This window comes from uncultured Granulicatella sp. (assembly GCF_963516875.1).
Lineage (GTDB): Bacteria > Bacillota > Bacilli > Lactobacillales > Aerococcaceae > Granulicatella.
Genome location: NZ_CAUQCL010000013.1, coordinates 1 through 49,958, shown reverse-complemented (window position 1 = coordinate 49,958; position 49,958 = coordinate 1). Strand labels below are relative to the sequence as shown.

General features: G+C 33.6%; 43 protein-coding genes, 2 tRNA genes, 1 pseudogene and 1 riboswitch. Of the genes and pseudogenes, 3 read left to right on the top strand and 43 right to left on the bottom strand.

What is annotated here, in order from left to right; all coding sequences use genetic code 11:
* The first annotated feature begins 236 nt into the window (after nucleotides 1-236).
* Nucleotides 237-309, top strand: a tRNA-Thr gene (locus tag RWM24_RS06180).
* 156 nt (nucleotides 310-465) lie between these two features.
* On the opposite strand, the gene pepT is transcribed toward RWM24_RS06180, so the two are convergent.
* The 22 genes and pseudogenes from pepT to RWM24_RS06070 all read right to left on the bottom strand — a co-directional run bounded on the left by pepT (nucleotide 466) and on the right by RWM24_RS06070 (nucleotide 22,859).
* A complete protein-coding gene (pepT, locus tag RWM24_RS06175) occupies nucleotides 466-1,698 on the bottom strand; it encodes a peptidase T (protein WP_314112549.1) in 1,233 nt (410 codons plus the stop codon).
* Nucleotides 1,698-2,252: a transcription termination/antitermination protein NusG gene (nusG, locus tag RWM24_RS06170; protein WP_314112548.1), complete on the bottom strand. Its 555-nt coding sequence runs from the start codon at nucleotides 2,250-2,252 to the stop codon at nucleotides 1,698-1,700. The genes pepT and nusG overlap by 1 nt, the downstream gene beginning before the upstream one ends.
* Before the next feature lie 96 nt (nucleotides 2,253-2,348).
* A complete protein-coding gene (gene secE / locus RWM24_RS06165) occupies nucleotides 2,349-2,519 on the bottom strand; it encodes a preprotein translocase subunit SecE (RefSeq protein ID WP_314112546.1) in 171 nt (56 codons plus the stop codon).
* Between the two features lie 19 nt (nucleotides 2,520-2,538).
* A complete protein-coding gene (gene rpmG / locus RWM24_RS06160) occupies nucleotides 2,539-2,691 on the bottom strand; it encodes a 50S ribosomal protein L33 (protein WP_006703972.1) in 153 nt (50 codons plus the stop codon).
* 74 nt (nucleotides 2,692-2,765) lie between these two features.
* The gene (locus tag RWM24_RS06155; RefSeq protein ID WP_314112544.1) at nucleotides 2,766-3,704 is read right to left on the bottom strand and encodes a 1,4-dihydroxy-2-naphthoate polyprenyltransferase; all 939 of its coding nucleotides are present in this window, start codon (nucleotides 3,702-3,704) and stop codon (nucleotides 2,766-2,768) included.
* A 1-nt stretch (nucleotide 3,705) separates the two neighbouring features.
* Complete coding sequence (locus RWM24_RS06150) at nucleotides 3,706-4,806, bottom strand: FAD:protein FMN transferase (RefSeq protein ID WP_314112542.1); 1,101 nt, start codon at nucleotides 4,804-4,806, stop codon at nucleotides 3,706-3,708.
* 128 nt (nucleotides 4,807-4,934) lie between these two features.
* Nucleotides 4,935-5,459, bottom strand: a complete 525-nt coding sequence (locus RWM24_RS06145) for an FMN-binding protein (protein WP_314112540.1) — start codon at nucleotides 5,457-5,459, stop codon at nucleotides 4,935-4,937.
* 178 nt (nucleotides 5,460-5,637) lie between these two features.
* A complete protein-coding gene (locus RWM24_RS06140) occupies nucleotides 5,638-6,615 on the bottom strand; it encodes a polyprenyl synthetase family protein (protein WP_314112538.1) in 978 nt (325 codons plus the stop codon).
* Nucleotides 6,616-6,671: 56 nt separating this feature from the next.
* Entirely contained in the window at nucleotides 6,672-8,588 is a 1,917-nt protein-coding gene (locus tag RWM24_RS06135) for an NAD(P)/FAD-dependent oxidoreductase (RefSeq protein WP_314112536.1), read from the bottom strand.
* Between the two features lie 93 nt (nucleotides 8,589-8,681).
* Complete coding sequence (locus tag RWM24_RS06130; RefSeq protein WP_314112535.1) at nucleotides 8,682-9,218, bottom strand: Gx transporter family protein; 537 nt, start codon at nucleotides 9,216-9,218, stop codon at nucleotides 8,682-8,684.
* Between the two features lie 135 nt (nucleotides 9,219-9,353).
* Nucleotides 9,354-10,655, bottom strand: coding sequence for a peptidoglycan bridge formation glycyltransferase FemA/FemB family protein (locus RWM24_RS06125; protein ID WP_314112533.1), 1,302 nt, complete (start codon nucleotides 10,653-10,655; stop codon nucleotides 9,354-9,356).
* Nucleotides 10,656-10,776: 121 nt separating this feature from the next.
* The gene (gene glnA, locus RWM24_RS06120; RefSeq protein WP_314112531.1) at nucleotides 10,777-12,111 is read right to left on the bottom strand and encodes a type I glutamate--ammonia ligase; all 1,335 of its coding nucleotides are present in this window, start codon (nucleotides 12,109-12,111) and stop codon (nucleotides 10,777-10,779) included.
* A 12-nt stretch (nucleotides 12,112-12,123) separates the two neighbouring features.
* Nucleotides 12,124-12,489, bottom strand: a complete 366-nt coding sequence (locus tag RWM24_RS06115) for a MerR family transcriptional regulator (RefSeq protein ID WP_314112529.1) — start codon at nucleotides 12,487-12,489, stop codon at nucleotides 12,124-12,126.
* 153 nt (nucleotides 12,490-12,642) lie between these two features.
* Nucleotides 12,643-13,783 (bottom strand): annotated as a pseudogene (locus RWM24_RS06110) (5-methyltetrahydropteroyltriglutamate--homocysteine S-methyltransferase).
* A gap of 175 nt (nucleotides 13,784-13,958) precedes the next feature.
* Nucleotides 13,959-14,510, bottom strand: a complete 552-nt coding sequence (gene thiT, locus RWM24_RS06105) for an energy-coupled thiamine transporter ThiT (RefSeq protein WP_314112527.1) — start codon at nucleotides 14,508-14,510, stop codon at nucleotides 13,959-13,961.
* Between the two features lie 40 nt (nucleotides 14,511-14,550).
* A riboswitch (TPP riboswitch) is annotated at nucleotides 14,551-14,645 on the bottom strand.
* Between the two features lie 63 nt (nucleotides 14,646-14,708).
* Entirely contained in the window at nucleotides 14,709-15,632 is a 924-nt protein-coding gene (pfkB, locus tag RWM24_RS06100) for a 1-phosphofructokinase (protein ID WP_314112525.1), read from the bottom strand.
* Between the two features lie 73 nt (nucleotides 15,633-15,705).
* Nucleotides 15,706-17,004 carry a phosphopyruvate hydratase gene (eno, locus tag RWM24_RS06095; RefSeq protein WP_006703959.1) on the bottom strand — a complete coding sequence of 433 codons (1,299 nt, stop codon included), beginning with the start codon at nucleotides 17,002-17,004 and terminating at the stop codon, nucleotides 15,706-15,708.
* Nucleotides 17,005-17,103: 99 nt separating this feature from the next.
* Nucleotides 17,104-18,633 carry a 2,3-bisphosphoglycerate-independent phosphoglycerate mutase gene (gene gpmI, locus RWM24_RS06090; protein WP_314112523.1) on the bottom strand — a complete coding sequence of 510 codons (1,530 nt, stop codon included), beginning with the start codon at nucleotides 18,631-18,633 and terminating at the stop codon, nucleotides 17,104-17,106.
* Nucleotides 18,633-19,391 carry a triose-phosphate isomerase gene (gene tpiA, locus RWM24_RS06085; RefSeq protein WP_314112551.1) on the bottom strand — a complete coding sequence of 253 codons (759 nt, stop codon included), beginning with the start codon at nucleotides 19,389-19,391 and terminating at the stop codon, nucleotides 18,633-18,635. Before tpiA ends, gpmI begins: the two co-directional genes overlap by 1 nt.
* Before the next feature lie 81 nt (nucleotides 19,392-19,472).
* The gene (locus RWM24_RS06080) at nucleotides 19,473-20,663 is read right to left on the bottom strand and encodes a phosphoglycerate kinase (protein ID WP_314112521.1); all 1,191 of its coding nucleotides are present in this window, start codon (nucleotides 20,661-20,663) and stop codon (nucleotides 19,473-19,475) included.
* A 128-nt stretch (nucleotides 20,664-20,791) separates the two neighbouring features.
* On the bottom strand, nucleotides 20,792-21,793 hold the full coding sequence (gene gap / locus RWM24_RS06075; RefSeq protein ID WP_314112519.1) for a type I glyceraldehyde-3-phosphate dehydrogenase: 1,002 nt from the start codon (nucleotides 21,791-21,793) through the stop codon (nucleotides 20,792-20,794).
* Between the two features lie 37 nt (nucleotides 21,794-21,830).
* Nucleotides 21,831-22,859 carry a sugar-binding domain-containing protein gene (locus RWM24_RS06070; RefSeq protein ID WP_314112517.1) on the bottom strand — a complete coding sequence of 343 codons (1,029 nt, stop codon included), beginning with the start codon at nucleotides 22,857-22,859 and terminating at the stop codon, nucleotides 21,831-21,833.
* A 305-nt stretch (nucleotides 22,860-23,164) separates the two neighbouring features.
* Here RWM24_RS06070 and RWM24_RS06065 point away from each other — a divergent pair.
* Nucleotides 23,165-23,236 (top strand) — tRNA-Arg (locus RWM24_RS06065).
* A gap of 90 nt (nucleotides 23,237-23,326) precedes the next feature.
* Here the strand turns inward: RWM24_RS06065 and RWM24_RS06060 are convergent.
* The 10 genes from RWM24_RS06060 to RWM24_RS06015 all read right to left on the bottom strand — a co-directional run bounded on the left by RWM24_RS06060 (nucleotide 23,327) and on the right by RWM24_RS06015 (nucleotide 35,059).
* Nucleotides 23,327-24,271 (bottom strand): metal ABC transporter substrate-binding protein, encoded by a 945-nt coding sequence (locus RWM24_RS06060; RefSeq protein ID WP_314112515.1) that lies wholly within the window; start codon nucleotides 24,269-24,271, stop codon nucleotides 23,327-23,329.
* Nucleotides 24,268-25,098 (bottom strand): metal ABC transporter permease, encoded by an 831-nt coding sequence (locus RWM24_RS06055; RefSeq protein ID WP_006703952.1) that lies wholly within the window; start codon nucleotides 25,096-25,098, stop codon nucleotides 24,268-24,270. The genes RWM24_RS06060 and RWM24_RS06055 overlap by 4 nt, the downstream gene beginning before the upstream one ends.
* Nucleotides 25,091-25,825, bottom strand: a complete 735-nt coding sequence (locus tag RWM24_RS06050) for a metal ABC transporter ATP-binding protein (RefSeq protein WP_314112513.1) — start codon at nucleotides 25,823-25,825, stop codon at nucleotides 25,091-25,093. The genes RWM24_RS06055 and RWM24_RS06050 overlap by 8 nt, the downstream gene beginning before the upstream one ends.
* Nucleotides 25,826-25,997: 172 nt before the next feature.
* The gene (locus RWM24_RS06045; protein ID WP_314112511.1) at nucleotides 25,998-26,828 is read right to left on the bottom strand and encodes a MurR/RpiR family transcriptional regulator; all 831 of its coding nucleotides are present in this window, start codon (nucleotides 26,826-26,828) and stop codon (nucleotides 25,998-26,000) included.
* Between the two features lie 120 nt (nucleotides 26,829-26,948).
* Nucleotides 26,949-28,454 carry a PTS transporter subunit EIIC gene (locus RWM24_RS06040; protein WP_314112509.1) on the bottom strand — a complete coding sequence of 502 codons (1,506 nt, stop codon included), beginning with the start codon at nucleotides 28,452-28,454 and terminating at the stop codon, nucleotides 26,949-26,951.
* Nucleotides 28,455-28,484: 30 nt separating this feature from the next.
* Nucleotides 28,485-29,159, bottom strand: coding sequence for an N-acetylmannosamine-6-phosphate 2-epimerase (locus RWM24_RS06035; RefSeq protein WP_314112508.1), 675 nt, complete (start codon nucleotides 29,157-29,159; stop codon nucleotides 28,485-28,487).
* A gap of 253 nt (nucleotides 29,160-29,412) precedes the next feature.
* The gene (locus tag RWM24_RS06030) at nucleotides 29,413-30,105 is read right to left on the bottom strand and encodes a phosphoglycerate mutase (RefSeq protein ID WP_314112506.1); all 693 of its coding nucleotides are present in this window, start codon (nucleotides 30,103-30,105) and stop codon (nucleotides 29,413-29,415) included.
* A 65-nt stretch (nucleotides 30,106-30,170) separates the two neighbouring features.
* Nucleotides 30,171-30,872, bottom strand: a complete 702-nt coding sequence (locus RWM24_RS06025; RefSeq protein WP_314112504.1) for a glucosamine-6-phosphate deaminase — start codon at nucleotides 30,870-30,872, stop codon at nucleotides 30,171-30,173.
* 170 nt (nucleotides 30,873-31,042) lie between these two features.
* Nucleotides 31,043-31,168, bottom strand: a complete 126-nt coding sequence (locus RWM24_RS06020) for a hypothetical protein (RefSeq protein ID WP_314112503.1) — start codon at nucleotides 31,166-31,168, stop codon at nucleotides 31,043-31,045.
* 63 nt (nucleotides 31,169-31,231) lie between these two features.
* On the bottom strand, nucleotides 31,232-35,059 hold the full coding sequence (locus tag RWM24_RS06015; protein WP_314112502.1) for a G5 domain-containing protein: 3,828 nt from the start codon (nucleotides 35,057-35,059) through the stop codon (nucleotides 31,232-31,234).
* 199 nt (nucleotides 35,060-35,258) lie between these two features.
* Here RWM24_RS06015 and RWM24_RS06010 point away from each other — a divergent pair, with 199 nt between their 5' ends.
* Nucleotides 35,259-36,188, top strand: a complete 930-nt coding sequence (locus tag RWM24_RS06010; protein WP_314112500.1) for an XRE family transcriptional regulator — start codon at nucleotides 35,259-35,261, stop codon at nucleotides 36,186-36,188.
* Between the two features lie 64 nt (nucleotides 36,189-36,252).
* Here the strand turns inward: RWM24_RS06010 and nadE are convergent, their stop codons facing one another.
* The 11 genes from nadE to ychF form a co-directional block, all read right to left on the bottom strand.
* Nucleotides 36,253-37,080, bottom strand: a complete 828-nt coding sequence (gene nadE, locus RWM24_RS06005) for an ammonia-dependent NAD(+) synthetase (protein WP_314112498.1) — start codon at nucleotides 37,078-37,080, stop codon at nucleotides 36,253-36,255.
* A gap of 22 nt (nucleotides 37,081-37,102) precedes the next feature.
* Entirely contained in the window at nucleotides 37,103-38,578 is a 1,476-nt protein-coding gene (locus RWM24_RS06000) for a nicotinate phosphoribosyltransferase (RefSeq protein ID WP_314112496.1), read from the bottom strand.
* Between the two features lie 390 nt (nucleotides 38,579-38,968).
* Nucleotides 38,969-40,681: a phospho-sugar mutase gene (locus RWM24_RS05995; RefSeq protein ID WP_314112495.1), complete on the bottom strand. Its 1,713-nt coding sequence runs from the start codon at nucleotides 40,679-40,681 to the stop codon at nucleotides 38,969-38,971.
* Between the two features lie 31 nt (nucleotides 40,682-40,712).
* Entirely contained in the window at nucleotides 40,713-41,645 is a 933-nt protein-coding gene (locus tag RWM24_RS05990; protein ID WP_314112493.1) for a LysR family transcriptional regulator, read from the bottom strand.
* A gap of 121 nt (nucleotides 41,646-41,766) precedes the next feature.
* The gene (locus RWM24_RS05985) at nucleotides 41,767-42,810 is read right to left on the bottom strand and encodes a PTS sugar transporter subunit IIC (RefSeq protein ID WP_314112491.1); all 1,044 of its coding nucleotides are present in this window, start codon (nucleotides 42,808-42,810) and stop codon (nucleotides 41,767-41,769) included.
* Between the two features lie 495 nt (nucleotides 42,811-43,305).
* Nucleotides 43,306-44,418 (bottom strand): UDP-galactopyranose mutase, encoded by a 1,113-nt coding sequence (gene glf, locus RWM24_RS05980; protein WP_314112489.1) that lies wholly within the window; start codon nucleotides 44,416-44,418, stop codon nucleotides 43,306-43,308.
* A gap of 138 nt (nucleotides 44,419-44,556) precedes the next feature.
* Complete coding sequence (locus tag RWM24_RS05975) at nucleotides 44,557-45,573, bottom strand: glycosyltransferase family A protein (RefSeq protein WP_314112487.1); 1,017 nt, start codon at nucleotides 45,571-45,573, stop codon at nucleotides 44,557-44,559.
* Nucleotides 45,574-45,712: 139 nt separating this feature from the next.
* Nucleotides 45,713-46,417: an O-methyltransferase gene (locus RWM24_RS05970; RefSeq protein WP_314112485.1), complete on the bottom strand. Its 705-nt coding sequence runs from the start codon at nucleotides 46,415-46,417 to the stop codon at nucleotides 45,713-45,715.
* Nucleotides 46,418-46,450: 33 nt separating this feature from the next.
* Nucleotides 46,451-48,271, bottom strand: a complete 1,821-nt coding sequence (locus RWM24_RS05965; protein ID WP_314112483.1) for a DUF2207 domain-containing protein — start codon at nucleotides 48,269-48,271, stop codon at nucleotides 46,451-46,453.
* A 68-nt stretch (nucleotides 48,272-48,339) separates the two neighbouring features.
* Nucleotides 48,340-49,017: a DUF1129 family protein gene (locus tag RWM24_RS05960; protein WP_314112482.1), complete on the bottom strand. Its 678-nt coding sequence runs from the start codon at nucleotides 49,015-49,017 to the stop codon at nucleotides 48,340-48,342.
* Between the two features lie 26 nt (nucleotides 49,018-49,043).
* Nucleotides 49,044-49,958 (bottom strand): redox-regulated ATPase YchF (gene ychF / locus RWM24_RS05955; protein WP_314112480.1); only part of this gene is annotated, 915 nt, incomplete at its 5' end.

The following is a 49,958-nucleotide window of genomic DNA, read 5'->3' as shown; positions in this document are numbered from 1 at the left end:
TTGGCTGTCAACAACTTTTTGAAATTTATTTTAAATTTCTTTTTCGCAATCGCTTTAAATGCGAACGTTCGTTAACAGTGTTTATAATTTACCATAGCTGAATTTATTTTTCAAGTCCTTTTTGTAACTTTTTTTATATTTTCTCAATTTTTTTGTTTCACTCTACTAAAAACCTTAATTAACGCTCTTTTACTTATTTACTTCTCTCTTTTAGAGGAGTATACTATATTTATCAAGCCGAAATAGCTCAGTTGGTAGAGCAACGCACTCGTAACGCGTAGGTCACAGGTTCGAACCCTGCTTTCGGCATCTTATTTAAATTTCGTTTTCAGAATGTTGCTATATTAACATTTTGCTACTCTAATATTGCTAATATATTGCTTAAATTCTAACTTTACGGAACATTTTAGGAACAACTGAATTATATATGAAAGGACCTCAGACTTTTCCATCTGAGGTCTATTTTTATTTCACTATATTTTGAATAATCGTTAATACAACTTCTTTTGCTTTTTCCATGCTTTCTAATGTAACAAATTCATATTGTCCATGTAAATTCTCTGCACCTGTAAATAAGTTTGGCGTTGGAATTCCTTTAAAGGTAATAATACAACCATCTGTACCTCCTCTAAAAGGCTGAATATCTGGTTCGATTCCACATTGACGGTATGCTTCTTTTGCTACTTCGACTGAAGTCATATCTTCTTTTAACACTTCATACATATTAAAGTATTCATCATAAATATGACATTCAATTCTTGGCACATCATAAGATGCATTTTGTTCTTCTACAATTTTAGCAAATGTTTCTTTTCGTTCTTGGAATTTTTCCATCGAATGGTCTCGAATAATATATTCAGCTTCTACCATTCCAATATTTCCAGATTGTTTAGCAAGCATGTAGAAACCTTCATAGCCACTTGTTCTTTCGGGCACTTCTTGTTCTGGTAATTTTGATAATAGTTTAGCAGCTTCGGTTAGTGCATTTACCATGACATCTTTTGCTTGACCTGGATGTACACTTGTTCCATTAATTTTTACGACTGCTCTTGCGGCATTAAAAGTTTCGTACTCTAACTTTCCGACTACACCACTATCTAATGTATAGGCAAATTTTGCTGGCATTCTTTCTGATTTAAAACGATGTGCACCTTTTCCAATTTCCTCATCTGGTCCAAAAGCTACCCAAATATCTCCATGCGGAATTTCTGGGTTATCTAATAAATCGATTGTTGCTTCTAATATGGAAACTAATCCAGCTTTATCATCTGCTCCTAACAATGTTGTCCCATCTGTTGTAATAAGAGTTTGACCGATATAATTTTTCAAGTTAGGAAATTCTTCTACTCGCATCATCAATCCTAATTCAGAATTCAGTAATACATCATTCCCATCATAGTCATAATGAACTTGAGGTTGAATATTTTCCGCATTAAAATCCGCAGTATCGACATGTGCTACAAATCCAATGGCTGGTGCTGTTTTACCTTCTGGCAAATTACTTGGAATACAAGCTACTAAATAGGCATCTTCTAAATCTAAAGAAATATTCGAAAAGCCTAATTCCTTCAATTCCTGTTTCAACATTTGTAAAAAATCTAACTGACTCTTTGTTGTTGGAACAGCAGATGAGTTTAAATCACTTCTTGTATTAATCTTTGCATATCGTACAAAACGATCTAACAAGCTTTCTCGCATTAGTAAGAGTCATCTTCTTTCACTTGATAGAATTCTAATTCTGCAACAGTTTCACGACCAAACATTTCGATTGTTACTTTAACTTTTTGTTTTTCGTCATCAATTTCTGTCACTTTACCACTCATACCATCAAAGGCACCTTCAGTGATAATCACATAATCTCCAACTTTAGCATGTAAATCTACTGGTGCATGTGTTGGAACACCTAAACGTCCTAATAATGTATCAACTTCTTCTGGTAATAATGGTGATGGTTTAGAACCTGCTCCGTGTGATCCAACAAACCCTGTTACACCTGGAGTATTACGAACCACATACCACGCTTGGTCTGACATAATCATTTCAACTAATACATAACCTGGAAAAGTTTTACTTACAGTAACTTTTTCTTTTCCATCTTTTACTTCAACTTCTTCTTCCTCTGGAACAATTACTCGAAAAATATTTTCTTCCATTCCCATTGAACTAATACGTAATTCAATATTTGATTTCACTTTATTTTCATATCCTGAATAAGTATGTAATACATACCATTCTTTTGCTGCATTACTCATCGTAATTCCTCCTAAAATTTTTTCATACAAAAAAACCTTCTCACTTGAAGGTTTTTACTTGTTTTTATTATACCACTATTTTATAACTCTTGCGAATTATTTAATAATTAATTTAAACGCACTTGAAATAGCAAAATCCACAACTGTGAAAAATCCTAACGCAAGTAATACTGCCATTACAACTGTTAATGTATATTTATTAACTTCTTTACCAGTTGGCCATGTTACTCTCTTCATTTCTTTAACAACATTTACTAAAAAACGCATTCGAAGCTGCTCCTCTCGATTATTTAGTTTCTCGATGTAGTGTTTGTTTATTGCAAAACTTACAGAATTTTTTTAACTCTAAACGTTCAACACGCTTATTTTGCCCTAAAGTAAGTGTATAGTTTCTTGAACCACATACACTGCATGCCAACGCTGCTTTCTTTTGTGCCATATTTTCACTACTCTCTTTCTTCTACTATATCATATCTATTCAATCATAAAATTCTCAGTGCCAATTGTCAAGCATTAGCGAAAAAATATCACACTAATGACTAATAATAAAATTTGCACGACATGAATCATAACCATATTCTTAATGGCTAATACAAATGTTGTTCGTTTCTCTTGTTTTTGAAGGAAGAGTTGACTATTTTTATACACTGGAATTACAACTACTAGAGTTCCTAACACTAACATTGGCGCTATTTGAAATACGACTGCTAATACCATTGCTACAAAACTAATGAAATAGAGGACTTGATATAATTTCAGCGCAGTAGTTTTCCCAATATAATACACCAATGTATAGCGGTGATTCGTAATATCTGTTTCTAAATCACATAAATTATTACTCAACATAATATTCGCAATCGTACATACTAACGGCAATGAGAGCAACGCTACTTTGAAGTGATCTAATAACGCTAATCGAACGACCAACATTCCTTGTTCTAATCCCATCCATGCAAAACTTGCTTCTGGAGAGTTTAAAAAAATCACAATCCAAAAAATTCCAAATCCCATTGTCACTCCAGACAACACTTCCCCTAATGGCATTCTTGAAATCGGAATTGAACCAAATGTATAAAATATTCCTATTACAAAACAAAGTGCACCCACAAATAATAAAATGATATTTGTTCTTAACACTAAAATAATTCCAATAATGGTTGCAACACCAACTAGACTACCGAAAATCATCTCAGCTTGTTTTACAGTTAAACTAGAAGTTCCAATAATATTTTCTTCTTGTCGATATGTTTCATTTTTTGCTTTAACATAATCCATTAAATTATTCATAACGGTCGTAGCCATATCAAAACATACCATTCCAATAAAGAATAACGCCATATTCACGGCATTGAAATTCCTAAATGTCCAAATCGAATACAGTAATCCAACTATAAAAGGAATGACACTCGCAATTTTCGTTCTTAGTTCCACTAATTCAATGATATCTTTCATATTAACGCGACCCTTCCCATGTATATTGCTGATTCGTTAGCTTAAACGTATCCTTAATCGAATTAGATACATAGACTTTCTTATCTTTCGTCATAAATACTGCATCTACATCATCTTTTTGATTCACATATTTCAGCCCTTCTTCTACACCGATTGAAAACATCGAAGTTGATAACGCATCTCCTCGTGTTGAACTTGAGACAATAATTGAAACTCCTGCAATATCATTTTCATATGGGTAGCCTGTTTTTGGATTTAAAATATGATGATACGTCTTCCCGTCAACTTCTAAGTATCTCTCATAAATCCCTGAAGTTACAATGGTCTTTTCCTTTTCTAATATCGTTCCTAATGTTGTCCCACGACTTTCCAACGGATCTTGCAATCCTACATTCCACGCTACACCATCTCGTGCTGGAGAACCACCCATTACGACAATATTTCCACCTAAATCAATAACTGCAGTTGTTACACCTTCTTTTTTAAAGAAATTCCATAATTGATCGGCAATAAAACCTTTCGCAATTCCACCTAAATCTAATAACATTCCTTTTTGAGTTAGAAAGACACTTCTTTCTTCATCATTTAACACAACATTTTTATAATTCACTAATGGCAATGCATCGTCAATTTCTTTTTGGGAAGGTTTTCTAGCATCCGGAAACCCAATTCTCCATAAACTTGTTAGCGGACCTACCGTAATATCAAAACTACCATTAAATTCTTCACTATAAGCGATTCCTTGCTTAATGACATCATACACTTCATCACTGACTGCTACCGCATGGTCTCCTGCCGCTTCATTAATCGCATCTACTTCTGACCCACTCGCATTCACTGTAATTCTAGCTTCCAAATCTTTCACCAATGCGAAAGCACGAGTTAGTAATTCTTCAGTATTTGGATGATAGACAGACAATGCTACTGCAGTCCCTAGTAAGAAATCTGTTTTTTTCACAGGAGACTTAATAATTTCTCTAGGTGTTTTTACGGAAGCTGATGAAACAACTTCTGCATCTTGAACTTTCTTTTGCTGACAACTCACTAAGCCAATTGAACTTAAGGTAAGAGTTGTTACCAACAACCATTTATTGATTTTCATATATTTCTCCTTATTGTTTAAATTCCATTCAAATAGTCTACTAAATTTTTCACAATAACTCAAGCAATACTCCTATTTTTCAATATAAAAAAACCGAGCCTAAGCCCGGTTCCTACTTTCATTTTAAATTAGCCTTGAGGTGCAGCCACTTTAATTTCTTTAGTGTCACCTTTTTTAGCTGCTTCAATTAATTTATTAGCATATTCTACAAATGAAGTGTGTGCATTTGTTGCTCCAGAAACTGCTTCAACATCTGATGGAGTTTGTTTTTGTACTAAACCAACATTGTAAGCTTTGAAGTATTCAGCTGGTCCAACTTTAACTTTATCTTTCATTTGTTTTTCATAAGCTTCATCTTCTGATTTACGTTTGCCATCTTTATTTAAGTTATCATAATCTGAAGATGTAATTTTTCCGCCTTCAACTACGATTGTAAACTCTACATGCCAACCACGTTTGTCAGTTTCAGATACTAATTTGTAAGTACCGTCTTTTAATTCTCCTGAAGCAGTAGATTTTGCTGCTTGAGTAGTTGCTGCTGTTGTAGTTGCAGTCGATGAAGTCGTTGATTTAGAACCTCCACCACATGCAGTTAATACAACTACTGATGATAATAAAACAGCTGCTGTTGCTAATGATTTTTTGATTGTCATTTTATCCATCCTTTTCTCTTTGTTTGTACTATTATATCATGTTTTCATAATTCTTTGCAAATTCAAATCAAAATGAACGATTTATCGGGGATACTCTCTACATAACTCTTTTTAAAAAGCTATTCTAAGATAAAAATCTAACCAATAATGATTCTTTTACTCAGAATTTATTTCTCAATTACATAGTACGTTCTAATAATTGTTTTGTTAATTGAGTTAACGTTGCCTTCATATCACTTTCTGGTAAACGCTCAATCTGAGATAACGCTTGCTTCGTATATTGCTGGGCTAATTGTTGTGCTTTTTGCAAGCCTCCAGAATCCTGTACTAATCTTCTTAGTAATAATCGTTCTTGCTCAGAGATTTCTTGTTTCTTTTCTAGTAAAGGAATCATTTTATCAGACTCTTTTTCCATCGCATAAATTAATGGTGCTGTATAAATTCCTTGCGCAACATCTTCTAAAACAGGTTTTCCAAACTCTTGAGAAGTCACTTGATAATCTAAAATATCATCTAAAATTTGAAACGCCATTCCAATTTGTTGACCAATTTTCTTTGCTCTAAGAGCATCATCTATTTGTCCTAATTTTGCGCCCATATAACAGCTAACCATGAATAATTGAGCTGTTTTCCCTTCGATTCGTTTCAAATACTCTTGTAGCCCTAAATCATAACGATAACGATTTCGCATTTGAGCTAATTCACCTTCTACAACTCTTGCCATTCCATTAGTTGGAAGTGTAATTCCTTCTAAATCTGATAAATGCGTTGAAAGAAGTTGATAGCAACTCGTCAAGACATAATCTCCAGCATAAATTGCTACACGATTCCCATAACGAGCATTCAGCGTTTCTTGCCCTCTCCTCATATCTGCTTCATCAATGACATCATCATGGAGCAAAGTTGCTACATGTAGTAATTCTAAAGCAGCTGCAACAGCTCTTACTTGTTCTTGATTTCTATTGTTATTCCAGTTAGCAAATAATGTTAAATAAGCAGGACGAATCATTTTTCCACCTTGCTGTAACATCGTTACAATCGCTTGGTGAATATCTTCATCTTCCATTTCAACACTATTTAACATTAACTGACGAATGGCAGTTAATTCTTGTTTTAAAAACGGGGATTCATTCCACATTGAATGAATTATTTCCATAATTTTTTCTCCAATCACTATAGACAAAAAGCCGGCAAAGCCGACTTTTATCATATTTAACGTTCTTGTTTATCTACACCGAAACCATAAATATGTTTCGAAGTTCCATACCACCATTTACCAGCAGTTTTTTGGAACCATGGAATGAAGTAGTAATCTAAGCCAAATGCACGTCCTGATCCGTTCATTAAAGCGATTGCTGCTGGGATAAACCACATATTTACCCAGTAGAACATACCTGACAATACAAATGTTGTTACTAATCCAACTGTTACTGCATTAACAATCCATGTTAAGAATCCAGCCATAATTGCTAAACCAATAGCTAATTCTACAAATGACATAATTGTTTGCATTACATGTGCTACTTCCACGTTTGGAATCATAATTTGCATAATTGAAGCAAACCAGTCTGGCATTTTATCTAATACCATCATTGGTTGTTCACCATATGAATAGTTAAATCCAAATGAAGTTGCTACTTCTGCTACCGTTTGAGTTGCTGCACCACTTGCTGCTGCAACTGTTTCAGCAGCTCCACTTGCTGCACTTGTTGGTTCAACTAACCAAGGGAATGGGAATGCTAAATGCGTTCCATCAATCCAGCTATGCGCACCCCAAAGACCAAAGATTTTCTTCAATCCTTCGATTGTCCACATTCCACCATAGAATAAACGTAATGGCAACGCCCAAAGAACATTTCCGTAACGAGATAAATGTCCACGGAAGATATTACGACGATCTTTAATGTGGAAGAATTCATGGAATACATATTGAATCGCATAATATAATGAGAAGATTTCTAAGAAGTATTTGATATTTACTAAATGTTTCATCAACATTGCAAAGAAACCACTTAGGTGATATTTGCCCATTAAGAAAGCTACACCATAATGCGATCCAATTGAAACCATAAATCCATCGTATTTTCCTTTATAAGCAACTTTTGCATCATTTTCTACATCTGCAATAATATTTTTCGCTGCAGTATATCCAGTTTGTTCAGCTGCTTGAACAATTTGTGGAGTTGGACAATTTTCTTTGTCAGGTTCTTCATAATAAGCTAAGTCCCCGATTGCATAAATGTTTTCTTTTCCATCTACTTGCATGAATTCATTCACGACTAAACGACCTGCTCGAGCAGATTTGAATCCAAACACTTCAGATTCAGTATTCGCTTTAACACCAGCTGTCCAGAATAATGAGTAAGTTGGAATAACAGTACCGTCTACTAAACGAATGCTATTTTCTTTTACTTCTTCAATTCCGTTTCCTTTAATCACTTTAATGCCACGGCTAGTCATGAATTTCTCAGCTTTAGCAGCATCTTTTTCATCTAACATATTTAAGATTGTTGGTACTGCTTCAACAATGTATAGAGAAAATTCACTTTCATCTAAGTTGTATTGTTTTGCTAACACTGGAATCCAGTCCATGATTTCACCGACTAATTCTACCCCAGTAAATCCAGCACCACATACTGTAAATGTTAATAAAGCACGGCGTTTGGGAGTTACATGCTCTTTAGCTGCACGCTCTACACAACGAATAATATGTTCGCGCATTTTAATCGCATCTTCCATTGACCATAATGTAAATCCGTGTTCTTTCACACCTTGTACACCAAAGTCATTTGCTTCTCCACCCATACCGATTACTAAATAATCATATTGGAAAGATTTATACGTTGTTGTGACAACTTTTTTCGTTTTATCTAAACTTACTACTTTGTCCGTTACTAATTGAACATTTTTTGAACGAGCAAATAATTTTTGTAAATCATATTGAATTGCTTCTGGTTCTACACGACCTCCAGCTACTTCATGTAACTCCGTCATGTATGTTAAATATGGATGTTTGTCAATTAATGTAATTGTAACATCTTTATCTTTTCTGAAATGACGTGATAATTTCTTCGTTGCTGCTACTCCTGCAAATCCTGCACCGATAACAACAATATTTGTTTTCGTCATTAGAAATCCCCTCTCATTTTATAATTTTTTCACTTAAGCATTATAGTATAAAATTAGCATTTTGTCTAATTGTTTTTTAACCTTTTCATAAAGTTACATTTCTTGTTTTTCACGATATGCTTTTAAGATCTTCACATGATTTAAAGCATAATTTGCAGAAATCCCAATCGCAATTCCTGCGAAAATTCCCACAATCGACATGGCTGGTAAATACAATAGAACTGTCCAAGATTTAGCAATAAAACTGGCAATGACTAACTGCCCAAAATTATGTAAAATTCCTCCCGTTGCACTCACACCAATTAAACTGACACGTTTCGGTCCTAATTGTTTAACGAGCAACATTCCTAGCAAACTAAACGCCGCTCCTGCACTACTGTACAATAAAGTAGAAAAAGTTCCACCTAACAAAGCAGTTAACAATGTTCTGAGTAGTACTACTAACACCACTTCTTGTAAGGATAATGTATATAAACCGATGACCGTAATAATATTGGCAACTCCTAATTTAGCTCCCGGAGCAAACGCAAAAGGAAAAGGAATCGCTTGTTCTAGTAAACTCAAAATAATGCCTTGAGCTGTTAATAACGAAATAAATAACATTTTTTTCAACGTTAGATTTTGTGTCATTTATCTACCTACTCTCTTCAAACTTGTCTTATAATTGTACCATAACTCTCAAAAATCTTAAAAAGATATCTAAAAATCGAACATAAAAAGACCCCAAAAGCAACTTTTATTCTTACTTTCGGGGCAGTACGCCATTTACGAACGGCGCATTAATAGTTTTCTTTTCCATTCCATTACTTTTGGTGCAACATCTTGAAACATTGTAAACCAGAAACGATTAATCGGTAAATCAAACTCTCCAATATACTCCACTAAAATTGGGTCAAAAGATTGTTTAAACTTAGTAATACCTGTATGATCTTCTGCATTACTTGAAACTCCAAACATATCATAATGACGAATACCTTTTTCATCATACAATTGTTGCATAATCCATGTTTGTAAAGCTTTATTTGCATTTAAGCCTGCATCATCTGTAATATTCGCTCCGTATAAATAATACGCCGTTTCTTTATACGTTGCGACAAATGCTCCACTTAAAACTTTTCCATTTGGATATTCTTTACACAGTGCTTCTAACTCAATCATTTCTTGCTCATATTTCCCAATATTTTTCAACAAGCTGTCTCTTTGATTCAATAAGTTTGTCTTCTTTCTCTCATTTTGAGTACTTTCAACTTGTGAAGCAATTTTTTCTACCTCTGCTTTGGCTTGGTAAATTCTATTTTCTGTTGATTCTTTTGCGACATGATAATCAATTTTTGCAAAATATAAATCCATCATATCGTGAGCATGTAATGTTTCATAAATAGTTGTTAAATACTCTTTACTTCTGGCAATATATTGATCCCGCTCAGCAGTAATACGATTTAACACTTCATAATCATCAATATCCTCGATAGTTCCTTTATAACAAACAACTCCACGTTTTTGTGCCATTGTAACTTTATATCTTTCTTTAGAAGAGAAAGTATCTAAAATTCCTTTTCCTTTATCTTCTAATTCAACAATCATCGTCATTCTTGGTTGAATACCGTCAAATCCTAAATCTAGTGGTTGACTTACAAATCCTGACTCTAACAATAATTGACGAATGGATTCTTGATTGATGCCATCTTCTACAATCGAAAAGTCATTCAATCGTTCTCTCCACATAATTTCAGGGTCAATTTTCAACCCAAATACTCGTTTTTGTTTTAAATAAGCTTTCAAAGCTTCAATCACTTCTTTAAATTGTTCTGCATCATGATAATCCGTCACAATCCCTCTAGGAGCATACGCTAAATATCTTTTCACTACAGGAAGGGCGCGATATAAAATCATAGTCGCTGCAACTGGTTCATCTTGATCATTCATTACAAAAAAAATATCATTACTCCATTCTCCTCTTGTTTTCACTTCTCCCCATTCCGGAGTTTGAAAAAGAGTACAGTTTCCTTGAGTTTGTAAAAACTCATGATATTCTGCAATAGAATTTCTCATATCTTTAATATACATCTCTAACTTCCTCTCACGTGTTGTCATTGAATAGTATGACACTTATATAGTGGATTGTCAAAAAATGTTGGAAGAAATCATGCAAAAAAGCCAAGCTTTCGCTCGGCTTTTCCCATCTATTTTAAAATAGTTTTAAATATTGATCTAATTCCCATTGTGTGACTTGCGAACGATACGCTGCCCATTCAAATTTCTTCGCTTCCACAAAGTTACTGTAAATATGTCCACCTAATGCATCTTTTACAACAGTGTCAGTTTTCAAGCAATCAATCGCTTCTGCTAAACTACTTGGAAGATCATCAATTCCTACTTCTTTTCTCTCTGCTGTTGACATTGCATAAATATTGCGATCAACTGGAGCTGGAACTGGTAATTTTTCACGAATTCCTTCTAAACCAGCACGTAAAATAGCTGCCATTGCTAAATAAGGATTTGCTGCTGGATCCACACTTCTTAATTCGATACGAGTAGAAAGTCCTCTCGCTTCAGGAATACGAATTAATGGCGAACGGTTTTGAGCTGACCATGCAATATATACAGGCGCTTCATATCCAGGTACTAAACGTTTATAAGAGTTGACTGTAGGGTTACAAATCGCTGTTAAAGCTTTCGCATGTTTCATAACTCCAGCAATGAAATAACGACAAGTATCACTTAGTCCATGTTCATCTGTTGGGTCATAAAATGCATTATTTCCTTCTTTATCAAATAATGATAAGTTGAAATGCATTCCACTTCCGGCAATCCCAAATACTGGTTTTGGCATAAAGGTTGCATGCAATCCATGTTTACGAGCAATCGTTTTAACAACTAATTTAAAAGTTTGAATATTATCGCACGCTGCTACAGCTGGTGCATATTTCCAGTCAATTTCATGTTGACCTGGTGCTACTTCATGGTGACTGGCTTCAATATCGAACCCAATCTTTTCTAATTCTAGTACGATTTCACGACGACATTCTTCTCCTAAATCGACTGGAGCTAAATCGAAGTAACTACCTTGGTCGTTTCCTTCAAGCGTTGGTTCTCCTTTTTCATCTAATTTGAATAAAAAGAACTCTGGCTCTGGTCCTAAGTTAAAATTAGAAAATCCTAAATCTTCCATTTCTTCTAAAATACGTTTTAAGTTTGAACGTGGATCTCCTGCAAATGGTGTTCCATCTGGTTTATATACATCACAAATTAAACGGGCAATTGTTCCATGTTTACTACTCCATGGGAATACAACCCATGTATCTAAGTCAGGATATAAATACATATCACTTTCTTCAATACGAACAAAACCTTCAATAGATGAACCATCGAACATCATTTTATTTGATAATACTTTTTTTAATTGAGTAATTGGCACTTCCACATTTTTAATGGTTCCTAAAATATCCGTAAAAATCAAACGTAAATAACGAACGTCCATTTCCTCAACTTGTTTTAAAATTTCTTCTTGTGTGATTGTCATTTTTCTCCACCCCTATATTAATTTTTCTTGTCCGGATAATCTTCCAATATGCATAATTTCGTTATACAAAATTCGTCGAACATCTTCATCCGTTAATCCATCATTTGTCTTTGGTTTTTCTAACGGATTTTTTTTCACATTCGAATAAATTTTTTGAATCGCAACAATGGTTAATCCATCCGCCAAGTAGTCTTTGATTTCTAATAATCGATCTACATCATTTAACGAATACATTCTACGATTAGTATCTGAACGTTCTGGTGTAATTAAACGTTGTTCTTCATAGTAACGAATTTGTCTTGCTGTTAAATCCGTTAATTTCATAACTGTTCCTATTGGAAACACTGCTAAAGAACGTCGTAATTCTTTTTCTCCCATTTTCAAACACCTCTCTTATCCTGTATGATAGCTGTATTGTAAAAATAACTGACACAAATGTCAAGGATTCTCTTACTTTTTATGTTATATTTTCTCACATGGTTTTCTTTTCAACAAAAAAGGCTAGGTTTCCCCAGCCTATCACTTTTGTTATTAATTTTCAGTTCCCCAAACTTCTTCGGCAACTTCTTTAATTAACGCTAATTTCGCCCATTGTTGTTCTTCTGTTAAGATATTTCCTTCTTCAGTTGAAGCAAATCCACATTGAGTACTTAATGATAATCTGTCTAACGGAATATATTGGCTTGCTTCTTTAATACGAGAGATTAATTCTTCCTTACTTTCTAGTTCTCCAAATTTTGAAGTTACTAGACCTAAAACAACTTGTTTATCACCAGAAACTTTCGCTAATGGAGTGAAGTCCCCAGCACGATCTGTATCAAATTCTAAGTAATAAGCATTCACTTCTTCTTGCTCGAATAATTCTTCGGCAACTGATGCATAACCGCCACTTGCAGCCCAAGTAGAATGAAAGTTTCCACGACATACGTGAGTATTGACAACTAATCCTTCTGGAACATTTTTATACACAGCATTATTTAAACGTAAAAATGTTGCTGCTAATTCACGTCTGACTTCTTCTTTATCACGCCCTTGTCCCCAAAGTGTTAAGAAGTTATCATCTACTAAAATACCCCATGTACAATCATCAACTTGTAATGTACGTAATCCTTCATCAAATAATTGTTGAATCACTTCTAAATAAGCTTTTGAAATATCTGCTACCACATCATCAAAATTTGAATATACACTATTCAATTGTTCCACATGTTCTTCATCACGAATTAATTCAAAATATAATTGAGATGGTGATGGAATTGTAATACGAGCCTCCACTTCATTATTATCGGCTACTAAATCTCTTAAAAATGTATAGTGAGCTACAAATGGATGATTACGTCCATGAATCGTTCCTACTACAGTTGCAGAGTCCGGTTTTGTCACTTCATCATGGAATTGGTATCCTGTTTTGGCTTGAATTCGTTTAATTCCTCCTAATCCCCAGAAGAAATCTAAATGCCAATAAGCACGACGGAATTCCCCATCTGTAATTCCTTTATATCCTGCTGCAATTTCTTTTTTTACTAAATCACGAATTGCTGCATCTTCAAAGTTTTTTTAATTCTTGGTAACTAAAGTTTCCTTTTTCATACTCTTCGCGAGCTTGTTTTAAATTTTCTGGTCTTAAGAAACTTCCTACTGTATCAAATCTAAATGGTGCATGTTTTGTCATATTGATTACCTCTCTTCTCTAACTAACGTAATTACATTGTAACTGACTACCCCGTTATTGTCACATACTAATTTACTATATTTAAATATAGTTTAAAGCTATATACTTCCACAAAAAAACTCCTATAGAATCCTGTAATCTATAAGAGTTTCTCTGAATATAAATGTTATATAGCTTATTTTCCTTTATAAATTCTTGGATATTTCAACAATAAAATTGCTACCACAATTGTTACTACTAGAGTTTGTAATCCAGCAATTCCGTTAACTGTAAATGAATACCAATATGGTGATACTCCTTCTGGTGCATATTTACCCCAGAATAAAAATCCTGCAACAAAATGCCAGAAATAGCGAATTCCTACACCAATGAATGATGAAATGATAATATAAACAATTGCTAAAGATTGTTTTTCATTACGTATAGCAGATTGGAATTGATGATGTAATAATCCAGCAAATCCCATTACTCCAAATGCGATAATATACTCTATAATCACTTGAGAAAATGATAAGTACGCTACTTTCCCAAGTACAAAATGTAAGATTCCCCACACTAAACCTGAAAATAATGCTGGATACAACCCTCTACGTAAAGCAAACACCACTAAAACAATTGCACCAAATGATGGAGAAAACCATCCCATAAAATGAGGAATGAATGATAACGCCATCGCCAAAGCAGCTACAATTGCCCCTTCTACCCACGCAATTCTTTTGATTGACATAAAAAAGCCTCCTTGTTTTTTACAAAGAGACCCAATTGCAGACAATTATTCATACAATCCCTACGCACGTATTAACGTAACAGGTTCTAAGAGTTTGTGAACACATCTCAGCCAATGGCACCTCTTTGTATTTTTTAGAATGAAATCAGTATACTCCCTTTTTCACTTTTTTTCAACTCATTTTTTCATTTTCAGAACCTAATGTTGAATTTTTCTTATTTCAATTTTTGATAACAATGTATTGATGATCGTTTTTGTTGCAATCCCTGTCGAAAAAGCTGTTGCACTTCCAGCAGCTGCTCCTTGCTTTAGACTCTCCTTATAATCACTTGTTTCAATAAATTTCGCCATAAAAGCAGCTAGCATTGAATCTCCTGCTCCTACTGAATTAATCAACTTTCCTGTTGGAACATTCGAAGCAAATACTTCCCCTGTTTCACTAACTAAAAATGCTCCTTCACTCCCACAAGACACTAACACATTACAAGCACCTTTTTTCTGTAATTGAAATGCATAATAAATGATTTCGTCTTGAGTCTTAATATTCACTCCAAATAATTCTTCTAATTCATGTTGGTTCGGCTTAATCATAAATGGTTGATAAGGTAAACAGGCTAACAATGAAGTTTTTGTTGTATCTAGCACTAACTTTACCCCTCTTGCATGACAAAGCTTTGCAATTTCAACATAAGACGTCTCATCTAGTCCTGGTGCAGCATTTCCCGCTAAAAATACGATATCCTCTTCTTGTAAATGCTCTTCCAAATATCTCACTAGTTGTTGAAGTTTTTTAGTATTTACAGTAGCACCAGCTGCATTGATTTCAGTCTCAACTTCTCCTTTTACTTTAACATTAATTCTTGTAGTACCATCTACAGAAATAAAGTAAGTTATAACACCTTCTTTTTCAAGAAATTCTTCAATAAACTTCCCTGTAAATCCTCCCAGAAATCCTGTAGCAATATTATCAACTCCTAGTCGTTTTAATACAACCGATATATTAATCCCTTTACCACCTGCTACATATTCCTCACTCATTGATCGATTTAAGGTTCCTAATTGACAATTTGGAACTTGAATAACTAAATCTACCGCTGGATTAAACGTAATGGTGTATATCATGTTTGCACCCCTTTCTAATATAAAAAATAGGGCTAGCAAAATGCTAGCCCTCTAAAAACATCCTAAAATGTGATTATTTTTTTAAGTTGTAGAATGCTGAAAGACCTTGGTAAACAGCTAAGTCACCTAATTGATCTTCAATACGTAATAATTGGTTGTATTTAGCAATACGGTCTGTACGGCTTAATGAACCAGTTTTGATTTGTCCAGCATTTGTAGCAACTGCGATATCAGCAATTGTTGAATCTTCAGTTTCACCTGAACGGTGTGATACAACTGCAGTATATCCAGCTTTTTGAGCCATTTCAATTGCGTTGAATGTTTCAGTTAAAGTACCAATTTGGTTAACTTTGATTAAGATTGAGTTTGCAACACCTTGTGCAATACCACGAGATAAGATTTCAGTATTAGTTACGAATAAATCGTCACCTACTAATTGAACTTTACCACCTAAGCGTTCAGTTAATAATTTCCATCCATCCCAGTCATTTTCGTCACAGCCGTCTTCGATTGTAATGATTGGGTATTTCTCAACTAATTCAGCTAAGTATTCTACTTGTTCAGCAGGAGTACGTTTAGCACCTTTTTCACCTTCGAAGATTGTGTAGTCGTATACGCCATCTTTGAAGAATTCTGATGAAGCACAGTCAAATCCTAAGAATACATCTTTACCTGGTTCTAAACCAACTTTTTTAATAGCAGCTAAGATTGTTTCTACAGCATCTTCAGTACCTTCAAATGTTGGAGCGAAACCACCTTCGTCACCTACAGCAGTTACTAAACCACGGTCGTGTAAAATAGCTTTTAATGCATGGAATACTTCAGCACCCCAACGTAAAGCTTCTTTGAATGTTGGTGCACCAACTGGTAAAATCATGAACTCTTGGAATGCGATTGGAGCATCTGAGTGAGATCCACCGTTAACGATGTTCATCATTGGTGTTGGTAATACTTTAGTGTTGAATCCACCTAAGTATTGGTATAATGGTTGATCTAAGTAATCAGCAGCCGCACGAGCAACAGCGATAGATACGCCTAAAATTGCGTTAGCTCCTAATTTACCTTTGTTTGGAGTTCCATCTAATTCGATCATTAATTTGTCGATCGCCATTTGTTCGCGAACGTCAAAACCGATGATTGCTTCAGCAATAATGTTGTTTACATTATCAACAGCTTTTTGAACTCCTTTTCCTAAGTAACGAGATTTGTCGCCATCACGTAATTCAACTGCTTCGTATTCACCAGTAGAAGCTCCTGAAGGAACCATACCGCGTCCGAACGCTCCGCTTTCTGTGTAAACTTCAACTTCGATAGTTGGGTTACCACGTGAATCTAATACTTCTCTTGCTAATACATCTGTAATAAATGGCATGATTTATTAACTCCTTTATATTTATTTGTACGTTTCTATTTTAGTCGAAAAATGCTTTATATGCAATATTTTCCTGAAATTGAAATTATTTTTTTAAGATTATTTTTGAATTAAGCTTTCGCCTGTCATTTCTTCAGGTTTTGCTACATTCAATAAGTCTAACATTGTTGGCGCAACGTCTGCTAAACGACCACCCTCACGTAATGTAATGCCTTTTTTCGTTACAATAACTGGAACTGGAACTGTTGTATGGGCAGTATGCGGTGTACCTTCTGGTGTAACCATTGTTTCAGAGTTACCGTGGTCAGCAAAGATAATGGCAGTACCACCTTTAGCTAAAATAGCATCCACTACTTTTCCTAAATTTTCATCTACTGCTTCGATTGCTTTAATCGTTGGTTCTAACATACCTGAGTGTCCAACCATATCTGGATTTGCGAAGTTTAAGATAATCGCATCATTTTCATCGTTTTGAATAGAGTTATATAATGCATCTCCAACTTCATAACAACTCATTTCAGGTTTTAAGTCATATGTTGCAACTTTTGGAGAAGGAATTAAAATACGGTTTTCTCCTGTGAATTCTTCATTACGTCCACCATTCATAAAGAAGGTTACGTGTGGATATTTCTCTGTTTCAGCAATACGTAATTGCGCTAATCCTGCTTTAGATAAAACTTCTCCTAAAACATTTGTCATAGGAATTGGTGGGAATGCAACTTCTGCATCTACACTTGGATTGTATAATGTCATTGTCACAAATTTAACATTTGCAGCATGTTCACCACGATCAAAGTTTGTCCACTCTTTATCTGTGAATGCATTTGATAATTGAATCGCACGGTCAGGACGGAAATTAAAGAAGATAACTGCATCATTTTCTTCAATTTTCGCAACTGGTTGTCCGTCTTTAACAATTACTGATGGAATAACAAATTCATCTGTTACATTTTCAGCATAACTATGTTCAATCACTGCTTGTGCTGATTCGAATTGAGGGCCTTTTGCATGAGCAATAGCATCATAAGCTAATTGAACACGTTCCCAACGTTTGTCACGGTCCATTGCATAGTAACGACCTGATACTGTTGCGATTTGACCTACTCCAACTTCTGCAATTTTTTCTTCTAATGTTTTGATATAAAATGGACCAGCTTTTGGATCCACGTCACGTCCATCCATGAATGCATGCACATAAACTTTAGAGATTCCTTTTGCTTTAGCTGTTTCAATTAATGCTAATAAATGATTGATATGGCTGTGTACTCCACCATCAGATAATAATCCGAATAAGTGTAATGCAGAACCATTTTCTAATACATGATTAAACGCACCATTTAATGCTGGATTTGTATCGAATTCACCATCTAAAATTGCTTTGTCAATACGAGTTAAGCTTTGGTATACGATACGACCTGCACCGATATTTGTATGACCTACTTCTGAGTTCCCCATTTGTCCATCTGGTAGACCTACATCTAATCCAGAAGCTTTCAATGTTGTATGAGGAAATTCGTTATAATAACGGTCAAAATTTGGTTTATTTGCTTGTGCTACAGCGTTACCTTCTACTTCTGGTCTCCATCCGAAACCATCTAAGATAATAATCGCTACTGGTGATTTAGACATTATTTTACTGCCTCCAATAAAGCTAAGAATGATTCAGGTTGTAAGCTCGCTCCACCTACTAAAGCCCCGTCCACATCTGGACAAGCCATGTATTCTTTAATGTTTTCAGGTTTAACAGAACCACCATATTGTACACGTACTTTATCTGCAACTTCTTGACCGAAGTCTGCTGCTACAACGTCACGTACTACTTTACACATTTTTTGAGCATCATCTTGAGAAGCTGATTTACCAGTTCCGATTGCCCAAATTGGTTCATATGCAATGACTAATGATGAAACTTGTTCATTTGATAATCCTTCTAATGCAGCAGAAACTTGTGCACCCACAAACTCAGCAGCTTTACCTGCTTCATAAGTTTCTAATGTTTCACCACAACAGATGATTGGTAACATACCATTTGCAAAAATTGCTTTTGCTTTTTTGTTAATATCTGCATCAGTTTCGTGGAAATATTCACGACGTTCTGAGTGTCCAATTACAACATAGTGAACGCCCATTTCAGATAATACTTTTGGAGAAGTTTCTCCTGTATAAGCACCTTCTTGTTCAAAGTAGCAGTTTTGAGCAGCTACTTTTAATTCTGAACCTTCAGCTGCTGCTAATAAAGTACTTAAATCAACTGCTGGAGCTGCTACAGCAGACTCAACAACTTCTGATGATGGTAATTTGCCTGCTAAAGCCTCAACAAATGCTTGAGTTTCTTTAGGGTTTTTATTCATTTTCCAGTTTCCTGCAATAATTGGTTTACGCATAATTTTTCCTCCTAAAATTGTTTATGAAGCAGACTCACAAAAATGAACGAATCATTTCAGTGAGTCTTTTTCATTATTTTTAAATTATTTATCACTAATTGAAGCTACACCAGGTAATTCTTTACCTTCTAAGTATTCTAATGAAGCTCCACCACCAGTTGAGATATGAGTGAATTTATCCGCATATCCTAAAGAAATTGCTGCTGCTGCAGAATCCCCACCACCGATAATTGTTGTAGCGCCTTGTAAATCTGCAATTGCTTCACAAACACCAATTGTTCCTTTAGCAAAGTTAGATAATTCGAATACACCCATTGGTCCATTCCATACAACTGTTTTCGCATCTTTTAAGTAGCTAGCAAATAATGCTACTGTTTCAGGACCTACGTCTAACCCTTCTTGATCGGCTGGAATTTGGTCAGATGGTACAATTGTTGCAACTGCATCGTTTGAAAATTCTTTTGCAACTACGTTATCGATTGGTAATACTAATTTATCGCCAGCTTTTTCCATAATTTGTTTTGCTAATTCAATACGGTCTACTTCTAATAATGATAGACCAACTTCACGACCCATAGCTTTGAAGAATGTATAAGCCATTCCTCCACCGATTAATACTTTATCAGCTTTATCGATTAAGCTTTCGATTACACCAATTTTATCTGAAACTTTTGCTCCACCTAAAATTGCAACGAATGGACGTTCTGGTGTATCTACTGCTCCACCGATAAATTTAATTTCTTTTTCCATTAAGAAACCAGCAGCAGTTTCTAATTGGCTAGCAATTCCTACGTTTGAAGCGTGAGAACGGTGAGCTGTACCAAATGCATCATTTACGAACAACTCTCCTAAAGATGCCCAATATTTGCCTAACTCAGGATCGTTTTTAGATTCTTTTTTGCCATCTAAATCTTCGAAACGAGTGTTTTCAAATAATAAAACATCTCCTTCAGCTAAACCATTAATAGCTGTTTCTAATGCTTCTCCACGTGTTTCTGGAACAAATGTTACTTCTTTTTTCAATAATTCTGATAAACGTTCAGCAACTGGACGTAAGCTTAAAAGAGCTTTATCTTCTTCAGATTTTACTTTTCCTAAGTGAGAGAAAAGAATTACTTTAGCATGATTATCAATTAAATATTGAATAGTTGGTAATGCTTGTACAATACGGTTGTCATCTGTAATAACTCCATTTTTTAATGGAACGTTGAAGTCAACACGTACTAATACTTTTTTTCCTCCAACAGATAAATCTGTTACAATTTTTTTAGCCATAGAATAGCCTCCTAAGTTTTAAATATTTGGAGCGAGTGTAATACCCACATTATGAAAACAGGGCGAGGAAGCGAATGCTCCCATCGCCCTGAAAAATTCGATACGATTAGCTATATCAAAACTTTAAATTATAGATTTGCAAAGTATTCTAAAGTACGAATTAATTGTGCAGTATATGACATTTCGTTATCGTACCAAGAAACTGTTTTAACTAATTGTTTGTCGCCTACAGTCATTACTTTAGTTTGAGTTGCATCAAATAATGATCCATAAGTGATACCTACGATATCAGTAGATACTAATGGCTCTTCAGTGTATCCGTAAGATTCAGTTGCAGCAGCTTTCATAGCAGCATTAATTTCTTCAGCTGTTACTGGTTTTTCTAATACTGTTACTAATTCTGTTAATGAACCTGTTGGTACAGGAACACGTTGAGCAGCTCCATCTAATTTACCGTTTAATTCTGGAATTACTAAACCGATAGCTTTAGCAGCACCAGTTGTGTTAGGAACGATGTTTACAGCTGCAGCACGAGCACGACGTAAGTCTCCTTTTGGATGTGGAGCGTCTAATGTATTTTGGTCACCTGTGTAACCATGAATTGTAGTCATTAAACCTTCAACGATTCCGAAGTTATCGTTTAAAGCTTTAGCCATAGGTGCTAAACAGTTTGTAGTACATGAAGCACCAGAGATAACTGTTTCTTTACCTGTTAAAATGTCGTGGTTTACGTTGTAAACAACTGTTGGTACATCGTTACCACCAGGAGCAGAGATAACAACACGTTTAGCTCCACCTTTTAAGTGTAATTCAGCTTTTTCTTTAGAAGTGAAGAAACCAGTACATTCTAAAACGATATCAACGCCTAATTCTCCCCATGGTAATTCTTCAGGATTACGGTTAGCTAATACTTTAACTTCTTTACCGTTTACGCGGAATGCGCCTTCTAATACTTCAACTTCTCCGTTGAAACGTCCTTGTGTTGAATCGTATTTTAATAAGTGTGCTAATTGTTTAGCATCTGTTAAGTCGTTGATTGCAACAACTTCTAACCCTTCCACTTCTTGAATACGACGGAATGCTAAACGTCCAATACGTCCGAAACCGTTAATACCAACTTTAACTGTCATAATAGTTTTTCCTCCTAGGAATATATTTTTTTTATTTTTAGCGGGTTACCCCGTTCAAAACCATATTTGCTAAACTCTCATCGAGAACAAACCATGTTCGATCGATAGGAGCTAATTTGGCATAAGCTTTTAATGCTTCTGCCTTTTGAGCGCCTTCCACAATCGCAATACTATGCGGAATTGACTCTAAATCACTAAGATGCAAACCTACTCGTGGAAGTTTAAAAACGACCTTTCCTTTTGCATCGAAGAAACAACCAAACGCTTCACCAACTGCTCGTTGATTGGCAATGAATTGACTTTCTTGAGGTAACAACCCTCTTCTTTCAGCCATAACACTTGCATTTCCAACACTATATAATAAGCAATTCGCTTGTTTCATCATTGTTAATGTTTGCGAAACTAATGGTTCTTGTAATAAAGGTAAATACGTTTCTTTACTTACATGTTCTGGAACATATAATGAAAAATGTTCTCCACCTGTTTTTGTCGCCATCTTCTCACTAACACTGTTTGCTTGGATTAAAGTGGAACCTCCCACTCCTCCTCTAGCAGGGACAAAAGAAATCTCTCTTTGTTGTAAAATCTCTTTTGAAAAATATTCTGCTACCGTCGCCATCGTTCTACCACCCGTTACTGTTACGATTGATTGATCAACTGGCAACATCCATTTCATCAATTCTTGTACTTGATGACTAATCTGCATCCCTTTTTTAGGATTGCTTTCATGCACTACTTTACAAAATCTAATTCCTAACTTTTTAGAAACTTCCTTTTCAAAAGTAGTCATCTCAATACACTGTTGAATAATCGTTGTTAATCCTAGATAAGTCTCTTTCCCTAAATCCGTGACTAACATTCCTTTTGCAGAATATGTAATTAAACCTTGTTCTTTTAGTATATCCGTTTCAGAACGAAGAACACGTTCTGATATTTCCAACTGTTTAGCAAGCCCTCTTCGACCAATCGGTTGTGTTTGTTGTATCGCTCGCAAAATTTGGAAACGAATTTTTAACAATTGATTGCTTTCGGGGACTAGAAGTTGCATTAATGTCATACAATCCATAATTCCAATTCCCTTCATTTCATTACTGGGCTAAAAACCGTCCCTAAAAACTAGTTATCTATACATAGAAAACTTTTTTAATTACAAAAATATTGTACCAACAATCTTTGTAAAATGCAACTTGAAAGTGTTTAATATTTTTTAAAAAAGAAATTTAAAGGGACACTTTTAGTCCCTTATTTTATCTTGGTTTCTTTTCATATCATCCTCTTTCTTATCTATTCCTTGTTATTTCTAGTCTTTTTTTGTAAGAGTTTCTTCTTGTTTTTTCATATGAATTTGGATAAAATATTCTTACATTGTTAGCCATCTTAGTGTAATGGATATCACATAAGATTCCGGTTCTTATAATGGGGGTTCGATTCCCTCAGGTGGCGTTATTAAAGTAATTTAACCGCAAAAAAGCCAGAGCTAAAGCTCTGGCTTATTTGCAGTTTTATAGCTCACCATACTATTAGACTGCTTAATTATTTTTCTAAACCTTCAATAATTTTTGTTAAGTTCCATTTCATCATGCTTAAGTAGCTATCTCCATCTTTACCTTTTTCAGCAACTGAGTCAGTAAAGATTGTTGAGTAAATTGGCTTACCTGATTCTTGTGAAACTGTCTTCATCGGACGGTCATCAACACTTGATTCAACGAATAATGAAGGAACTTTAGATTTTTTAAGAATTTCTACTAAACGAGTTGTTTGTTCAGGAGTACCTTCTTCTTCAGTATTAATTTCCCAGATGTAAGCTGATGGAACTCCATAAGCTTTAGAGAAGTACTTGAAGCATCCTTCACTTGTAACAATTAATTTTTTCTCTTCTGGAATTTTAGCAAGACGTTCTTTTGCGTCTTTATCTAATTTATCCAACTCAGCAACATATTTATCAAGATTCTTTTGGTAAGTATCTTTATGTTCTGGATCTTTTGCAATTAATTGTTTTGCAATGTTTTTAGCATAAATCACACCATTTTCGATGTTTAACCATGCATGAGGGTCTTCTTTACCTTTTTCTTTTTCCCCTTCAAGGTAAATTACATCAACGCCATCACTTACTGCAAAGTAATCTTTATCTGCTACTTTACCAGCATTTTTAACCATTTTTGTAAACCAAGCATCATCTGCATTTTCTAAGTTAATTCCATTATAGAAAATTAAATCTGCATCATGAATTTTTTGTACATCTTGTGGTAATGGTTCATATTCGTGTGGATCTTGTCCAACTGGAACAATACTGTGAATGTCCGCTAAATCCCCAGCAACATTTTTTGTAATATCATAAATGATAGAGTTTGTTGCTACTACTTGTACTTTTTTAGGTTCATTACTTTTTGTTGTAGTTGAAGAAGATGAATTACTTGCACATCCTGCAAAACCTACTAATGATAATAAACCGACTGTTAATAACTTCCCGATTTTCATGCTTTTTTCCTACCTTCCCTTTGTTTTGGTGATACAATAAAACTAATCACAAAGAATGCTGCAGCAGTTAATACAATCGTAGAACCTACCGCAATATTAAACGTATAGCCGATTACTAAACCAACAATCGAAGAAAGTGAACCAAACATTGCTGATAAAGCAAGCATGGTTTTTAAACTCTTCGAATATAAATAAGCTGTTGCTGCTGGTGTAATCAGTAACGCTACAATCATAACTGTTCCGACACTTTGCATTGCTGTAATCGAAACTAATGCTAAAAGAAACATCAATAAGTAATGATAGAATGATACATTCAGTCCTGCTGAACGAGCAAAGACTGGGTCAAAACTCGTTACTTGTAATTCTTTAAAGTAAGAAATAATCGTTACAAAAACAAATATTCCAACAATTGCTGTAATCAATAAATCAAAATCTTGTACCGCTAAAATATTCCCGAATAAAATATGGAATAAGTCTGTTGAACTTTTTGCAACACCGATTAAAATAATCCCTAAAGCTAAAAACGAACTAAAGGTAATTCCTATCGCAGTATCACTTTTTACGACACTATTTCGATTAATAAACGCAATAATAAATGATGCTAATAATCCAAATGCTAGTGCTCCAAAGAAGAAGTTAATACCAAGAATAAAAGATAATGCTACCCCTGGTAACACCGCATGAGAAATCGCATCTCCCATCAACGACATTCCACGAAGAATGATAAAACATCCAATCATTCCGGCAACTGCTCCAATTAGAACAGAAGAAATTAAAGCATTTTGCACAAAATGATAGTTCATTAATCCTTGTAAAAAATTATTCATGAGCCGCTCCTCCTTGTGCAATAAAAACTTCTCCACCGTAAGTTTTTCTGATTTTTTCAGGAACAAAAGTAGTTTCTGTAGAACCACTATCCACAATTCCTCGATTCACTAAAATGACTTGATCAAAATAATCACGTACCTTAGACAAATCATGATGTACCATCAAAATCGTTTTACCTTCTTCTTTCCATTGACGAATTAAAGTCATAATCACTTTTTCACTCATCATATCAATCCCTACAAATGGTTCATCTAAGAAGATATAGTCTGCTTTCTGCACTAAACAACGTGCTAATAATACCCTTTGGAATTGTCCTCCCGACAATGCTCCTATCGGACGATGGGCTAATTCTGTTAAACCAACTTCTTCAATCGCTTCATCTACATCTTTCCAATCTTGAGCATTTAAACGCTGAAATGGTTTCATTTTTACACTTTTCCCTAATGCTACACACTCACGAATGGTAATTGGAAATGTAAAATCAAGATTACTCTTTTGTTCAACATAAGCAATTCTCTCTAATGATTGACTCGCTTCTTTCCCATCGAACGTCACTTTTCCCGTGTGTGAAATTAATCCTAAAATTGCTTTTAAAAAGGTAGATTTACCTGCACCATTAGGACCAATTATTCCTAAAATTGTCGGGCCATTTATTTCTACATGACAGTCTTTTAGTACATTTGGTTGCATTGCATATGATACACCAAGATTTTCAACTTTAATCATGAATATCTCCTTTCTTTTTCTCATATTACTTATGCCAATAATTAGGTTACCTTAAATGAATTCTTTCGTCAAGAGTTTTTTAGGCATTCCAAAATATTTTTGAAAAATTCCTGTTTTTATATAAAAAAAGATAAAGAACAAAACGCTTTCATGTTCTTTATCTTCTTTATGCCTATTCTTTTTTATCTTCTTTTGCCCCTAAAGCTGTCAATGTATTCGAGAATAAATGATGTTTATAATCCTTATCAATTTCCTTATAATAACTATAAAAAATATCAATCATAACTAAAATCGGAAATTGTGGTGAAATCAATCCACCTTGTTCTAATGCATTTTTCATCGCTATTAAAACTAACTCATCACATGCTTTCCCACTGTCTTCACTTCTTTTTGAAGTGATTAACACCGTCTTTGCTCCTTGTTTTTTGGCTTGTCGAACTGCTTCAACAACACTTGCATTAGCAGAAACGGAAATCCCAATGACTAAACAGTCTTCATCAACAAGAACTCGATTCATTAACATCGTATGTAAATCCGTAATTGCTTCACATATCATTCCTAATCTCATAAATCTAAATTTCATTTCGTGAGCTGCTAAGCCCGAACTTCCTTGTCCATAAATATATACTCGCTTAGCATTATTCAACAAACTACAAACTTTAATCACTTGTGATTCATCTATTAACGAAAAAGATTTTGATAATAATTCCTCATAATCTGTTAACACTTTCTTTGTTAAATCATTATGAATCATTTGTCCTTCTTTTTTACTTTCTTGATAATCATAAATAAATTGACGATATCCTTTATAACCACATTTTTGAGCAAAGCGTGTCAATGAAGGAATAGACACAAATAACCGCCCCGATACTGCTCTTGCTGATAAAGATTCATCTGTTGCATTTTGTTCCAAGAAATATTGAGCAATCGTTTTTTCATTAGGAGTTAGTGTGTCATAGATGGATTCAATTAATGGTGTGACTTTCTTTTCAAACGAAATCATAAATGTTACTCCCTTACCTTTTGGATAGTATTAGTGTATCACATTTTACGTCTTTCGTGTTTTGAAAATAAAAAGCTAGGAGAAATTCATCCCCTAGCTTTTCAAATCGTGTTGATGGAATTAATCATCTACACCTAAAATTTCGTTAATATTGTTTTTATATAGAATTGCTTTTGCACCGTAGATAGCTTGAACTCCACCTTTAACTTCTAATACATCTACCGCACCAATTGCTTTTAGTGTCGCTTTATCTACTTTATCGACTGAACGAACAGCTACACGTAAACGAGTAATACATGCATCTACATCTTCAATATTTTCTGATCCACCTAAAGCTTCGATAATACGAACGCTATCTTCTTTTAAAGAATCTTTTGTTTCTACAACCGGTTGTGCATCATCTGCTAACTCTTCATCTAAACGTCCTGGAGTTGCAACGTTAAATTGAACGATAAACCATCTGAATACTACATAGTATAGAACACTCCATACTAAACCAAATGGAATTTGTAATAGCCAATTTGTTTTATCATTACCTTGTAATACCCCGAATAATGTAAAGTCGATAACCCCACCTGAGAATGTATTACCGATTGAAATATTTAAGATATCAGCAATAAAGAAGCTTACACCATCTAAGAATGCGTGAACAACATAAAGTGCTGGACTTACGAATAAGAACATAAATTCAATTGGTTCTGTAATACCAGTAATGAATGATGTTAAAGCTACCCCAAAGAATAAACCTGCATATTTTTTACGACGATCTTTTGGAACACAGTGATACATTGCTAAGCAGGCTGCTGGAAGACCAAACATCATTGTAGAGAAACGACCTGCGAAGAAACGAGTTCCTTCAGTAAATAGACCAACATGTGTTGGATCTGCTAATTGAGCAAAGAAGATTTTTTGAGCTCCTGCTACAGATTGACCAGCAACAGTTGCCACTCCTCCTAATTCTGTATACCAGAATAATGGGTAAATCATATGGTGTAACCCAACCGCACCACTTAGACGCATTAAGAATCCATATAAGAATGTTCCAAATGGTCCAGCTTGAGAAATATAGCCACCAGTTGATACTAATAATTGTTGGAATGGAGGCCAAATTATAAAGAAAATTCCTCCAACTACAATTGAAGCAAATGAAGTTACGATTGGAACAAAACGGCTACCTCCAAAGAATCCTAAGAATTGAGGTAATTGAATATTGCTATAACGATTATGTAAATAAACCGCTACAGAACCTACTACGATAGCACCAACTACACCTGTATCAATGGCAGCTCCTTCAGCCATAAATAATTTAACAAGAGCTTTGATTGTTGCTGTCATTACGAAATATCCAGTAACACCAGCTAGTGCTGCTGTACCTTTATCACGTTTTGCTAAACCAATACACAAACCTACGCAGAGTAATAATGCTAAATTCGCAAATACAACTTCCCCTGCTGAGCTCATCACTGTGAAAATAGCTTGCAGTGTACGATTATTCAATACTGGATAAGTAGCTACTGTCGTTGGATTTGACAATGCACCACCAATCCCTAATAACAAACCAGCTGCCGGTAAAATAGCAATCGGCAACATAAAGGCTTTACCAATTTTTTGTAATACTTTAAACATATGGTTTCCTCCTAAAAATTTATTTTCCTTTTATGAATGAATTGCCTCTACAAATTTCTTTGTAATTAATTGAGGTCTTGTAATAGCTGAACCAACTACTACACTATATGCACCTAATTCTAGTACACGTTTCACCTTTTCAGGTGTATCGATATTTCCCTCTGCAATGAGAGGATGTTTAATGACTTTTAAGACTTCTCGAAGAATTTCAAAATCGTTTGCTTCGATTTTATCTCCTTTACTTTGTTCGGTATATCCTACTAACGTACTACCAATGTAATCAAATCCTAATTTATCTGCATGAATCATTTCATCTACCGTTGAACAGTCTGCCATTAATTTTTGTTCTGGATATTTTTGACGAATTTCATGATAAAATTCATCTAAACTTTGTCCATTTGGACGAGTAGAAATGGTTGCATCCAACGCAATAATCTCTGGTTTTGCTTCCATTAATTCGTCTACTTCTTTAATAGTAGCTGTAATATAAACATCTGCATCATTATAATCTCTTTTAATAATTCCAATTACTGGTAAATCAACTGCTTGTTTGATTGCTTTGATGTCGATAACAGAATTTGCTCGAATTCCTTTTGCTCCTCCTTCCTTCGCTGCGACTGCCATACGAGCCATAATAAAATCGCTATGCAACGGTTCATGTGGCAACGCTTGGCAAGATACGATTAATTGCCCTTGAATACTCATATTCAGCCTCCTTTATAGTTTTATAAAAGCCTTTACAAGAACAGTATACTTCTATAAGAAAACATTTTCAATATCTACTCGTTTTTTTGAAAGTAATTTCAAAAAATCCGATAATCTATTCTTATTTTCCCTTTAAATTAGAAATTACTTTCATACATATTAAAAATAAACGTAATAAAAGGGCTTATTTGCACTACGTACAGTTATAAGCCCTTAGGGTATAATTTATTCATTTTTAAAACTTTGGAAGAACTTATTGACCAAGAAAATATTCTGACACTACTTGTAACTTCTCATCAAATTCAAATACTAATGGTGGAAAATTAGGAATTTCCACTCCCATAATTTCATCATCTGACAATCCTTTAATATGTTTTACTAGCGCACGAATCGAATTACCATGAGCACCAACAAAAACATTTTTACCGTTTTTTAAATCCGGAGCAATCTTATCTTCCCAAAATGGAAGGACTCTCTCTAATGTCACTTTTAAATTTTCCGTATCTGGAATAGCAGAATCATCTAACGATTCGTAACGACGATCCCCATGCGCTGAATGTTCATCATCACGATCCATTTTTGGAGGTAAGACATCATAAGAACGACGCCAAATATGAACTTGTTCATCTCCAAATTGTTTTGCAGCTTCTGCCTTATTCTTCCCCGTCAAGCCACCATAATGGCGTTCATTTAACCGCCATGATTTTTCTACTGGAACCCATAATTGATTACAAGCTTCCAGAGCTAAATTAGTTGTTTTAATCGCACGTTTTAATACTGATGTATACGCTTGATCAAATTCAATTCCTGCTTCTGCAATTAATGTACCAGCATCAATTGCTTGTTGAATTCCCTTTTCGGATAAATCAACATCTGCCCAACCAGTAAATAAATTAGCTTTATTCCAAACTGATTCACCATGGCGAGCAAAAACTAATTTTACCATACCACCACATCCTTTTATCCTTCAAACCTTTTCCCGAGTCTTTTTATACCCTATTTTATTACCCTTTATAATAATGCAGCTGCAGCTTCATCAACGATAATTGTTACATTAGGATGTTTTTGTAAAATACTTGCAGGTACATCCGTAGTAATTTCCCCTTTAACCGTATCTAAAATTGCTTTTGCTTTCTTTTCCCCGAATGCAATTAACACAATTTGTTTTGCATCCATAATGGATTGTAGTCCCATTGAATAAGCAAATCTTGGTACATCTTCTTCACGTTCAAAGAAACGTTTATTCGCTTCAATCGTTGCTTGAGCCAACGCTACTTTATGTGTTCTTTGTGTAAAAGGTGTTCCCGGTTCATTGAATCCAATATGGGCATTACTCCCTATCCCCAACAATTGGAAGTCAACTGGATTATCTTGTAAAATTTTTTCATAACGCTCCACTTCAGCATCAATATCTTCCGCAAGCCCATTTGGTAAATAACTGTTTAAAAATGGTTTTGCTTCAAATAATTGTTCATTCATAAAATAATGATAACTATGTTCATCTTCATTTGATAATCCAGCATATTCATCTAAGTTTACAGAGACTCTATCCGAAAAATCTAATGAACTTTGACGAATTTTTTTATATAAACCAAGAGGACTTGACCCTGTTGCTAAACCAAAAACCTTTGCTCCCTTTTCATAGGCTTCTTTAAATACTTCAAATGCAACTAATGCGCCTTCTTCTTGATTTTTTACAATTTTAATGTCCATAAGGCTTCCTCCCTCAACTTGTTATTACCAGTATTGTAACAGATTTTTATCAAAAAAAAAATCATTATCTTTCATTTTTGTCAACTTATCCATCTTTTGAATTTTTGCATTTAAAAATCCTGTCAGTGATTTCTCACCAACAGGATTTGTTGAATAACTTGAATAAAAATTTAATCATCTACTCTGTAATAAAAATCTTTTTCAGAACGAGGAAGTTGATGTCCAATCCAAATTCGATCTTTATCAGTTGGAGCAGGATCCACAAATGAATTATTATAATCGTGATCAACTACCATTTTAACTCCACCAGGAATAAAATAAACACCTACACCTCCAATTGGATAATTTTTATATTTAAATCATCCACTTAATGTTCCCTTTAATTCTTTAAAATGAGATAAATTCGCTTTGAAATCTTCACTTACAAGTCCATTTGCTTCAAAAATAAGCTTATGCCCTTCACTATTCATCCAAGTTCCAACTAAAGTTGAATAATCTCCTTTTTGAATACCTTTAATATCTATTTTTTTTATCTCCAATTCTTTATTTAAAGCGATTTTCCCATCAAAAAATACATATTCATGATTAAAGTGCTCTAATTTTGGATTCAAATCTATATCGTGAAATAAAATAAATTCCTTCATTGCCTTTAAAATATCTAATTTAGATTTTAAAGTTAAATAAGCAAACTTTTCAATAGAATATTTTTGAATCTTAGAATTAATTCTTGCTTTGTAAGATGCTTCTGCTCCTAACCCTGCTTCTGCAGAAAATGTCAATAAATCAATATGAAATATTTTTCCTGTCGCAGATAATTCTGGTCCAATTTTAACTTCCCCTTTTATACTTAATTCAGTAATATCTGATCTTTGTTCAATATTTTTATCATACTTAGGCTTCCAATTAGATAAAGAAACTGCATTTTCAATTGAAAAATTATTTGAAAGTGTTAGACTAACTTCACCATCAATAGTTGAAACCATATTTAAATCATACTCTACATTAAAACCAAAGATTGTTGTAGGTAATATAAGACGTCCAATTTTGAATTTTAAAGAATTTTCAGAGTTGGATTTTATTTTATCATTTTCGTTGTGTTCAAATAATTTTGCACTAACTGAACCCTCAGTAGTTAAATTCAGCTTCCCTTTTATATCCAAATTCATAAAATTTATCTTTGGCATATAGAAACCTAACTCAATTGCATCTGAAGAAATTTCTCCTGCTATATTAAAATTAATATTACCTTCAACCTTAACACCTTTTACTTTACCCGCTAATGATATACTAGAAGGTTTAAATTTTCCTTCAACAGTAACACTTCTATATAAACTTCCATCTGAATTTTTTTCTGTATTTACTCTCACACCCTCTGCTGGGATAAAAGTTGCTCTACTAATATCTGTTTTCCATGATTTTACTTTAATATTATTAATCACTTCATATAAAGAAGGGGTACTATATTCAATTACTGTTTCATTGTTTACATGATTTACAGAAGTTACTTTGATTGCCTTAGGTGTTTCATAAATTTTTGATGGTGGAATAATCATTATATCCCCAACACGTGCATCAATTTCTTTTAATAATACTACTTTTTTACCATCATCTGTATTTGTTTGATATTGTCCATCATCAACATTAATGACATTACTCTTCAAATGGTAATTTACCATATCGTCCGAATATTTTTTCCCTAGTTCAAATTTACCAGTAATATTTTGAACAATCGGTTCACTATTTGTGATCGTAATAATCTTCGCTTCAAAATCTTTAGATTTTAACACATACGTTTGATTAGATAGTAGATGTGTAAATGTATACCCATCTACATCAGTATTAACATTTGAAATGAGTTTATCATCTTTATAAACTCCAACTGTTGCATTTTCCACAGCTTCACGTTTGCTATCATAAACATGCCCTGATACAACAATATCTTTTCTCGGGAAATTAATATTTTTAGTCCCAACATGATATACTTTTGTAATTAATGGAATATCTAAAGAAGTTACTAATTCATTTTTCTCATTATTATTAAGATTATCTTCTTTTTTTCTAACGTTTACGGTAACATAACTAGCTTGTACATCTTGTAGTTGTCGTTTTCCTTCATCTAGTGTATTATCTTTTATTTCAATCACTTTAGTTTGAATAGATTTATCCTTATCTGGTTTTTCTAAATTTAAAGATAAATTTCTATTTTTTACTATTTCAGCAATCTCTTCGCGATTTTTTATAACAGTGTTATTTTTTGAATTTGTAATTTCAACTGTATAATCTGTCTTTGGTAATGTTTGATTACTTTCAACTTTATTATCTTCATGTGAAGCATCGTTATTATGTTCTTCTTTATTCACATTAGAAGTAGCATTATTTTTCTTAGTTCCAACAACAATAACTCTATTTTCAGCTTCATCTATAGTTTCTAAAAGTATTTCTTTCTTTTCCTCAACATTGTTCACTAAAGTAATTTTATGGATTGTTGTTTTCTTACCTAACTTCCCTTCTGCTTCTACTCTACTTTCACCTTCTGCAAGAGTATTATCTTCTTTAACCGTCAATTTAAATGGTATTTCTTCTGTAGTTCTAACCATTCTAACAACTTTTTGTGTATTAGTTTTAGGTTCTTCTTTTTTAATGATAGATGCTACATTATTCGCAGGGTTACTTACTTCATTATTTTCCTTAGGTTTAGAAGTATTATTTTCAACAACGGTAGTATTTTCTTTCTTATCTACATTGTTTAATGCAACTTTTTCTGTTGGAGAATTAGTTTCTTTCTTATCTTCTTTCTCCTCTATTACAGAAGTTGCTTTCTCAGTACTATGAATGTTAGTACCACTTTCATTATTAGGCGTAGTAGAGTTTTCTACTTTATTAGTTGAAGTGTTCAATGAAGTCTCAATTAACTCAGTAACTTTCTTATCTTCTGAATCTTTCAAACCCTCTTTATCTTCTTTTATCTCTTTATTTACATTTTCAGTAACATTATCAACAATTTCTTCAGATAAAATTTCAACAAGTGTAGTCGGAATAGCTACGTTGGTTAATTTACTATCTATTGGAAGTTTTTCATTAATCACTTTTTCTGCTTTATAGTGTTCTTTTATGGTTAATACAGTTGTTTCTTGTCCATCAATAATTTCTTTTGTTTCTACAGGTTGATCTTCAAAAACTTTCGTATAACCTGTAATATTTTCGATTATTTTTCCTTCTTCATCAACCTTAATGATTCTTTTGATAACTTTAGGTTGAATATTGTTATTCGTTTTAGAACTTTCTCCATCTTGAGAATTCATTTCTGTATTAGAAGTTTTTCCTCCATTATCATATAAGTTATTTAAACTAGAATGATGAACCTCTTTATTCATTTCATTTGTGTTTTGAATTGGTTTCTTTTCTTCATTTTTTTGAGTTTCTTGTTGAACAACTTTCTCTTTTACAGTTTCTTCTTGATTGACCTTTGTCACTGTCTCTTTTGAATTTTCTGATTCTGAAGTTTGAACACTTTGTTGTGTTTCTACACTACTTACTTCATTAACACTATTTACTGTATCTTCTCTAGAAAAATTAGTAATTGTATTGTCAGCAAAGTTCACATTTTTCCCATCAATATAACCAACAAAGTGATAACCAGGAATATTAATCTTTCCATCTGGAATACTCATTCCTACACTAATTTTTTCTACATGATTATAATTCGCTAAACTTGAAATAGTAAATGCAGAAACAGATTTAACTGTAAATGCTCCACCTACTAAAGAAATCAACAGAATATTCTTAACGATTCTTTTCTTTTTATCTCCTGATTTATTGATTTGAAAACCAATCAATACTAAACCAGCTCCAATAATTGAAGCTAAATTCAATGCAGTACTACCAGTATTTGGTAATGAGTCATTTGAATTAATTTTATAAACGACAAATAAATTCGATCCGTCAACTAAATCTTTAGGCAATTCATTAACAACTAAATTCATTTCTTCTTTTGATAACTCATCTGTTGACACATAATGATAATTTAATTTGAAGTCCATTTCAGATGCTGATACTGGACTGGATATTACAGAAGAAAAACTCATTATCCCAATAAGAGCTGAAACTACTCCAATTCCTGAGATTTTTCTTAAACTGTACTTTCTTTTACTATCATTAAAAATAAAATTTCCTTTACTCTTCTTCATAGTATTCTCCTTTTATTTTGATAGCTGAAGTATACTCTATCCCTTCAAAAAAATTTAAAAACGTAACTATGTTTACCCTATTAAATATGGTTTTCACATTTTTATCCCGAAAAAGAAACTATACATACCTTTTCTTAAAAAACACTTTCATATTTGTTATAATCACATTAAATAACGCATACATATAGGAGGAATAAGTATGAACGATGAAAGTATTTATGGGCTAGTTTTTAAAAAAATTCGTGAAGATAGAGGAATTACTCAAAAAGAAGCTGCAGGAACAACTGTTACTCCACACTTTTTAAGACAATTTGAACAAGGAAAATCCCGTATTACCATTCAAAAATTCGAAGAAATCATTGACAATGTCGGAATTGATAAAGAGATTTTTGATAAAATTAGAGCTCAAATGTTTCCTTCAGAATTTCATAAACGTCAAGTTGAAGTAGCTAATTTAGTATCCAAACGAGAATATAAAAAGGCCCTAGATCTTCTAAACCAACCTTTGGAAGATTCCGGTATTGCAGAACACTTCATTATTGCCAATCGTGTTGTTAGTAAATTTGGAATTGCCTCTATTGTTGGAGACTCTCTTTTAACACCAAAAGACTATGAAGAATTGGAATATATCAAAGCTTATCTTACTAAAGTTGAATACTGGAACTATGTTGAGGTGAATGTATTTTCTGCTATCATTTCCCATTTTTCGATTGATTTTTTAGATTACCGACTTTATCATTTACTAGATGTTTTAAAAAAACAAACGGAATACCATTACACTCGTGCTTCTGAATACTATCTCTCCGCTCTACGAGCAGGAGTTAAAAACTACTCTATCCAAGGTCATTATGATAAAGCAGAAAAATTAGCAAAAGAAACACTCGAAGTGATGAATGCTTTTCCAGAACTAAGCATGAAATTGACGCAATTTATTGCTCTTTCTATGGAACGTTCCTGTAATTTCCTTCGTCAAAATGATGTCTATGGTTTAGAACTTGCTAAACATATCTTCGCAACTCTAGATCATCTAGAAAAGACGTTCCAAAACGAATTAATTATTCGTTTGAGAGAAGATTTCTTTTCAAAGGTTACTCAACTGAATAAAACAGGACAACCTTTAGAACAATAATGCAACATACAAAAAACTCTATTAGACTCGGAATCCCCCTGTCTAATAGAGTTTTATTGTTTAATTATTTCCAAAAATCATCATAAATTGTAATTGGTAAATGACGTTTATGTTCTGATTTGATGTACCAACTTTCAATGGTTTGAGCATCTTTTTCTGAAACTTCTTTTCCTTCAAGATAGTCATCGATTACTTCATAAGTCACGCCTAAAGCTACTTCATCTGGAAGAGATGGACGTTCTTCTTCTAAATCTGCTGTTGGTTGTTTTAAATATAAATGTTCTGGTGCTCCTAAATATTCTAATAACTGACGTCCTTGTCGTTTATTTAAGCGCCATAATGGTAAAATATCTGCTCCACCATCACCGAATTTTGTATAGAACCCTGTTACGGATTCCGCTGCATGATCCGTACCGATTACCGCACAACCTGTTTGACCTGCAATTGCATATTGTGCAATCATACGCTCTCTTGCTTTAATATTTCCTTTATTAAAATCACTAATCGGCAATCCTAAGCTTGCAATACTATTCGTAGAAGCATCCACCGCTGGTTTAATATCCACTCTCAGTACATCTGACGCTTGCATAAATTCAATGGCATCCACTGCATCTTGTTCGTCCGCTTGAATTCCATAAGGCAGACGAACAGCATAAAAGTGATAATCTTTTTCTGGATATTCTTGGTTCAATTCATCAATAGCTAACTGAGTTAATTTCCCAGCTAAAGTAGAATCTTGTCCACCACTAATGCCTAATACATAGCCTTTTAAAAAAGGATATTTGACTAAATACTCTTTCAAAAATTGAATTGTTCTTTTAACTTCTTTTTGAACATCAATTTTCGGTTGTACTTTTAACGTTTCAATAATTTGTTGTTGTAATGGTCTCATGATTTCTTCCTTTTCTATCGAATTAGCTTAAACGGTTCATTTTGTCTTTTACTTCTGCACGAATAGCTTCAATACTTGCTAATTTTTGTTGATAGGTTTCTGTAGATAAGTCGACTGGGTATTGTTCTGGGTTTAAGATACGCTTATATTCATCCCATAACGCTTCTACTCGTTCATCTTTATACGCTTTAATTTCTTTTAATGAAGGTAATGTATAGACTAATTTCCCTTGTTCAAAAATCGATTGTAAAATTGGACGAGCATCAAAATCCGTCACTGTTTTATTAATGTATGTGTAAACTGGATGGAACATATACAACTCTTCTAATTCATCTGGACGTTCATGCCATAATGCAATATAGTCCCCTTCAGATTTTCCATCACTCTTGCGTGTAATACGCCATACTTGTTTTTTACCTGGTGTTGAAACTTTTTCAGCATTATTAGAAATTTTCACCGTTGGAACCATTTCACCATGTTCATCTTCAATTGCTACTAATTTATAAACACAGCCTAACGCTGGTTGATCATAAGCTGTAATTAATCGTGTTCCGATTCCCCAAACATCAATTTTAGCACCTTGCATTTTTAAGTTTAGAACTGTTTTTTCGTCTAAATCACTTGAAGCATAAATTTTAGCTTCCGTAAAGCCTGCATCATCTAATTGTTGACGAACTTTTTTCGACATATACGCCATGTCCCCACTATCAATACGAACGCCTAAGAAATTAATTTTATCTCCGAATTCCTTCGCTACACGAATCGCATTTGGGACACCTGAACGTAAAATATCATACGTGTCGACTAAAAATACGCAATCACGATGAGTAGAAGCATAAGCCTTAAATGCTTCATAATCGTCACGATACGCTTGGACTAGAGAATGCGCATGAGTTCCTGAAACCGGAATTCCAAACATTTTTCCAGCTCGAACATTACTTGTCGCATTACATCCCCCAATATATGCTGCTCTTGTTCCCCAAAGCGCTGCATCTAATTCTTGCGCTCGTCTTGTTCCAAATTCTAATACTGGATCATCTCCTGCTACTGTTCGAATACGTGAAGCTTTTGTGGCAATCAATGTTTGAAAATTAATAATATTTAATAAAGCTGTTTCAATTAATTGGCATTCTGCAAGAGTTCCTTCCACTTGAACTAATGGTTCATTTGCAAATACTAGTTCTCCTTCAACAGCAGAATGAATATTTCCTTTAAATTTAAAGTTTTTTAAAAAATCTAAAAATTCTTCTGGATAAATCTCTAAACTTCTTAAATACTCTAAGTCTGTAGTACTAAATGTTAAATCTTCAATATAGTGAACTAAACGTTCTAAACCAGCAAAAATCGCATATCCATTTTCAAACGGTAACTTTCTAAAATAAGCTTCAAAAATCGCTTTTTTCTCATGAAGACCTGTTTCCCAATAAGTCTTCATCATATTAATTTGATACAAGTCAGTATGTAGTGTTAAACTATCATCATGATAACGGAATTTCATGGTTCCATACCCCTCTTTTCATTGTAGTTACATTCATTGTACACCAGTTTTCATTGTTTGTACAAACTTTCCAAACTCTTTTTTTACGGCAAAAGGGGCTAGTTGCCTAGCCCCTTTTTCAACCATCATTTCCACACTTAAATACCTTCAAAATGAATAAACTTTTTTATGTAGTTTCTTTATTTATCAATGTTTTATTCCTACTATTAGTTTACTCCTCTCATCACAAAGTAGCAAGAGTTTTTTGGAAAAAATCCTAAAATTTTCTTTTTGAAGCAAAAACCGAGTCCCTAACAAAAAAAGACTTCTCTATGTAGCATTAGGAATGAGACACCATTACGGCTATTTTCCTTTACTACTTCTGAGAAGTCTAATATGATTCATCTAATCTTAAATGTAAGCATCCAAATCTTTTTGGAATTTAACTAGTTTTTCTTGTGCTTCCTCTTGAGTGGCAGCTTTTACACCCATGTAGAACTTAATTTTAGGCTCTGTACCACTAGGTCTTACTGCAATCCATGAACCATCTTCTAAAATATATTTCAATACATTTGAAGTTGGTAAGCCAATTTCAGAAGTAACCCCTTGTGAATCTACCTGTTGGTTCACTGCGAAATCTTGTGCTACAGCTACTTTAATGCCTCCAAAGTTAGAAGGAACTTCTTTACGTAATCCATCTAATAAAGCTTTAATTTTAGCAGGGCCTTCTAATCCTTGAACCGTTACAGAAATAGTTTTTTCTAAGAAATAACCATATTTTTCATATAAAGCTTGAAGACCATCATACAATGTTTTACCTTCACTCTTGAAGTGAGCTGCTACTTCTGTTAATAACAACACTGCTTGAATCGCATCTTTATCACGAACAAATGGCTGAACTAAATATCCATAACTTTCTTCAAAACCAAACATAAATGTATGAGCATTTGTTTCTTCGTAGTTTTTAATTTGTTCTGCAATAAATTTGAATCCAGTTAATACATTGACCATTTTCGCACCATAATGTTCTGCAATGACTGTTGGTAATTCACTAGATACTATTGATTTTACAGCAGCGGCATTCGTTGGTAATGTTCCTGCTTTTTGATGAGCAAATAATAAATAATCTAATAAAATTGCTGCAATTTGGTTTCCAGTAATGACTTGGTAAGTACCATCTGGTTGACGAACGGCAGCACCCATTCTATCTGCATCTGGGTCTGTTGCTAATAAGACATCTGCTTTTGTTTCTTCTCCTAAACGAATCGCATATTCAAATGCACCCGCTTCTTCAGGGTTAGGAGATTTTACCGTTGTAAAGTCTCCGTCTGGCACAGCTTGTTCAGATACAATTTGTAATCCTGTAAAACCTGCTTGATCTAAAGCACGTTTTGTTAACATTAAGCCTGTTCCGTGTAATGGAGTATAAACAACCGATAAATCTTTTGTATTAGATAATAAGGCTGGATTTACTGAAACTGATTTAATTTCTTCCAAGTAAGCAGCATCTACGGCTTCTCCAATCCATTCAAATAATGCGGATTGTTCTAATTCTTCTTTTGTTACTACATCTACTGCTAATGGATTTTCAACTTGGCGTACATATTCTGTTAGGGCATCTGCATCTTTTGGAGGCATTTGTCCACCATCTTCACCATATACTTTATATCCATTATACGCAGCTGGATTATGACTAGCTGTAATCATAATTCCTGCAAATGTATGCAAGTGACGTACCGCATAAGACAATTCAGGTGTTGGTCTTAAATCTTCAAATACATAAGCTTTAATTCCATGTTTTACTAAAACTTTTGCAGATTCTAATGCAAATTCAGGAGAAAAATGACGTGAATCATGAGCGATTGCAACCCCACGTTTTTTTGCTTCTTCTCCATATGTTTCAATTAATCGCGCTAACCCTTCTGTTGCTTGACGAACTGTATAAATATTCATACGGTTAATCCCTGGGCCAACAATTCCACGCATTCCTGCTGTTCCAAATTCTAATGGAGCATAGAACGCTTCTTCTTTTTCTTTTTCAGAAAAGTTTTCTAATTGTGTTTTTAAATAATCTTCTAATCCTTCAAACTTTTCCCATTTTAATGCAATATCTTGCCAACTCATATTATTATTCTCCTTTTACTTGTTTTTATATTTATTCTAATACTGTTGCTACTTCAAATCCATATCCACGAATATGAGTAATTAATAGTTCTAAAAAGATATGTGCTACCGGTGATAATTCCATTTGATGATGTTTTAAATAGCCAATTTCTAATTCATCTTCAACGGCTAATGGAATTGCCACAATTTTATCATCATTTAGTTCACTACTAATAATTCCTGAACTAATCGTATAACCATTTAATCCGACCATTAAATTAAAAATCGTCGCACGGTCACTTACCTTAATACTCTTCTTATGTTCCATTGTACTTAAAATTTCTTCAGCAAAATAGAAAGAATTCTCTTCCCCTTGTTCATAAGATAAATATGGATAATCTTCTAACTCTTCTAGAGTAATACTAGTTTGAGCTGCCAATGGATTTTCTCTACTAATAAATACGTGAGGTTTCGCTGTGAAAAGTGGTGTAAATTCTAAATTTTTCTCTTTAAATAATTTTTTCATTACTTGACGGTTAAAATTATTTAAATATAAAATTCCTAACTCACTTTTGAATTTCATTAAATCTTCTAAAATATTTTGAGTTTCTGTTTCTCTTAACGTAAATTGATATTCATCCCCAGCTTCTTGTCGTATTAATGCAACGAACGCATGAACGACAAACGCATAGTGCTGAGCTGAAACTGAGAAATCCCGTTTCCGTTTTGTTTTACGTTTATATTTTTCTTCCATCAAATTGACTTGATCCAATATTTGCCTAGCATATACTAAAAACTCTCGCCCTTCTTCTGTTAAAGACACTCCATTTTTATGCCGAAATAATAATTGAATATTCATTTCTTGCTCTAAATCTTTCATGGCATTTGATAGACTTGGTTGCGTTAAAAATAAATCTTTTGCGGCTTCATTAATGGATCCTTTTTCTGCAATTTTTTCTAAATAAACTAATTGTTGAATACGCATATTTTTTCTCCTTTTGCCATCATATACTTATTATAAATGAGTTTTTAATTTCATGCTAGCTAATAGTTTTCACAAATAAAAAAAACTGAGCTTAAAGCCCAGTTCTTTTAATCAATTCATATTATTGTTGGAATTTAAATACAACATTAGAATCGTATAATTTTAATACATTTTCATATACAAATTTAGTCGCTAATGCTGCAATAATCGGTACAACTAACCATGCAACAACTGCTAAAGCAACACTTAATCCTGCATCGATAGAAGCTAATGGTCCTACTAAACCTACTAAACCGAAACCTGCAGATTGAGGAGTACCACTGACACTAAATAAGGCAACTGGAATTGCAGAAATCACTGCTGTTGTTAAAGTAGGTACTAAAATAATTGGATACTTAAATAAGTTTGGCATCATTAATTTCATAGCTCCTAAAGCAATCGCTAAAGTAACTCCTGAATTATTTACTTTCCATGAATGAACCACTAATACTACCGCTGTAACAGCAACACCCATCGCAGCAGCCCCTGCAGACACACCATTTAATTGAATTGCTAAACCAATCGCAACTGTTGAAATTGGTGAAATAATTAAGAATGCAAATGAACATACAATTAAAATAGACATTAAAATTGGTTGTAAATGAGTAAATTCATTAATGATTGCTCCGATTCCTGCTGTTAATTTAGCAACGAATGGTAATAATTGTAATCCAATAAATGAAGCACCTACACCGACAACGATTGGCATCGCAACTACAGCTGTAGAACCGAATTTATCTTTAATCCACATTAATGCTAATACCGCAATTGCAGCTGTTAACATTGTATTAATTAAGTCCCCAGTACCAGCTCCAACATATTTTCCTAGTTCTGGATTGAATTTTACAACACCTGATGCAACGAAACTTGCTCCTGCTGTAACCATCATCGGCATTGGTTTGAAACCAAATTGTAAAGCAATTAATGCACCGATAATTAATGGTGTTGCTAATTGGAAAATCACAGCGATTTGTGTGATTTGAACTGCTAGTGGATATTGACTAAAATATTTTAAAATGGCAGATAATACAGCGTTTGGAATTAAACCGATAATTACCCCTAATGCAGTTCCTTGTAAGATTTTATTGATAAAGACTTTTGCAGTCATTTTTTCTTGAGCTTCCATATAACCCCTTCTTTCTTTTTGTTTACCCCTTTATAAAAGCTGTTGAAACTTTTTAGAAACATTTCACAAATCATTTTCTATATGTTCGCTATCTTTTATTAATGAGCTTTCAATACTTGCTCTTTGTAATGAATCAATAATGAAAAAACGGCACCATAAGACGTTGGATTTCCTTATACTTTACCTCTTTTATCATCACTATTTCACTCTTTAATTAGCCTCAATCAAAGTATCATTATATATATGTTTTTGTTCCATATAAGATTGATAAAGACCAACTGTGAAACGATTATAACAATTCATTTCAATCTAATCAACAGTTTCTTTCATGTTTCATTCGATATTTTCATTTCTTGGAACTGATGAAAATATATTCTCTATAATTCCAACGTTTTCATGAACAATACGTATTATACAAAAATCATTAACACTGACTAAATAGCACATATTTTCTAACAAATAAGGAGGCGTCCTTGAAAACGTCCTCCTTATTGATTATTTTTCTTTAAATTCTTGTTTGACTACTTCTAAAGCTGCTGCAATCACTTGGTGCATATCATAATAACGATATTGACCTAAACGTCCTCCAAAAATTACTTGAGGGACTGTTTGAGCTAGCTTTTTATATTTAGCATATAAATCATTATTTTGTTGATTATTAACTGGATAATAAGGTTCTTGACCTTTTTCCCAATCTGATGGGTATTCTTTTGTAATCACTGTCTTCTCATGTGTTCCAAACTCAAAATGTTTATGTTCAATAATACGAGTATATGGAGTTTCACGATCCGTATAATTTACAACCGCATTCCCTTGGAAGTTTTCTGTGTCTAGCACTTCTGTTTCAAAGCGTAAACTACGATATTCTAAAGTTCCCAATTCATAATTAAAGAACTCATCAATCATTCCTGTGAAAATAATTTTAGCGCCGCTTTGTAAATACTCTTCTTTTTTCGCAAAGAAATCGACGTTTAGTTCTAGTTTAATATTTTCATGATTGAACATGTTTTCAACCATTTGAGTATATCCACCAATTGGAATTCCTTGATACGTATCGTTGAAATAATTATTGTCATACGTATATCGAACAGGTAATCGACGAATAATAAAGGCTGGTAATTCTGTAGCCGAACGTCCCCATTGTTTTTCGGTATATCCTTTGATTAATTTATAGTAGACATCTTCTCCTACTAAAGAGATTGCTTGTTCTTCCAAATTTTCTGGTGTTTTTCCTTTTAATACTGCTCGTTGTTTCTCAATTTTAGCTGCTGCTTCTTGCGGAGTTACAACTCCCCATAATTTATTAAAAGTATTCATATTAAACGGTAAATTATAAATCTCTCCATTAAAGTTCGCAACAGGTGTATTGGTATAACGATTAAATGTCGCAAATTGATGTACATAATCCCAAATTCTCTTATCACTCGTATGGAAAATATGCGCACCATATTCATGAACTTGAATTCCTTCCACTTCTTTTGTATAAATATTTCCTGCAATATGCGAACGTTTTTCAATTACTTTTACTTTAAATCCACGATTAGCAGCTTCACGCGCAAAAGTTGCACCAAACAATCCTGCACCGACTACTAAATAATCATATGTCATCTATTTGTTCTCCTTAACATTCATTAATCTCATTCTAACATAGTTCACTAAAGATAGCATTATCGACTTTTTTTACAAAAGCAAAAAGACTTCTCCATAGTGCTTGTGCTACTCCTGGAAAAGTCATTTATCCTATTTTTAATTAAATCCAAATATTTTCTGTGAAATTGTATAAATTAAATTCGACATTTGTCTAGCAGGTTCATTGTCGTTCATGGCAATTTTACTAATAACATTTTTACGAATTTCTTGATAAACAAGAGGATTACTTTCTTTTAATTTTTCTAATAAAACTTTCTTTTTCTCTTGATGCTCTGGTGTGCCAGCTTTATTGAGTAAAGCACAAGAAATCAATGTTGTAATTTCCAAATGATTCAATAAATAATCATTTAAAACTTTTGGAAGTTCCCACTCACTATGATAAGCTTCCATTAATAATTGATTTACCCTTATTTGTTGATCAATTCTACGAATCATCACTTGTTCATTTACCGATTGATCTTCTCGGCCAATGAAATAACGATAAAAATCAACATTGATATAATACAATTTCTTACAATACTGTAGTGGAATAAACACAAATAAATTATCCACATAAAAAGTATGTTCTGGTAATTGTAATTTTGATTGTTTCAAGATATCTAGTCGATAGATTAAAGAATGCATCATCATATATTTTCCTTTACGGAGTGGCTTTGCATCATCCCAAGTGAACACTTTATTTTCTGGGAACGAAGATTGATATCTCATAATTTTCTTTCTTCTTACTTGATCATTTTCATAAACAAAATTTGTAATAACAACATCAACTTCTTCTTGCGCTTCTTCTAATTGTTGTAAGTGTTCTAAAATTTTTAAATAAGCACGAACATCGACCCAATCATCGCTATCTACTACTTTAAAATATTTCCCACTTGCGTGTTGCATGCCTGTATTTACAGCACCACCATGACCTTTATTTTCTTGAGAAATCGCACGGACGATGCCTGGATATTGTTGTTCAAATTTTTCTGCTATATTTTGCGTTTCATCAGTTGATCCATCATTAATAATTAAGACTTCTACTAAATCTCCACCTGTCACTAATGATTGGATACAGTAATGCATATATTCTTGTGAATTATAGCATGGAACTGCTATTGTTAGTAATTTCATTTCTAAGTCCTTTCGGGTTCTATTTCTTTTATCTATTCTACCATTTTTTATATTCTTTTTCTATGCGACACCTCTTCTTTTTACAAAATACAAAAAACTCCTTCTTTTCTACTTTCATAGAAAAGAAAGAGTCTCATTTTTATAATAAAGCTTCAACAATTGGAAGATAATCTTTTTCTTCTAACTTTTGAATCATAATAATTCCATCTCCTAATGGAACGAGAGTAGACTTCAACGCTTCATCTTTTTGAACAAAGTCTAAAAATAAGTTTAGACGACGATGAATTTTTCGAACTTTTCTTGGAATTTCACTTTCATCTTGTAAAATTGTTCCCCCTTGGAAAATATCATCAACTACAAGTACTCCACCTGTTTTTAATACTCGCATACAATGAGGGAAAAATTCAATATACTTCGCTTTTGCACTATCCATGAAAATAAAGTCATATTGTTGCTCTAATGTTGGCAACACATGTGCTGCATCCCCTTCAATTTGAGTGACAATATCATCAATGCCTAATTTTTTGAAATTTTCTTTTGCTCGTGAATACATCAATTCATACCGGTCAATCGTTGTCACAGAACCGCCTTTTGGTACGTATTGTGCCATTAAGCTAGCAGAAAAACCAATCGCTGTTCCTATTTCTAAAATGTGAGTTGGACGATATAGTCCTAATAAGAAATCTAAATATACCGCTGTTTCATGAGGTATAATTGGAATTCCTAAATCATTCGCCATTTGTTCTAGCTCTCCTAATTTACCAGGAAAGAAACGTTGACTTTTTCTCATATATTCGACAACTTCCGGTTTTACAACTGGTCGAAACATCATTTCATTTAACATATTTACTCCTTTTATCTATTTATAACGAGGAAATTAGAAACCTCCACCGCCGGATCCTCCACCAGATCCAAACGAACTTCCGCCACTAAATCCTCCTCCAAATCCACCGCTATTTGGTGAATCAGAATTTGAACCAATTTCATCCATTGCTGAATTGTAACTATCAAAGAATGTATCTTGTAAAACATCATGATAGATTGCCATTTGCCAGCCATAGGTAGGTGAATAGAATACACTTTCTTGAATCCATTCAGGGAATTTTTCTTCTAATACTTCAATGACTTGTTCAGCAACTCCTAAAGAAATCGCATAAACGAGCAGATGATCCCAAATTTGAATACTTGGTAAATCAGCTCTATCTAAACTAGAAATATCGACTAACATTTTACGGAATGCTTCCCAACGACGATATTCATATTCACCTTTAAGACTTCTTTGTTTAGTTCCTACTAAACTTAAACGTAGAATGATGATATAGAGAATAACACTAACTACTACAGCTATAATGAGTGATAATAGATCCTTAGTTGCCCCAAATACACTAAGAACAATCCCTAATAATCCTAAAATAGGAGCTCCTATCGCTTTTGGAATTTTTTCACCTTTTTCTAAACGATAAGCACTATATTCTTCAGCGTCCTGCGCTACTTGGTCAAACCAATCTTGCATCATATCTGCATATTTCTGAGGACAATTCTCTGCATAGTCTTGAACATCCTCTAAATCTAATTGATTTCCTTTTGCAATTTTTTCAAATAAAATCTCTAACAATATTTGTTCATGAGGAAGTAAAGGCTTCGAAGAATCTTTCAATTCTAAAATATATGGCTCATGACTTGTTAATGTTAAGACCTTTTTACGAACTAAATTCATCACGGTTGCACTAAAATCATCCATATCTACACCATTATAAATGGCATCTGACATTACTGCAGGAGACATATCTTGAGGTAATTCAAATAAATGCTCTGGAACAAATGGAACTTTTGCTAGACGTTTTTTATTTTCTAAATATCCTTTCAACCATGCCCATACTACTGAAATCAGACTGATAATCGCTCCAAAACCAACAATCGTCCACTTCGCTTGTTGTTCTTCTGCTTGTTGTTGTACAAGACTCTCTTCCGTTTCTACAATTCGTTGGAAGGCATCCGTATTTTCTGTTACAGGATTATCCTTTGTGATTTGTGTTGGAAAAATCATATGTGTTTCTACAAAATTTCCTGGTTGATTTCTCTTTACAGTAAAAGTAGCTCCTTTATAATCCGGGTCAATTTCTACTTTACCACCACTTCCACCATGTCCCCAAGCTCTTAATGTTTCTTTTGAAGCAGCTTCTGGTAAGCTTACATGAATACGAATATTTTTTTGATTAATTTCCCAGTTTTGTCCCACAACTCTTCGATTTAATTCAGCAGTATCGCGATAATTTTTAATCATATGTGGAATTGTATAATTAAAAACAACTGTTCTAGAATCATTTGCAAAAGGTAAGAAAACTTTAAATTTCAATACCTTTCCACTATTTTCTGAATAATAAGTACTATTATTTCCTGTATCTCTTTTCGCCAATGGAACAACTTCTCCATCACTCGTTTTAAAAGCAACAGATACATCTTTAGGCTCTTCTTCTCCGAAATAATCTAGATTATAAAAAACGCCATTATAGCTTCCATTCGCTTGAAATGTAATTTCTTCTTTAAATCGAACATCACCATTTGCACTGACAATTGCATCAATATTGTACTGACTAACGATTAAACTTTTACCTTTAGCTTCAACTTTCGAAGTGAAAAAGAATAGAGATACCATCAAAAACATAAACCAATATATAAATTTTCGGAATGATTTCATCTTATTCCCCCCTTATATAATAAATGTGGGCAAGAAAATTTTCTTTTCTCTGCCCACAACAACATCCTTTACAAAATACCGCCTCGAATATCCAATGTTTTTTTCAAATACCATTTTAAAACAAGGGAACCTGAACCGATAAATAAATACACGATGGCTGGGAAGACATAGTTAATGCTCGTTGGAATTAATAATTGTGTTCCCATTACAATCACTAACCATGCTAACATGACTAATGAGCTCACCACTAAATAGCGAATATAGCCACGTTTTCCTTTTGGTTGATTAATATCTGGAGTTACTTTAGAAAGAGCTAATAATGCTAATCCACCTGCAATAAAATTCATGATTAAGGAAATAACGCCCATTGCTTCTGATTGTTCTGGATTTAAGAACAACGTAATTCCAGCAATTAATGCGAAGAATCCACCAACCATTAATCCTCCATCTACTGCAATTTGCCAATTTGGTGATTTAACTGTTGGATCTTTTTTTGGTCCTTCCAATACAGATTGAGTTTGTTGTGTTACCGTACCAAATAATTGACGAGCTGTTAAGCCTTTTTTCTGTTTTTCTACTAAAACGGGAAGCATTTCTTCTAAAGTTGAACTAATTTTCGATTTAGAGACTTGAGCTTCTTTTAATGAACGCTCTAATTGTAATACATATTGTTCATTTTTTTTCGTTAATTGACTACGTAATGTAGCAACGTCTACTGTTTTTACTTCAGTTTGATTTTCTGTCATCATTAAACCCTCCACAAGATAAGATCTTATACATTAAATCTGAAAAGCATAACATCGCCATCTTGTACGACATACTCTTTTCCTTCTTGACGAACTTTTCCATTTTCTTTTGCAGCACCCATACTACCAAATTCTAATAAGTCTGCATAAGCTACTGTTTCCGCACGAATAAATCCTCTTTCAAAATCAGAGTGAATAATTCCCGCACATTGTGGAGCTTTCATTCCTCTACGGAAAGTCCAAGCACGAACTTCTTGTTCTCCTGCAGTAAAGTAAGTTGCTAATCCTAATAAATGGTAAGCTTTTTGAATTAATACATCTAAACCTGAAGTTTCAATTCCCATTTCTTCTAAGAAAACTTGTTTTTCTTCTTCTTCTAATTCTGCAACTTCTTCTTCTACACGTGCACAGATGACTACTACTTCTGCATCTTCTTTTGCAGCATAGTCTTCTACTAATTGAACATATTGATTATGTCCACCTTCTGCTACATCATCTTCTGAAATATTAGCGATATATAACATCGGTTTTGTTGTTAATAAGAATAAACCTTTCACAATTGGTAATTCTTCATCTGTAAATTCAATCGTACGTGCTAATTGACCGTCTTCTAGTACTGGTTTAATTTTTTCTAATACTGCTAATTCAGCTACTGCATCTTTATCTTTTGTTTTAGCAATTTTAGCAACACGAGCAATTCGTTTATCAACTGATTCTAAGTCTGCTAATACTAATTCTAAATTAATCGTTTCAATATCAGCAATTGGATCTACTTTACCAGCAACGTGTGTAATATTTTCATCTTCAAAGCAACGAACAACTTGGCAAATCGCATCTACTTGACGAATATGGCTTAAGAATTTATTTCCTAAACCTTCTCCACGGCTAGCTCCTTTTACAATCCCTGCAATATCTGTAAATTCAAATGTTGTTGGAACTGT

Excerpts from the sequence above, each read along its gene's own strand:
- pepT (WP_314112549.1), bottom strand. The coding sequence starts at position 1,698 with ATGCGAGAAAGCTTGTTAGATCGTTTTGTACGATATGCAAAGATTAAT.
- nusG (WP_314112548.1), bottom strand. The coding sequence starts at position 2,252 with ATGAGTAATGCAGCAAAAGAATGGTATGTATTACATACTTATTCAGGA.
- secE (WP_314112546.1), bottom strand. The coding sequence starts at position 2,519 with ATGCGTTTTTTAGTAAATGTTGTTAAAGAAATGAAGAGAGTAACATGG.
- rpmG (WP_006703972.1), bottom strand. The coding sequence starts at position 2,691 with ATGGCACAAAAGAAAGCAGCGTTGGCATGCAGTGTATGTGGTTCAAGA.
- RWM24_RS06155 (WP_314112544.1), bottom strand. The coding sequence starts at position 3,704 with ATGAAAGATATCATTGAATTAGTGGAACTAAGAACGAAAATTGCGAGT.
- RWM24_RS06150 (WP_314112542.1), bottom strand. The coding sequence starts at position 4,806 with ATGAAAATCAATAAATGGTTGTTGGTAACAACTCTTACCTTAAGTTCA.
- RWM24_RS06145 (WP_314112540.1), bottom strand. The coding sequence starts at position 5,459 with ATGACAATCAAAAAATCATTAGCAACAGCAGCTGTTTTATTATCATCA.
- RWM24_RS06140 (WP_314112538.1), bottom strand. The coding sequence starts at position 6,615 with ATGGAAATAATTCATTCAATGTGGAATGAATCCCCGTTTTTAAAACAA.
- RWM24_RS06135 (WP_314112536.1), bottom strand. The coding sequence starts at position 8,588 with ATGACGAAAACAAATATTGTTGTTATCGGTGCAGGATTTGCAGGAGTA.
- RWM24_RS06130 (WP_314112535.1), bottom strand. The coding sequence starts at position 9,218 with ATGACACAAAATCTAACGTTGAAAAAAATGTTATTTATTTCGTTATTA.
- RWM24_RS06125 (WP_314112533.1), bottom strand. The coding sequence starts at position 10,655 with ATGTATATTAAAGATATGAGAAATTCTATTGCAGAATATCATGAGTTT.
- glnA (WP_314112531.1), bottom strand. The coding sequence starts at position 12,111 with ATGACAATCACACAAGAAGAAATTTTAAAACAAGTTGAGGAAATGGAC.
- RWM24_RS06115 (WP_314112529.1), bottom strand. The coding sequence starts at position 12,489 with ATGGGAGAAAAAGAATTACGACGTTCTTTAGCAGTGTTTCCAATAGGA.
- thiT (WP_314112527.1), bottom strand. The coding sequence starts at position 14,510 with ATGTCAATCAAAAGAATTGCGTGGGTAGAAGGGGCAATTGTAGCTGCT.
- pfkB (WP_314112525.1), bottom strand. The coding sequence starts at position 15,632 with ATGATATACACCATTACGTTTAATCCAGCGGTAGATTTAGTTATTCAA.
- eno (WP_006703959.1), bottom strand. The coding sequence starts at position 17,004 with ATGCCATTTATTACAGATGTATTAGCAAGAGAAGTATTAGATTCACGT.
- gpmI (WP_314112523.1), bottom strand. The coding sequence starts at position 18,633 with ATGTCTAAATCACCAGTAGCGATTATTATCTTAGATGGTTTCGGATGG.
- RWM24_RS06080 (WP_314112521.1), bottom strand. The coding sequence starts at position 20,663 with ATGGCTAAAAAAATTGTAACAGATTTATCTGTTGGAGGAAAAAAAGTA.
- gap (WP_314112519.1), bottom strand. The coding sequence starts at position 21,793 with ATGACAGTTAAAGTTGGTATTAACGGTTTCGGACGTATTGGACGTTTA.
- RWM24_RS06070 (WP_314112517.1), bottom strand. The coding sequence starts at position 22,859 with ATGGATTGTATGACATTAATGCAACTTCTAGTCCCCGAAAGCAATCAA.
- RWM24_RS06060 (WP_314112515.1), bottom strand. The coding sequence starts at position 24,271 with ATGAAAATCGGGAAGTTATTAACAGTCGGTTTATTATCATTAGTAGGT.
- RWM24_RS06055 (WP_006703952.1), bottom strand. The coding sequence starts at position 25,098 with ATGAATAATTTTTTACAAGGATTAATGAACTATCATTTTGTGCAAAAT.
- RWM24_RS06050 (WP_314112513.1), bottom strand. The coding sequence starts at position 25,825 with ATGATTAAAGTTGAAAATCTTGGTGTATCATATGCAATGCAACCAAAT.
- RWM24_RS06045 (WP_314112511.1), bottom strand. The coding sequence starts at position 26,828 with ATGATTTCGTTTGAAAAGAAAGTCACACCATTAATTGAATCCATCTAT.
- RWM24_RS06040 (WP_314112509.1), bottom strand. The coding sequence starts at position 28,454 with ATGTTTAAAGTATTACAAAAAATTGGTAAAGCCTTTATGTTGCCGATT.
- RWM24_RS06035 (WP_314112508.1), bottom strand. The coding sequence starts at position 29,159 with ATGAGTATTCAAGGGCAATTAATCGTATCTTGCCAAGCGTTGCCACAT.
- RWM24_RS06030 (WP_314112506.1), bottom strand. The coding sequence starts at position 30,105 with ATGGTAAAATTAGTTTTTGCTCGCCATGGTGAATCAGTTTGGAATAAA.
- RWM24_RS06025 (WP_314112504.1), bottom strand. The coding sequence starts at position 30,872 with ATGGACATTAAAATTGTAAAAAATCAAGAAGAAGGCGCATTAGTTGCA.
- RWM24_RS06020 (WP_314112503.1), bottom strand. The coding sequence starts at position 31,168 with ATGGTAGTTGATCACGATTATAATAATTCATTTGTGGATCCTGCTCCA.
- RWM24_RS06015 (WP_314112502.1), bottom strand. The coding sequence starts at position 35,059 with ATGAAGAAGAGTAAAGGAAATTTTATTTTTAATGATAGTAAAAGAAAG.
- RWM24_RS06010 (WP_314112500.1), top strand. The coding sequence starts at position 35,259 with ATGAACGATGAAAGTATTTATGGGCTAGTTTTTAAAAAAATTCGTGAA.
- nadE (WP_314112498.1), bottom strand. The coding sequence starts at position 37,080 with ATGAGACCATTACAACAACAAATTATTGAAACGTTAAAAGTACAACCG.
- RWM24_RS06000 (WP_314112496.1), bottom strand. The coding sequence starts at position 38,578 with ATGAAATTCCGTTATCATGATGATAGTTTAACACTACATACTGACTTG.
- RWM24_RS05995 (WP_314112495.1), bottom strand. The coding sequence starts at position 40,681 with ATGAGTTGGCAAGATATTGCATTAAAATGGGAAAAGTTTGAAGGATTA.
- RWM24_RS05990 (WP_314112493.1), bottom strand. The coding sequence starts at position 41,645 with ATGCGTATTCAACAATTAGTTTATTTAGAAAAAATTGCAGAAAAAGGA.
- RWM24_RS05985 (WP_314112491.1), bottom strand. The coding sequence starts at position 42,810 with ATGGAAGCTCAAGAAAAAATGACTGCAAAAGTCTTTATCAATAAAATC.
- glf (WP_314112489.1), bottom strand. The coding sequence starts at position 44,418 with ATGACATATGATTATTTAGTAGTCGGTGCAGGATTGTTTGGTGCAACT.
- RWM24_RS05975 (WP_314112487.1), bottom strand. The coding sequence starts at position 45,573 with ATGAAATTACTAACAATAGCAGTTCCATGCTATAATTCACAAGAATAT.
- RWM24_RS05970 (WP_314112485.1), bottom strand. The coding sequence starts at position 46,417 with ATGTTAAATGAAATGATGTTTCGACCAGTTGTAAAACCGGAAGTTGTC.
- RWM24_RS05965 (WP_314112483.1), bottom strand. The coding sequence starts at position 48,271 with ATGAAATCATTCCGAAAATTTATATATTGGTTTATGTTTTTGATGGTA.
- RWM24_RS05960 (WP_314112482.1), bottom strand. The coding sequence starts at position 49,017 with ATGACAGAAAATCAAACTGAAGTAAAAACAGTAGACGTTGCTACATTA.